Raw genomic sequence first — 57,671 nt, 5'->3', positions numbered from 1 at the left:
CCATGGAATGAAGATAGCTGCATTCAATACAAGCGGCATACCGAAGATAACTGGTTCGTTAACATTAAAGATACCAGGAGCCTATGCTAAACGACCAACATCTTTCATTTGGCGACTCTTCATCACAAATGCCATAAGGATAACAACAATCAACGTGCTACCAGATCCACCCATACCAACTGTATACATTTCCATAAATGGTTTTGTAACGATATTTGGCAATGCTTCTCCAGCTTCAAAGTGTTCTAAGTTATCCAACATTAATGTATTCCAGATTGGATCCATTACTGAGTTGACAATGATTTGTCCATGTAATCCAAAGAACCATAATAATTGAACAAAGAATACAGCAATCAACGTTGCTGGCAATCCACTACCTAAACCAGTTAACGGCTCTTGAATAACATTGTATACAAAATCATGTAAGTTTGTATTAAATGCGCCAGTTACGATGGCGTTTACAATTGTGAAAATACCTAATGTAATAATTGCAGGAATCATCGCTGCAAATGATTTAGAAACTGCTGTTGGAACGCCATCCGGCATTTTGATAACAATTCCTTTTTTGATTATTCTGCAGTAGATTTCAGCTGCAAGAAATGATGCTATCATCCCAACAAACATCCCTTTAGCGCCTAAGCGATCTAAAGTTAACACACCGCTTACTACCTCACCAGATTCAAGAGTAGTCACAAACGGAGTTAAAATCAAGTAGGATGCAAGAGATACGGCTCCACCAAACACTGGATCCACATCGTGTGTTTTAGATAAATAATACCCGATACCAAATGTTACAAAGATAGTCATGATAGACATGGTAGCATTTTGTCCATTACCAAATAATGTTCCTAATGTACCTTTCACATCATCACTGAAAAACGGTAAATTATTGATAACTACTACTAATGAACCAAACATGGTGATTGGGAAAGCCAACATAAAAGCATCTCGCAAGACTAGCAAGTATTTGTTTTGTCCTAACTTTCCTGCAATCGGTAACAATTTTTCACTTAATTTGTCAATAAAGCCATTCATAAGTAAAATACCTCTTTTCTTTTTTTAAAATGTAATAAATTATAGCAAACGTTTACAAACCAAAGTATACCATTTCTACATAAAATGTCTAGTCTTTTTAAAAATAAGTTCAGCTTTTACTCCGAATTCATATTCTGTTCACAATTGTGAATTCATTTTGATGAAAAAAGTACACTTGCATAGTAAAAATACAAGTGTACTTAAGTAACATTGAATTAGTCTTCAAAACCATTATTTTTAGAAACTTCATTAAACCAGCGACCACTTTTCTTGATCGTCCGTTTGTGCTCATTGTCTAAGTCAACTGCAATAAATCCATAACGGTTTTTATAAGCGTTTGTCCAAGACCAGTTGTCCATACATGTCCACATGTGGTATCCGCGCACATTGCTTCCTTCTTGGATGGCTTGGTGTACATATTTCAAGTGATCTTGCACGAATTCGATACGGTAGTCGTCTTCCACAATCCCTTTTTCATTGACGTAACGTTCTTCGCCTTCTACACCCATTCCATTTTCAGAAATAAAGCATTTGATGTTGTCGTAGTTTTCACGTAAATTCGTTAAAATATCGTACACGCCTTTTTCGTAGATTTCCCATCCACGATAAGGGTTCATTTTACGTCCTGGCATTTCATAGTTGTCAAAGTAGTCATCCGGCATTGGACCATCCGCTAACCTCGTAGTCGATTCTTTCGCTTTGATGCGACGAGGTTGGTAGTAGTTTACACCTAATAAGTCGACTGTATTTTCTTTAATCGTGTCTAAGTCGCCTTCTTCAATAATCGGCAAAATATCGATTTCCTTCAATATTTCTACTAAATCGCTTGGGAATTCACCTTTTACAGCAGAATCTAAGAAAGAACGATTGAAAAATGCGTCCGCTGCTTTTGCTGCTTTCACATCTTCGGGATTACTTTCATCACGTGGGTAACTTGGCGTCAAGTTTAGGATGATTCCGATTTCTCCCCCTAGATTCATTCCATGATAAGCTTTAATGGCTTTAGCACTGGCTAGTACTTCATGGTAAGCTACTTGTGCAGCTTTTTTCATATCTACTATAGCTGGGTAATGGAATTGATATAAGTAGCCTCCCTCAACAGGAACGATCGGCTCATTATGTGTAAACCATTTTTTAACACGGTCTCCAAATAATTCAAAACATGTTTTAGCAAACACTACATAAGCTTCTACTGTTTCACGATTTTCCCAGCCGCCTTTTTCTTGCATTTTCATCGGCATATCAAAGTGATATAAATTGATGAACGGTTCAATATCATTAGCGATCAATTCATCAATTACTCTATTGTAGAAATCGACTGCTTTCTCATTGACTTCCCCTACGCCATTTGGAATCAAACGACTCCATTGGATAGAAGTACGGAATGTATTGTGTCCAGTTTCTTTCATTAATTGAATATCTTCTTTATACTTTTCATAGAATACAGAAGTTTTTTCAGGTCCTACTTGGTTGAAAAATAATTCTGGGCTTTCTTTGTACCAGTAATCCCAAATACTGTCCCCTTTGTTATCGCCTTCAAAAACGCCTTCTGTTTGTGGTCCGCTAGCTGCTGATCCCCACCAAAAATTCTTTGGAAATTCATATTTCATAGCTTTCTTCTCCTTTTTAAATGACTATACTTTTATTTTATAACTTTATACTTTTAAGGATAACAAAAAAAAGAGCATTTGTCTGCAAAATAAGCAAACTTTTTTAAATCGTTTTCATTTATTGTTCTTTATTATTCTTAATAAAAACAATAAAAAAGTTCCATTCTTTTTGTTGCGCCAGTTTTCGTTATACGATATACTTGATTATGATGAAATCGAATAGTTTCCAATAAGGGAGTAACTGGCAGCTGAAGCTGTGGCAACGTCACCAGCAAGTAGATGTAACGGTCTACTGGTGTTGTCTTAAATAGTGAGACTTATGCAGTTGTTGAACCATAAACAATTCCGCATAAGTCTCTTTTTTTGTCGATTTTATTATGAATACTGTTTAAGGAGGAATTGAATTAAGAGATAGCACATTTTAATCCAGCTGATCAGCTGCCAAAATAAAATACAAGGCATTTTGACAGTTAAATACAAGTTCTGTTTCTTGTGAAAAAACAGCTAGAATAGTATGTTAGATGTAAGTTATTTATTACTACTATCTCTTTAGTAGTTAGGTTTTCCTCTGCAATTCAACAACGTACTAATTTGACAAAAAGAAAGGGTGTATAATTTGGAAAACTATCAAAAAGATATGGACCAGATCTATCAAGATTTTGAAGCTTCAAGAGAAGGCTTATCAGACGCAGAAGTTAAACGTAGACAAGAACGCGATGGTCTAAACGAATTAAAACAAAAGAAAAGAGATTCCGTTTTAAAGCTATTTTTAGAAACATTTAAAGATGCAATGGTTGTTGTGCTGTTGATTGTAGCTATTATTCAAATGTTGCTGGGTGAAGTAACTGAGTCTCTAATCATATTTGCGGTATTGATGATCAACTCTGTTTTAAGTGTTGTCCAAACCAGAAAAGCTGAAGGTTCATTAGATGCTCTGAAAAATATGTCGGCTCCTTCTGCGAAAGTATTGCGTAACGGTGGAAAAGCCACTGTTGAAGCAAGAGATTTGGTTGTTGGCGACATTGTGAGTTTAGACGCTGGGGATTATGTTCCTGCAGACGGACGATTGATCGAAGCCGGTTCATTGCAAATCGAAGAAGGTATGTTGACAGGTGAATCTGTTGCCTCTGAAAAGAACACTGATTCCCTAAGCGGAGACGTTCCTCTAGGTGACCGTTCTAATATGGTCTTCAGTGGAACCTTAACTACTTATGGACGTGGATTATTTGTAGTTACAGGAACTGGTAACAACACTGAAATGGGTAAAGTTGCTAGCTTGATCGATGACGCTTCCTCAAAACAGACTCCATTGCAAAAGAAATTAGATGTATTTAGTAAAAAATTGGGTATCGGAATCTTACTATTAAGTATTTTGATCTTTGCTATCCAAGCTGCTCGTATTTTCTTTGGTGATGTGACAGATGTTCAAACCGAACTGCTGAATGCGTTTATGTTTGCTGTAGCCGTTGCCGTTGCTGCTATCCCTGAGGCATTGCAATCTATTGTAACGATCGTATTGTCTGTCGGAACAAATAAAATGGCGAAGAAACACGCTATCATCCGTAAATTACCGGCTGTTGAAACTTTAGGCTCAACAAGTATCATTTGTACGGATAAAACAGGTACATTGACTCAAAATAAAATGACTATCGTAGATTATTTCTTGCCAAATGGACAATCTGGAGAATTCAGTACAACTCCTGATTCTTGGACAGCCGATGAAAAACGCTTGATGGAAATCGCTGTTCTAGCCAATGATTCTAATATTAATGAAGAAGGTCAAGAACTTGGAGATCCTACTGAAGTGGCTATGATCGCATACAGCAATAAATTAAACAAATCGTATGAAGATCTTCGTCGTCAATACCCACGTGAAGCTGAATTGCCATTTGATTCTGACCGTAAATTGATGTCAACCGTCAACACTATCGACGGAGAACGTTTAATGTTGACAAAAGGTGGTCCAGACGTAGTATTTGGCCGCAGTACTAAAATGATGTTGGATGGCGAAGTCGTTGAATTGACTGACGAACGTCTGAAAGCATTGCAAACTCAAAATGAAGCCTTCTCAGATCGTGCATTACGCGTGTTGGCATTTGCTTACAAACCCCTTCCAGAAGGGAATGAAATCAGTTTTGACGACGAGAATGATTTGATTTTAGCTGGTTTAATGGCTATGATCGACCCTCCTCGTGAAGCTGTTTATGGAGCTATTGAAGAAGCTAAGAGCGCCGGAATTAAAACGGTTATGATTACTGGTGACCACAAAACGACAGCTCGTGCCATTGCTCGTGATATTGGTATCTTTGCAGAAGGCGACTTGGCCTTAACAGGACAAGAGTTAGATGCTTTAAGCGAAGAAGAATTGCATGAAAAATTAGAACACATTTCTGTCTACGCTCGTGTTTCACCTGAAAACAAAATCCGTATCGTTCGTGCATGGCAAGACAGAGACAAAGTTTCCGCTATGACAGGTGATGGAGTTAACGACGCTCCTGCTTTAAAACAAGCGGACATTGGTATTGCAATGGGTAGTGGTACTGACGTTGCCAAAGACTCTGCTGCTATGGTATTGACAGATGATAACTTTGTTTCTATCGTGAGTGCTGTTGAAGTTGGTCGTAACGTTTATGACAACATCAAAAAATCGATTGCTTACCTATTCTCAGGTAACTTAGGAGCAATCATCGCGATCATCGCTGCTTTATTAATGAACTGGGTCAGCCCGTTTACAGCATTACAACTACTGTTTATCAACTTAGTCAATGACTCTATTCCTGCTATCGCTTTAGGTATGGAACCTGGTGAGCCAAATGTGATGAATCGTAAACCTCGCGATCCAAATGAGGGTATTTTTGCTGGCGGTACGTTTACTTCTGTAGTCTTCCGTGGAATTTTGATCGGTATTGCCGTTATCATTTCTCAATACATTGGATTAGGTTATTCAGATGAAATGAGTGTTGCAATGGCATTTACGACATTGATCCTAGCTCGTACGTTACAAGTGTTCCCTGCTCGTTCAAATACTCAAACATCCATCGGTGCTGGCTTCTTCTCTAATATGTATGCTATTTACGCATTTATCTTCTGTATGGCATTGTATGGTATCACTATGTTGCCTGGTGTTCGTTCAGTATTTGATGTTCCAGCTGACTTTGGTTTAGAACAATGGGGAATTGCTGCAGGTTTAGCTTTAGCTGCCGTTATCCTTATGGAACTAAAAAAAGTTTTCTTTCCAAGTAAAAATGACTAATTATTAATCTTGTTTAAAACAACAATAGAGGCTTACTCCTACTGGAGTAAGCCTCTATTGTTGTTTTAATGGTTAACTGTTTACTTCTTCTGCTACTGCTGGATGATTACTTTTCATCAATTCATCTACATAACCAACTGTTTCTGGCTGATTTCCTTCTATTTCCTTGATTTTATCCGCAAATTGCGGCAAGTGATCCTTATGGGCGTACAGTAATTCATCTAAAATTGTTTTAGCTAACTTACCGCCAGGAACAAGAGGATTGACTGTAAAGGCCTGTAGTGCAGCACCATAATCTCCGTCAACTGCTGCTCGAATAACGGTTTCTTCCATTCCTTTCATATTTTGGATGATTCCTCTAGCTGCTCCAGATGGGAATGCACCCCAATTGTAAGGTTCGACTCCATGCGCAGTGACCACACCTGACACTTCTACAATACTGTCATACGGCAAGTCAGTGATCGTGCCATTATTTTGAGTAGACACTACCATGGTAGTTTGTTTATCATTTTGAATAGAAGCAATAATCTCACAGGCTGCATCACTATAATGTGTGCCTCCTCGTTGAGACAACTCTTCTGGTTTATAGTCTAATGCAGGATCTTTGTATAGTTCAAACAGACGTTTCTCTGTTTCTTTGACTACTTGAGCTCTTGTTTCGCCTCTTTCAAATTCTTCAATAGAGTGTTGCAGCATTTCATCTTCAATATAGTAATAACGATGATACCCACAAGGCAGCATACCTAAATCTTTGATCTGCTCATAATGGAAAGAAGCACTATGAATATTTTTTAAGTGGTTGTCTTCTTCATTTTGTGAAGGTCCATATAAAATGTCGATCAATTCTGCTGTTCTTTCTTTTCCGGTTTTATCCCATACCCGGTGCCAATGGAAATGATTGATTCCAGCAAATTTAAAGAACAATTCATTTTCAGGAATGCCCAATTTTTCAGATGCAGATGAACAATGGCCAATTGGCACATTACATAGTCCAACTGTTCGTTCCCATCCTCCTACTTTGATTGCTGCTTCAGTGACCATTCCTGCAGGATTGGTAAAGTTTACAAGCCATGCATCTGGACATTGTTCTTTCATATCTTCGATAATCTCTAAAATAACCGGAATTGTACGGAAAGCTTTCAGCATTCCACCAGCACCATTTGTTTCCTGTCCTAAAACCCCATGTGATAAAGGAATACGTTCATCTTTGACACGAGCGTCTAACAATCCCACTCTAAACTGAGTCGTCACAAAATCTGCATCTTTCAAAGCTGTTTTACGGTCTAAAGTTAATTCAACGTTCCAGTCTAAACCTGCTGCTTTGACCATCCGTTTAGCCATTTCTCCAACAATCTCCAGCTTTTCTTTACCTTCTTCGATATCTACTAAAACAATATCTTTAATCGGCAGCTGGTCTTTGCGCTTAATGTATCCTTCAATCAATTCTGGTGTGTAACTTGAACCTCCACCAATCGTAACAATTTTTAAAGCTTCTTTAGTCATTGTTATCCTCCTTGGAAAGCGTTTTCTTTTTAAGTACAATTTCACTATAAGATGTGTAATCCATTACAGTCAAGCTTAATTTGAAAAAACCTTTATTACAGAACAAAAAGACTTAACTGTCAGTTGACAAGTGTTATTAACTGAATAAGTTTGCTCAATTGGATAAAATAAAGGTGTCTTACCTTTTTTGTCTTAATACTACTTGATAGCATTTTTGATCCTTAAGGAGGAAATCGACAATGGATTTAAATCTGTATTACGGAAAAGACTATAAGTCTATCCCTATGACTTCTATAAAAAGAAGTCATGGAAAAGAATTGACACCTGATGTCTACGTTTATACTGTCCAGTTTGTTAACCTTTATCTGATTGGAGATATTGTCAGCGACGATTTTGTTATCGTTGATGCCGGCACACCTAATAAAGCTGATGATATTATCTCAGCTGTAGAGGAACGTTTTGGGAGAAATAGTACTCCCAAGGCTATTATTTTGACGCATGGCCACTTCGATCATGTAGGTTCTGTGATCGAACTAGTTCATCACTGGAACATACCTGTTTACGCTCATAAAATGGAACTTCCTTTTTAACAGGGAAAAAAAGCTATGCTAAAGGAGATTCTACTGTCGAAGGTGGATTGATTGCTAAGATGTCTGGAGCTTTCCCTATAGAACCAATCAATTTAGGCTCTCATATCCATCCTTTACCAGAAGATGGAACAGTACCTTATTTATCTGATTTCAAATGGATCCATGTTCCAGGTCATACAGAAGGCCAAATAGCTTTGTTCAGAGATAAAGATCGGCTACTGATCGCGGCAGATGCATTTGTGACTACTAAACAAGACTCTCTCTATCATGTAGTGACACAGAAAAAAGAATTAAGCGGGCCCCCGAGGTACTTGACACCAGATTGGACAGCCGCTAAGGAATCAGTCCGTAAATTAGCAAGTCTGAACCCTTATATAGCCATAACAGGACACGGTCCATCAATGGAAGGAAGCGAGTTAAAAAAGGATTTAAATAAATTAGCAGACAACTTTGATGAAGCGGCTGTTCCCAACTATGGTAAATTTGTAGATGACTCTTCTGAAAGCCAAATCTAAATACCTAAAAAAACGATTCCTTCTATAACAACTGTAGAAGGAATCGTTTTTTCTTTTAGTGTATTCTTTAAACAGATGGTGTTCCAGTTGGAGCATCTGTATCAGTTGTTTGAGCTTCCAAGATTTCTTCTTCTGTTTTACCTTGTTCTAGCATATAAGCTTTTTGGTCTACTAGTTTGAAGAATGGATAGTAAACTAATCCGCCTAAGAAAATTTGGAAAACTTGCAGCAATGCACCTGTCCATCCACTAACTAAGAACCCTGAAAAGATTGGTGGAGTTGTCCAAGGGATGTTGACACCATTGGCTACGTTCACTAATCCTGTTGACATAGCTGCATAAGCAACGATTGCCATAATAATTGGATTAATAATAAATGGAATCAACATAATCGGGTTCAATACAATTGGAATACCAAAAATCAATGGTTCATTAATATTGAACATTCCAGGACCGATGGCTAATTTTCCTAAAGTCTTAAATTGTTTGGATTTTGCAAAGAATAGCGCACATAAGGCTAACCCTAAAGTACTGCCGGCTCCGCCTAGTTTGATAAAATTATCATAGAACTGAGAGTTGATAATGTTTGGCAAAGCTTGTCCTGCTGCAAAAGCTTCCGCATTACCAGCCGTTAAGGACAGCCAGATCGGTGACATAACTCCTGATACGATTTGAGATCCATGAATCCCAAAAGACCAGAGAATTGCTTCAAACAACAGCACAATGATCATTGCAGGCAAAGACCCGCCTAAAGCTAACAATGGTGTTTGCAACACTTCAAAAATGAAATTGTGAGCTGTTTCAAAAGAAGTCATTGCAAACAACATTCTGATAACATTAAAGGAAAGAATAACAAAAAGTCCAGGAATCAAAGATGAAAATGAACGTGCTACATTGCTGGGTACAGATTCAGGCATTTTAATGACCCATCCGCGTTGTACAACAGCTCTCATAATCTCAGTAGCTAAAATAGCTGTAATCATCCCTACAAATAAACCACTTGCGCTTAAGTTAGCAGATGGAATACCTGTAGCTCCTTCGGCTGTAATCAAACTTGGAGTCAAAATCAAGAAAGATACGATAGACAATACGATTGCTGCTACATCATCGACTTTATAATGACTAGATAATGATTTTGAAATACCGATAATAACAAAAGGCGTCATAATATTCATGGTCATATTATAAGGAACCATAAAGAATTCAGACCAGTTAGCCCCAAAAATGCCAGCCATAAAATCTGCATAGCCATTAATGGGAAGATTGGCTAACAGCAAAAAGATCGAACCAATGATCAAAATAGACATTGCTGCAAAAAAACCACTTTTTATAGCGGTTAAATACCGATTTGAATCTAATTTGTAAGCAAGTGGGGCCATTTATTCTTGTAAAAAGTCCAAAAATTTATCCATTTGTATTTCCTCCTCTGAACGGAATGTGTACTCACAACTAAATCCTAAAGAGTAAAAACTGATAAAAATAATAGGGCCTGCAGTATTTCAGGTGCGCTTTTGCTCCTCCTTTCTTTTTTGTAAGCGCTTACTTTAGTATCTGATTTTATTTTAATCTATGTTGCTCACCTAAGCAAGTCTTTTTTTTTAATCTGTTACTTTAATTTTTAATCTTTTATTACGTTTTGCTGAAATACTTGTGTGTTTTCATTAAATCTGTTTATAATGAAAGACAGTGAAAAATTGTACTACCTAAAGGAGAGAAAGGCAATTGAAAAATGAGGCAAACTCATCGAAAGATTGGTTTATCAGATTGTTAAAAGGAGCTGCAGTAGGAATCGGCGGTATATTACCCGGTTTATCAGGCGGTGTCTTAGCTGTTATCTTTGGACTTTATGATGAAATCATTTCATTTTTAGGCAATATCACTAAAAATTTCTTGCAAAATGTTCGTTACTTTTTACCGGTTGGTATCGGCGGCATTATTGGTGTAGTCATCTTTTCTGCATTTGTTGAAAAAGCTTTTGGCCAATATGAAGCTATGTTTACTTGCTTGTTCATTGGTTTTGTTGTAGGAACTTTCCCCTCTTTATGGAAAACTGCCGGTGAAAAAGGTCGCAATACTGTAGATATCAGCATTCTTGTGATCAGCGCTGTTGGATTGACTCTATTGATGGTGATTGGCGGACAGTCACTGACACAATTAGCTCCCGGCTTTTTAACTTGGGTGTTCTCTGGGGCCTTGATCGGTCTAGGAGTAATCGTTCCCGGAATGAGTCCAAGCAACTTCCTTATTTACTTTGGTTTGTATGAAAAAATGTCTGCAGGAATCAGTTCATTTGATTTTAGTGTGATTATTCCCTTAGTTATCGGCGGCCTGCTGTGCGTATTATTGTTGGCTAAATTAGCAGACTGGTTATTTACTCGCTTCTACTCAAAAATGTATCATTTCATTTTAGGAATGGTGATTGGTTCATCTCTAGCTATTTTCCCAACTGTTATCCTCCCAGCATTCTCATCTGAAGGATTAGCAGCATCTGGATTATCCTTTACGTTGACTTTGGTGTTCTCTCTCATTATGTTTGTGATAGGTGTGATTTTCTCTTACTGGTTCAGTGGAATCGAAGAAAAATATTCGAAATAAATAACTGGGCCGTCTCAATTATGATGGCCTTTTTTTGATTGAGTTTGTGCTTCTAGTAAAAAGGAATTTATGAGTGACAGAGGTTCTATCTCTCAATAATTGTTCTTAGCAAATTCTCTATCCACTAACAAAATAAACAGCTGCCCTAAAATCGAGTAATAGTCGATTTTGGGACAGCTTGTTCGTTAATGTCAGCCTAGCTCTTGACCATTTGAAGCAATTACATCTTTGTACCAATAGAAGCTGTCCTTGCGTAAACGAGAGAGATCTTTCAAATCAAAGTCTGAACGATTGACGTACACAAATCCATAACGTTTACGGAAACCTTCATGAGTACTGATCAAATCGATCGCGCTCCATGGACAGTAACCAAATAGCTCAACACCATCTGTAATAGCTAATTGAACTTGTTTGATATGGTCTCGCAAATAATTGATGCGATAAGTATCGTGGACCTTTCCATCTTCTGTCAAAGTGTCTCTTCCGCCTAATCCATTTTCAGTGATGACTAACGGTAACGCGTAACGAGAATAGATTTCATTTGCTGTTGTACGTAAACCTTCTGGATCAATCTCCCAGCCAAATTCAGTTTTGTCAAGTGCACCATGTTCTACTTGGCGGAAGAATCCAGGAATTCCTTGTCCTTTTTGTTGGTCAGCACTTGTAGAATCCGTACTCTCTTCTTGAAGCGGATAATATTCAACAGTTCCTGAACTATAGTAGTTAAAGGCAATAAAATCAGCTAAACCAGATTTTAAAGTTTCTTCATCACCTGGTTCGAATTCTGGAGTTGCATCATTAGCTTCTAAGAAAGACCACGCAACATTATTGTATCTCCCATACACTGCCATATCCAAATACAACCAGTTTCGTAATGCATTAAAGGTTTGAGCAGCTTGAATATCTTTTGGACTGTTTGTTTTAGGATAAATGTAGGAGATATTTGGTGCAGGGCCGATTTTAGCCTCTGGCAGCTTATCGTGGCATTGTTTCATCACACGCGCTTGTGCCAAGAGCATGTGGTGATTTTGTTGATACGTCTCTTTCAAGGTACTGGCGCCTCCACCAACAACCGCACCAGCAGACAGAATCATCATATTTTGTTCATTGATGGTTTGCCATAACTTAATTCGATCTCCAAAACGATCAAATAAAATATCACAGTAGCGTACAAATGCATCGACCGTAGCGCGATTGCTCCAGCCGCCCTTTTCTTCTAATGCAGCAGGCAAATCAAAATGGTATACCGTCACTAAAGGTTCAATATTGTATTTCAGTAATTCATCAATCAGAGTATTATAAAACTGGATACCTTCTTCATTGATTTCCCCATCTCCACTTGGAACGATACGTGTCCAGGCAATAGAAAAACGATACGTTGTAAATCCCATTTCGGCTAACAATGCCACATCTTCTTTATAATGATGATAATGGTCCGCTGCTACTTTGAAATCAGAAGTATCCTCTGGAATAACTTTTATATCTTGAACAGATGGCCCCTTTCCGCCTTCATTCCAGGCGCCTTCAATTTGGTAAGCACTTGTTGATCCACCCCATAAAAAGTCTTTTGGAAATGGTTTTGCTGTTTTCTGTTGCATAAAGTTTCCCTCCTTAAATTATACCGCTTTCATTTATTACTTTACCTTATGTAATGCTTTACATTCAAGCACCGATTTTTATTATTTTCAATAAACAATAGTGTTCGTAAACTGAAATTACCATAGAGTTTGTTTGTAAAAAGAGTTATACTACTAGCAACAAATCTTTAAACCACTATGGAGGCTGAAATGAATTTTACTGCTATTGACTTTGAAACAGCTAATTATCAAAAGCACAGCGCTTGTTCTGTAGCTTTAACGATCGTTCGAGACAGTCAAATCGTTGACAATTATTATACCTTATTGAAACCTGACACTTTTTTTGATCAAAGAAACATTCGTATCCATGGTATTTACGAAAGAGATGTGGCAAATGCTCCCACTTTTGCTCAGATCTGGCCAGAGATCAATCCTCTGTTTACACAAAACCAGTTGATCGTTGCCCATAATCTTCCTTTTGATCGAGGTGTACTGCAAGGTTGTCTGGATTACTATCAGCTTGAACAACCTCATTTCCAAACCTTATGCACTGTCCAATCAAGCCGAAAACTATTGTATGAACTGCCAAACCACAAATTAAATACGGTATGCGAATCTTTAGGCATTACACTGGACAATCACCACAATGCTTTGGCAGATAGTGTAGCTTGTGCAAATATCCTTCTTTACCTTGAAGACCATTTTGGGACAACGCCCCTAAAAAAATTAGTCAAATATGTGTAACGAAGTTTTTCAATTCTACTATGGCTAATAGTTAACAGACTCTATATTCTATGCAAAGCAACGGATCTAGCCGATTGCATGGAAATAGAGTCTTTTTAATTTGCCAGCACGATAAATGATGATTCTTCTTCTGGTATTCCTCGCTTCATTTCCTCATTTACTAGACACATATTATTCATATTTAGATTGTAACCGACTGATAAAACAACTTTTATGTCTCTTCATTTTCATTAGAAAATGAACTGAAATCTCATTTTTGAATGCTTATTAGTTGAAATAGGATTCGTATTCCCGTACGCTATAGGGGTACCAAAAATCAGGAGGAGATCACGGTGAATAAATATAAAAGGAAAGGCAAACTGTTTGCCTTTATCGCAACACTTGCTTTTATAATCAACATCCTATTACCAATGCAAGTTGGAGCAAGTGAAACAGATTCAACGAAAGGAACCACCGAAGACCCGTACATTATTACAACGGACGTTACTTATACACCATTTGAATTTCAAAATGCAGACGGCGAATATGTCGGTATTGACGTTGATATCTTACGTGCCATCGCAGAAGATCAAGGTTTTGAAATTGAACTTAATCCATTAAATTTTAGTGCAGGATTGCAAGCTCTAGAGACCAACCAAGTGGATGGTATGATCGCAGCCATGAGTATTACTCCCGAACGTGAAGAATCGTTTGATTTTTCTGACCCTTACTTTGAAGCTGGGACTGTTATGGCTGTTTCCGAAACGAATGATGAAATCACTTCTTACGATGATTTAGAAGGTAAAACAGTAGCCGTAAAAGTAGGAACTACTGGAGCTAATTTTGTTAATGAATTACAAGAAGAATACAATATCAACGTAAACCAATTTGACGATTCAGCAACTATGTATGAAGACGTTATGGCTGGCCATTCAGATGCTGTTTTTGATGACTACCCTGTAATGGCATATGCTGTTCAACAAGGTCTGAAATTGCAATTCCCGCTTGATCCAGAGTCTGGGGATGTTTACGGATTTGCCGTTAACAAAGATCAAAACCGGGAATTACTCGAAATGTTTAATGCAGGTTTAGCAAATATCCAAGAAAATGGGACTTATGATGAAATTGTCGATCGTTATTTAAGCGAAGATGCTGAACCAGCTGCAGGAAATGGAATCTTCGGTCTACTTGCAGCTAACTGGAAAGACTTAGCCAGTGGCCTAGGCTCTACGTTAGTGTTAACGCTTGTTTCCTTTGCTATTGCATTAGTACTCGGAACTGTTTTGGGATTATTTAGCGCCAGTCCAAATAGAGTGATGAATGTTATATCTTCTATTTATATTACGATTATGCGCGGGATTCCATTAATTGTTCTAGCTTTCTTTATCTATTTTTCAGTACCACAATTGCTTGATATTAAAATGTCTGCCTTTATAGCAGGGGTCACTACATTAACGCTTAATACAGCGGCTTACATTTCAGAACAAGTACGTGGAGGTATTTTAGCTGTTGCTAAAGGACAATTAGAAGCTGGGAGAAGTTTGGGGCTGTCTTACAATACATCCATGAGAAAAATCATTCTTCCACAGGCTATTAAAATAATGATTCCGTCTCTTATCAATCAATTTGTCATTACATTAAAAGACACCTCTATCCTTTCCGTAATCGGGATAGTAGAATTAACACAAACGGGACGTATCGTCATTGCTCGAACATATTCATCTGGCAGCATGTGGTTGATCGTCGGAGCCATTTACATCGTTATTATTACCATTTTAACTTGGCTTTCATCTGTATTGGAAAGGAAACTGACAAATGACTAAACTAAAAGTAGAACATTTAAAGAAAAACTTTGGCGACTTAGAAGTATTAAAAGATTTAAACTTAGAAGTTCAAGAAGGAGAAGTTATTTGCATTATCGGTCCTTCCGGATCAGGTAAGAGTACTTTCCTTCGCTGTATGAATAATTTAGAAGAAATTACCGGTGGTAAAGTCATTGTGGACAATCATGATTTAACGGATCCATCTCAAGACATCAATAAGGTACGCGAAAATATCGGGATGGTGTTTCAACATTTCAACTTGTTCCCTCACTTAACTGTACTGGACAACATTATGTTGGCTCCAAAAGAGCTGAAAGACGAATCGAATGACGACATCAAAGCTCGTGCTTTAAAACTATTAGAAACTGTCGGATTGGAAGAAAAAGCAGATGACTATCCGAAATCACTTTCAGGTGGACAAAAACAACGTGTAGCTATCGCTCGTGCGTTAGCCATGCAGCCAGATATTATGTTGTTTGATGAACCAACAAGTGCTCTTGACCCTGAGATGGTTGGAGATGTTCTGGAAGTTATGCAACGCTTAGCTAGTCAAGGGATGACCATGCTGGTCGTTACTCATGAAATGGGATTTGCCAAGGAAGTTGCTGACCGTGTCATCTTTATGGATGGTGGTTATATCGTTGAGGAAGGTCCTCCTCAAGAAGTCTTCAACAATCCGCAAAATGAACGGACAAAAGATTTCTTAGATAAAGTATTGATCTAAATAGAGAAGAAGGAAGCTGGGGTCATGAACTCCAGCTTCCTTCTTTTTATAGTTCATCTATTACTCCATTAAAAATGGCACAACCGCAAGCAGAATACAAAACACAATTAATCCACCTATAGCCATCCATGACTGCCATCTAGCCATATTGATCGTACTTCCAATTCCAAATCTCTTCTCCACAAAGACAGCTGGATCTTCGGGATTATAATAAAACACGCCCCACTTCCAGTATTTTTCTTCGTCTACTTCAGTGAATTCATCTGAGTTCTCCTTTATTTGGCTATAAACTAATTTTTCTCCACCTTGTCCGTATTTCCAAGTTAAAAATAAACTATACCCGATAATTCCGACGATAAATATGCCTATCACGATACTGACCCATTCAAAGCTGGAATCATCGGCAATGAAAAGAGCATAAAAATTTATTAGTGTAAACAGAAGTTGCAGTGCTACTGAGACAATCAAAAAATAAACAGACCATGCTTTTCGAAATTGTTTACTTTGTTTGCTAGTCAACTGTGGGTAATTAGATAACAACTTTTGTTTTGATTTGATGAACGAGTAATTACTGAACGCCATTACAGGTATCATCAGTAATTGGATCGCTGGCACCATCAATACAGACAAATAAGTTTTCTCCACAATTCGATCTGGAACATTTTGACTATTCCAATGAACTGGGAATTCATTTGGGATACTGCGATAGAAGAACAATGTTACAACGACCGTTATCAATACGATCAGCAGTTGTGCCATCACTATCGTTCGAGTCGAAATCGTTTTTAAATCACTATGGTAATTGGTATCCACAATGATTCGCTCTTTTTTGATATCTGTAAAAAGATTGTTCTCTTTTTTCCAGATTTGAATCTTTTTTCTATTGCTCAAATACAAAACAAAAGTCAAAATCATAAATAAAAATACTGCTCCTGTGAAATATAAACTACTCCACATTTCTTGTGCTTGTATATTCTCTATAGTGGAAAAGAAAAATAGTGGTATAGAAAATAGAAGGCTCAAAACAATGTTTTGAATCAAGAAGCGTTTCTTCAGCATTTGAATAAAAGAATCTTGTTGATGAGTGCTTGGGACTGTGATGCCAAAAGGGGTCCCTCTTCTACTATAGTAAGGTGTCACTCCATTAATGACCCCTACTAACAAAAATGTTCCTGTCATGATCATACTAAATAATAGCATGTTTATTTCACCTCTTCTTTCAACTTTTCTTTGATTGTATTCAGCCATTCTTCTATCGTTTGTTCAGAGACGCCGTAAATTTCTGCATCGATTTGAATTTGAGCTAATTTCTCCAGCATCGCTTGTTTTACGTTTTCATGCTGTTTCAAAGAAGACTGATCTTGAATAAAATAACCTCTTTTACTTTTAATCAATACTCCCTCGTCTACTAATAGATTATAAGCCTTATTAACGGTATGCATGTTGATGCCCAAGTCGCTAGCTAAACTTCTTACACTTGGCAAATCTTTATCGATCGAATTGCGATGGATAACAATATTCTTTTTGATTTGATACATTAATTGAGTATAAATAGGTGTTTCATCATGAGGATTGATTTCAATAAACATTTCATCACCGCCCTACTTGTTATATAACTAGTATAACACAAGAATAATAAAATGGACACTTTATTACTTCCTTATTAAAAAAATACCGCTCTCTCCTTTTAGCAAGGGGAAAGCGGTATTCTTCATTTTTATACAGCTTAGAAGCAATGTTGGGGTTCCAAGATTGCTTTTCATAAACTTTTGTATTGCTCAAAAGACACCCCATAATAAATATGATCATGTGTGTTCCCATTAAAGACAGCAATTCCAGGCATACGTCCCCATTGGTTAAATCCATATTTCAGCAGCAGATTCTCACTGCCTAAGTTTCCTTCAACAATCATGGCCATCAAGTGGTCATATCCTAATTCTTTTGCGTGATTGATCGTGTGGCTAACTAATGCAGATCCAATACCTTGTTTTCGAAATTTTTTGTTGACGTAATAACTGATTTCAGCAACTTTCTCAACAGCTCTTCTACCTGCTCGATAAGCGCTCAAATGACTATATCCCGCAACCTCTCCATCTACTTCATAAACAAACAATGGATACTCAGCTGTTTGATGGACATCAAACCAGGGAATTCTTTCTTCTATAGTAAATAAATCAATATCACAAGTAATTCCACCTAATGCGACAGCATCATTATAAATACCCACCATTTCGGGTAAATCAGATAGGGTAGCTTTGCGAATTCCTGTTTTAGGCATGACAAAGGTTACGTTTAACAATTTAATTCCTCCTCTTTTTGAGACTTTCATCAACGTTTTCTCTACTCGCAAAAATACATTGGATCTTTCATTCTATTCATTTTTTCCTTTTATGTAAAACGTTAGTTTGATCGATTCATTTTCGCGACAAGTCAAATTATATACGGTGAAAGAGGGAGAAACAATCTTTTTTTTTGTAAATTTTTTCTATTTTTTGAACAAAAAAATAACACTCTTCTCTTACGAGGAGAAAGGTGTCTTTAAGCCTATCCGGCCAGTATTATTTGGCATATTGCCCGATTGTTTTTCACTTCATTTTTCGTTCATCTGGTACAACATGTTCTTTTAAAAGCCATTTATGGAAGAACCATTCTCCTGCTCCAATAAGAACTGCACTAATCAGTGTCATCATCCAGATATTTTCAGTATAATCCATCGAGTTCAGGTAGAGATACAGAATGATCGCAGCTGCCCCTGAATCAGCGATAGTAGCTGCAACATTTCCTACTTTTCGTAAAATAACTAAATCACCTAGAATATAGATCAACACTACAATAATTACACCTACTATTGTAGAATCCATAAATGCCACATCGTAAATCAAAGATAAAACAATCCAAACAATTGCCCATATCATAATGGCCTTAATGATCAATGCTTTTACATGTTTCATATTCATTCCTCCTATAAAATATCCTTCTCCATTTTCCAGTTAACAACAAGAAGCAAGCGAATCTTTTTACAGCAATGATACTTATAATTTTCGAATAAAAATTCCTCCTCAACTGATCCAGTATTTTGAAAAAATGAGAGAACTGATAAAAATAACCTTATCTTTATTATAAGTCATCAGTTATAGAAAACAATCAATACGCATTAGTTCAATAGTTGTTCTGCAGTTGGCACTCCACTCTCACATTCAAAAAAGCTCGAATTTTCTAATAGATAGAAGAAAATTCGAGCTTTTTGGATAGTGATTAGAATGATGGTACTTCGTTTACTTTATGTCACCAATCATCATGCTCATTAAACACACGTCTAAATATTCTCCGTTGTCTTTTACCCCACGAGACATGACTGCTTCTAATGTAAACCCCAACTTTTCGTATAAATGACGCGCTTTTTGATTCCGGGCTTGCACAGTCAACTCCAAGCGTTTCAAGACAGATGATTCATTAGCCCACTCAATCATTTCTTTCATCATAGTGGTCCCTAACCCGTAGCCCCAATAGTCTTTTGCGATGACGATGCCTATCTCACCAATATGGCTTAATTTTGGGCTTTGAGAGCCATGCACAGAAGCGGTGCCGATAACTTCATCATTTACCAAGGCAACCAGCAGGACGTTATTATTTGACTCATACAGCTTAGCTAATTGCTCTTGTTCTTCTTCTACCGTGATTCCCGGTCCTTCTTCGCCCATTGTCATAAACCCGGTTTCAAGAGCTGTATGACTCAAATGATTTAAGATGCTTGCAGCATCATCCGGAATAGCTTCTCTGATTACTACATCCAATTGTTCTTCCATCAATTCACCTGCTCCTTAGTCAATATTCCATGCTTCTATTAATTTCTCAAAACGTTTCCCTTTTGGTATAAACGTTATTTTTCGTTCTGACAACTCTTCACCTACTGGTTTTAATTGGATCTCAAGATGCTCTTCTGGAACATCTTCAGGAATAAAAGTCGCCCATTCAATCACTGAAACGCCTTCTCCTTCAAAGTACTCTTCAAGCCCTAAGTCAGTTCCTCCAGTTTCTTCTAAACGATAGACATCCATGTGATACAAAGGCAATCTTCCTTCATCATATTCACGTATAAGCGTATACGTGGGACTTTTAATAATGCGTTGGATTCCTAATCCTTCAGCGATACCTTTTGTAAAAGTTGTTTTGCCAGCTCCTAAATTGCCTTCCAACAACAACACATCTCCTGCTGCTAATTGATCCGCTAAACTAGCCGCTATTTCTTTTGTTTCCATTTCGTTTTTTGCATAGAGTGTTTTCACGTCATTCACCTTTCTTCTCATAGGCAGTTATTGTACTATTTTAATTCATTTGACTAGAAAAAGCGAAAACTAATTTTGATGAAACTTCTCAAAATAAAAAAAGGCACTCAAAGAGCGCCTTTTCTGTCTTTTAATCATAGAATTTTAATTATAGAGCTTGATTAGCTGTGATGATAGCTGTCTTGTAGACATCTTCTTCCACACAACCACGAGAAAGGTCAGAAATAGGTTTGTTCAAACCTTGTAAGATTGGTCCAATTGCTTCAAAATTACCGAAACGTTGTGCGATCTTGTAACCAATATTTCCTGATTGTAATTCTGGGAAAACAAATACTGATGCTTGTCCAGCAACATTTGATTCTGGTGCTTTTTGATCTGCAACAGCTTTAACGAAAGCAGCATCAAACTGCATTTCACCGTCAATTTCATATTGAGGTGCTAATTCTTTAGCAATTTTAGTTGCTTCGGCTACTTTAGTTACTTCGTCAGCTTTTGCTGAACCCTTTGTTGAGAAGCTTAATAAAGCAACTTTAGGTTCAATATCAAACATTTCAGCTGTTTTAGCACTTTCTACTGCGATTTCTGCTAATTCTTGTGCAGAAGGGTTCACGTTGATGGCACAATCTGAGAACAAGTATTTTTCTTGTCCACGGCCACGCATCATGATGAACGCCCCACTTGTACGGCTAACGCCTGGCTTAGTTTTGATAATTTGAAGAGCTGGACGAACAGTATCTCCAGTTGAGTGAACAGCGCCACTTACAAGAGCATCTACTTTGCCCATGTGAGTCAACATAGTTCCGAAGTAGTTTTCGTCTTTTAAGATTTCATGAGCTTGTTCTGCTGTTGCTTTACCTTTACGGCGTTCAACGAAAGCTTCTACCATTGCGTCAAATTCGTCGTAGTTATTTGGGTCAATGATTTCAATGTTTTCTACATCAAAACCATGTTCTTTTGCGGAAGTTTTGATTTCTTCAACATTTCCTAAAAGTACTGGGTGCACCAAGTTTTCTGCTTGTAAACGGACTACCGCACCCAAAATACGTGGTTCAGTTCCTTCTGGAAATACTACACGGACATTTTTATTTAAAACTTTAGATTTTAAACTCTCGAATAGTTCCAATCTAATTCCCTCCAACTTCGTTTTATACTACAGTTCTAATGATACTACTATATCACCAAAAAATACAGTTATTTCAGCTTTTTTTATTCTTATACAGCTATTTTTTATTTTTTCACAGAACAAAACTATTACAGATATTCAGTCGTTGTTTCTTTTTAGAGTGTAGGCACTTCCCAATCGATCGGTGTCTGTCCACTTTTGATCAAAGCCTCATTGGTTTTTGAAAAAGGTCTTGATCCAAAAAAACCTTTTCTGGCAGAAAAGGGACTTGGATGAGGCGACGTTAGGACCACATGTTTAGACTCATCAATCAAATGTCTTTTTTCAATCGAAGGATTTCCCCACAGAATAAACACGATCATTTCACTTCGTTCATTCAGTTTTTGAATCACAAAATTTGTTAATTCCTCCCATCCTTTTCCTTTATGCGAATGAGAATGTCCTTCTCTCACAGTCAAGACGGTATTTAACAACAACACTCCTTCCTTCGCCCATGATTCTAAGTAACCATGATCAGCTGGAGGATATCCTAAATCGGCCTCTAATTCTTTGTAGATGTTTTTTAAAGAAGGCGGCAGTTTAATTCCTGGTTGTACAGAAAAACTCAGTCCATGTGCTTGATTTTCTCTAATATAAGGATCTTGACCTAATATAACTGCTTTTACTTCAGTATATGGTGTCCATTCAAAAGCCTGCCAAATATTTTCTTTTGGCGGGTAGATCGTTTCTGTTTCATATTCTTTTTTTAGAAATTCTCGCAGCTTTTGGTAACTCTCCGATTCACTGGCTTCTTTCAGAATAGGTGCCCAATCATTTTTTACTGGAATTGTCACAATTATGTTCCTCTCTTTAATTACTTTCCTTTTTCCTTATCCTACAAGAATTAAGACCCTTTCACAAGAGAAAACCTCTTTCATTTAAAGGTGCTATTTTCAAGCTATCATGGTAGACTGAAACTAGTAAAAAATCATGGAGGTTGAAGAATGGTAAAATTGATTGTTTCTGATATGGATGGGACATTGTTAAATGAAAAAATGATGATTTCCCAAGCAAATGCGGATGCTATTCGTGAAGCAGAGAAACAAGGTATCCCTTTTATGGTAGCAACAGGACGTGGCTTTACAGAAGCCAAACCATTATTAGAAGAAGCTGGATTGTCTTGCCCGATCATTACGCTTAACGGTGCTCAAGTTTATGATGAAAAAGGAACTATTTTAAAAACAGCCGGTATCACTAAAGACACGGCTCGTAAAATATTAGCCACTATTAGAGAGCATAATTTGTATTGTGAGATCACAACTGGCAATGGTATTTTTTCGGATAACAAAGCGAAACGTATCGAGTCTGTTGCTTCTTTGCTTTTCGAAACAAACCCTGACACGACTTATAAAATGGCTGTAGTGTTAGCTGCTGCTCGTTTAGAGATTATGAATATCCATTACATTGATAATTACGATGAATTGATCGAGGACGAAACAATAGATGTGCTGAAAATTATTGCTTTCAGTCAAGACGGACAAAAAACATTGTTGCCTATTTCAGCTGAGTTAAATCAAATCGGTGATTTAGCGATCACTTCTTCCTTCGAAAACAACATTGAAATCAATCATGTTGATGCTCAAAAAGGAATTGCCGTCAGCGAGATGGCTAAAAAAATGGATATTGACTTGGACGATGTCATGACATTCGGAGATAATCTCAATGATTTATCAATGCTTAAAATCACAGGATTTAGTTTTGCTATGGAAAATGGCGCACAAGAAACTAAAAATACCTCAAAATACCTCACTTCAGCCAATAATGAAAATGGGGTTGCTGAAGGTATTATGTTGGCTCTTAATGGCCGCTTAGAAGAAAAAGTCAGCATTAACTAATCCCCTATAAAATAATGGTAAAAAGCTCATAGAGTTGGTTGAATAACCGACTCTGTGAGCTTTTTTGAGGTATTGAATTTAAAGCCTGTGATGTTCTCTTATTTTGGATGTGTTGCGTAAAACTATCAGGGTAGCCCTCCAAAAAAATGTTAGCTTTTTTATATGCAGCTGATTGGCTGGTTTGCATACGGTATTCCCACGACTTAGACTAGCCAATTTTACTTTTGGTCGAACAGGATTACACCATTCAATGTGTTTTTCCAGTGAGATCCTCTGATTATCATGTCCAAAGAAAGCTTCGTTTGATGAGTTAATCAAGTTTATTAGTCAAGTGAGTAGTGAATTATTTCCCACTTGACTAATAAAGCGAGTTTATTGATCAAGTAGCAATTAAATAAGTGCTCACTTGATCAATAAAATGGTTTTATTACTCAAGTGAACATTAAATTAAGGCTCACTTGAAGAATAAACTAAAAAAATTAGAGCTACCTGCCGTCTCAGACACATTCATTCTTTATTCAGTCGGCATTTGAGTATAGTTTAATGAGAAATTCTTCTGTTTATTCGTTAAGAAATGATAAACAAAGGTCTATCCAGCTATTCTTGAGCCACTTTTAGCTTAAATTTTTCATGATACTTTGCCATAAAAATAGACCCCGTAAAATTAGATTTCACTCTAACTTTTCGGGGTCAGCCCTTGATTTGCGCTCTTAATTTAGACTCGTTACGCATGGGCTAAACGACTTGCTCAACGCTCTTACTTAATAACCATAGCTTTTTCTTGTGCTATCAGACACAGTTCTTGAGCTTTGAAGATATGGTCTTGGGTCATGGCATTTTCAGTGCGATTGATACAGTCTTTGATCATTTCTCCGAAAAATGGGAATCCAACTTCTCCAGTCAATGAGTAATGTTTTTCGCCTTCTGCTGTAACCAAATATAAATGGTCGCCTGTTTCTTCGCGAGCTACATCTACGTATTTACGTACTTCGATCGTTCCTTTAGTACCCGTAATGAACACACGACCATCACCCCAAGTACTTAAACCATCTGGTGTGAACCAGTCTACTTTAAAGATGAAACTTGCGCCATTTTCGCCAACTAAGGTAGCATCACCATAATCTTCTAATTCAGGCGTATCCGAGTTAGCAAAATTTCCAACTTTACTATGCAGCACTTCAGCATCTTCATTTCCTGTAAAGTATAAGAATTGTTCGATTTGATGGCTTCCGATATCACATAATATCCCACCATATTGTTCTTTATTAAAGAACCAATCAGGACGTTTTTCTTTGTCCAAACGATGCGGACCGAAACCGGTGACTTGAATCACGTCTCCGATGACACCCTCTTTTACCAGCTGTCCAGCATAAACAGCCCCTTCCACGTGCAGACGTTCACTGAAGTAGACCCAGAATTTTTGTCCTGTTTCTTTTACGACACGTTTCGTTTCTTCCAATTGTTCCATGGTTGTAAAAGCTGTTTTATCTGTGAAATAGTCTTTTCCAGCTTTCATCACTTGATTTCCCAGCTCACTGCGTTTGTTTGGAACTGCAGCTGCCGCCACCAAATGAATCTCTGGATCTTCCAAGATTTGTTCTAATGACTCAGCCACTTGTGCTTGCGGGAATTGTTCTTTGTATTCGGCTACTTTTTCTGGATTTGGATCGTAGACCCATTTCAAAGTTGCTCCAGCTTCCAGTAAACCATTGGTCATTCCATTGATGTGTCCATGATCTAAAGCTGCTGCTGCGAAATTAAATTCCCCTTCTTCAACTACTCGATTCATTTTTCCTTTTGGCGCATAATTCATCCCATCGTTACTGCCCATATAATACCCTTCCTTTCAGTAGAAAAAAGGGAACCAGTCGTCTCTGATCAACTGGTTTCCTCTTTTAGTGTGCATTAGAATAATTCTTTGTATCCTAATTCGTATAAGTAGTCGCGTGAGTCCGCTAAACTGTCGAATGGATCGCGTCCATATACGTCATCTTGTTCAACCAGCAAGTAACGAGCACCACTTTCAATACTTTGTTCAATAATGCCTTTCAAGTCAAGGGAACCTGTTCCCAATTCAGCAAATTGAATGTTATTTGTGAATGCATCCATGAAATGCTCTGCTTCCCCTCTTTGTAAAGCATCTACAGCTTCTTGAGGGACCGGAACGATACGGTAGTCTTTCAAGTGAACCAAATCTACTTTCCCAGCGTATTCTTTCAGTACTTCGATTGGATTTCTTCCACCACGTTGTACCCAGTGCATATCCAATTCAAAGCCCAATAATGGTGCTTCTTCACGAATGATGTCTAACAGGTAACGACCGTCGTATTTTACAAATTCAATATGGTGGTTGTGGTAATACAATTTAATCCCTTGCTCTTTCATTTTTTCCGCTACATCATTGGCTTCATGGCAAAATTCCACTACTTTATCCAGCGAAGCCATTGCTTCAAATGGCAGCATTCCGATACGAACGATGTCTGCATCTAATGTTTTACAATCATCGATAATCTTATCCAAATGAGTGGTCAAAGATTCTTGCCCTTCCATCATCGGCTTCAGTCCAGCTGATAAAGAAGCGATTTCCATCCCTAACTCTGTGGAAGCCCGTTTGATTTCTTGGACATTTTCCGGTGTCATATCTACTTGAGAAATCTCCACTGCGTTATAACCTAATTCACTTGCTCTTTTTAGTGTTTCGTAAGGTCCTAAGTCTTTAAACTGTTCCTTCAACGTGAACCCTTGTACCCCGATTTTCACTTTTGTCATGATTAAGCTCCTCTCTTGTTATCCGTTCTGCATTTCCTGCATTTTTTGATGAACGGTCCATCATTTCAATCATTTCCATAGAGGCGATTGCTTCTCTTACGTGGACATAGTCTTCGGTATTGTCTAAAATACTTTTATAGAATCGTTGAATCAGAATTCTATGCCCCATCCCGTAGTAGAATTTAGATCCTGGAATTCGATCGTCTTCTTCAATAACTTCTTTTCGTCCATTTTCATTAGTGAAATACAAGCGACTATCTTTGATCGTAAATTTTTCCTTTTCCGTGATCACTTGTAATTCCACTGAAGAATTCTCTGTATACGCATTGGTTGCATGGAAAAAAGCTTTTACCCCCGATTCGAAAGTAAATGTCGCGCTGGCTGTATCTTCTACTTCAATGTCGTAGTCCGTCAAATTAGTCAGTGACGCTTTACAGCTCTTTAAATCGCCACCGATCAACTGAATCAAATCCAGTGTATGGATCGATTGATTGATAATTGAGCCATAACCTGCTTCCAGTTTCTTCCCGCGCCACGGTTTAGTTGTATAATAGCTTTCTGGACGGAACCACGTTACTAATCCTTTAATAGAAGTAATTTGTCCCACATCTTCATTTTCGAGGATGTCTATCAGCTTCATAAAACTTCTATTGTAGCGATTTTGAAAACTGACACAGATTTTTCGATCTGTACTTTCAGCTAATTCAAGTTGTTCTAGAGATTCTTCATAATTGACAGAGACAGGTTTCTCCAAATAGACATGTGCACCGTATTTCACACACATAGCGGTAGCCGGTTGATGCAAATAATGCGGCAGACAAATGTGGACAACATCCAGCTCCATTTTTTGCAACATCGTTTCCATGTTCGTAAAAAATGGAAACTCCGTCCATTCACTTTTTTTATCTACATCCATGTCGCATACTGCTACCAATTCACCGTACTCACTTGCATTAATAGCATTAACATGTACGGGAGAAACGTCTCCTAAGCCAATTAAACCAACTCTTAACATAAGCTTTCTCTCCTTGTTCTTGACTCTACCCTAAGCGACAGACTATCTTTCGGAGAATTTGCCTTCTTCACGAATGCGTTTGTTTAATTCTTCCAGATATAATTCTTCGTCTAGATCTTGTAAATTGATTTCTTTACCTGTCCAGCTTGAAAGGTGAATCGAATTTGCTAAGCGAACTCCGTTGATTCCGTCAGAACCTGGTGCCAATAGAGGTGCGCCATCTAAAATATTCGCTGCAAAGTTTTCCAATACGCCTGAATGTTGCTCTCCCCATGGACTATCAAATTCAATCGTTTCTTGAGTATACAATTCATCTGCCTTCAATTGACCCATAAAGAGCTTTTTAACGTCTTCCATATCCATGTTCTCGCTAAGTTCTTGCTCTGGTTTAACTAAGCGACTAACTGTAGCTGTTTTACTTCCATCTACCACGATTTTCCCTTGATCGCCTAAGATTTCAAAACGGTCAGTTCCAATAATATCATGTGTAGCTGTAACAAAAACTCCTGTTACTCCATCACCATAATCTACAACAGCAGTCACTTCATCTTCTACTACGATATCACGTTTGAAACCATATGCTACTTTTGAGTAAACTGATTTTGGAACTCCACAGATCCATTGCCATAGGTCTAATTGGTGAGGTGCTTGGTTCACTAAGACGCCTCCACCTTCTCCGCCCCATGTTGCTCTCCATTCGCTTTGATCGTAGTAAGGTTGAGGTCTCCACCAGTTTGTGATGATCCAGTTTGAACGACGGATTTTTCCGATTTCACCATTGTCCACAATCTCTTTGATTTTTTTGTATAATGGATTGTTGCGTTGGTTGAACATGATTCCAAATGTCAATTCTGGTTTAGTAGCTGCAAATTCATTTAACTCTTTTACTTGTTTCGTGTAAACTCCAGCAGGTTTTTCAACTAGTGCATGGATGTCGCGTTTTAAAGCTGCGATTCCCATTTCAGGGTGAAGGTAGTGCGGTACAGTTGTGATGATAGCATCTACTTTTCCGCTTTCCATCATTTCAATGTAATCTTCATAAAAAGGTACTTCAGGATATTCGCTTTCAACAACAGCTTTTTTTTCTGTATCAATATCACAGATAGCTGCGATTTCCATGTTTGGAACCATTCCATCTTTAATAAATTTTGCATACATACTACCTTGAGTCCCAAGACCGATAATACCTAATTTAACTTTTTTCGTCATTTTAGCTTCACCTATCCTTAATTATTTTCCATTATTTTCATTTTTCATATCCGATTACGTTTTATTTATATAGAGTAAATTCTCTATTTTATTATTAAGTAATCGGTTTCTATGAGTACTACCTTATTATAGCGTTTCCATTCTTGTTTTTCATTGTCTCCACCTGTACACTTTCTCTCTTAAAATTGACCGAAACCGCTTTCTGTTATTTTTGTGTTAAAGAATTTTCTTTATGTAACACTTTTTTACTGTAACTCGTTATTTTAATTGGAGATGAGTTACAAGAAAGGAGTGAGTGCATGGAAACTGAAATACAGTGGTGGACATCTGTGATAGAACTCGTTAGTAATATTGGTTTTCCAATATTTATTTCGCTGTTTTTACTGCAACGCATGGAAACAAAGCTGGATGACGTGGTAAAAGCACTACATGACTTAAGTACAGTAATCAAATCGACACCTTAATAACAAATGAAAAAGCAGTAGTGAAGAGTGTCTTCATTCTTCTCAGCTGCTTTTTCATTTTGGATTTTAGTGGTATGACTCTAGTTAGCAATTCAGTTTGTTTGTCAAAATTTGCCTGAGATGATTCAAAACTTTTCGTGACCAAAAAATCCTTTCTAGAAAAATCAAGAGAAAGGTTTCTGCTCTCATAGACGCGCTACGCAAAGCAGAACACACTACCACAACACCCAGACGAATGTTAGATAAAAAGACCTAACTTTCGCTTGGGTGTTGTGTACAGTGTTCTAAACGTTTTGCTTCGCGCTCTTAATTCTTAAATGAATGCAACGGAGCAGGAATTCTTCCACCTCTTTGGATGAATTCTTCCGATCCAAAGGGATTTACTGCCATTACGGGTGCTGTTCCTAGTAGGCCGCCTAATTCGATGCGATCGCCTACTTTGGAACCTGGTGCTGGAATAATGCGTACTGCAGTCGTTTTGTGATTGGACATTCCTATGGCTGCTTCATCAGCAATAATCGCAGACAGTGTTGCTGCGGATGTTTCACCAGGAACAGCAACCATGTCCAACCCTACCGAACAAATAGCGGTCATGGCTTCTAATTTTTCTACATTAAGAGCTCCTGCTTCAACAGCTTCTATCATAGCTTCATCTTCTGATACGGGAATGAATGCGCCAGACAATCCGCCTACATGGCCACAAGCCATCACGCCACCCTTTTTAACAGCATCATTCAATAAAGCCAAAGCCGCCGTAGTTCCATGAGTTCCGACTCTCTCTAAGCCCATTTCTTCTAATATGCGCCCAACGGAATCTCCAATGGCAGGTGTTGGAGCTAAAGATAAATCGACAATCCCAAAAGGTACGTCTAATCTTTCTGCAGCAACTTGCCCTACCAATTGACCCATCCGGGTAATTTTAAAAGCTGTCTTTTTGACCGTTTCAGCGATAACATCAAACGGTTCTCCTTTAACTTTTTCTAAAGCTCTTTTGACAACACCCGGTCCACTGATTCCTACGTTAATAACACAATCCGCTTCTCCTACTCCGTGAAAAGCACCTGCCATGAACGGATTATCTTCTACCGCATTGGCAAATACGACTAATTTAGCACAACCTAGTCCTTGAGTATCCGCAGTCAACTCAGCTGTTTCTTTAATGATCTCTCCCATATCACGAACGGCATCCATATTGATACCGGCTTTTGTAGAGCCGATATTAACAGATGAGCACACACGTTCTGTCTCAGCTAGTGCTCTAGGAATGGAACGAAGTAAAATTTCATCGCCTTTATGGTATCCTTTTTCTACTAAAGCAGAAAAGCCGCCGATAAAGTTTACATCAACTTCTTTTGCTGCAGCGTCCAACGTTTTAGCATACGCTACATAATCTTTATCTGCAGAAGCTCCCGCTACTAAAGAAATAGGAGTTACAGAAATTCGTTTGTTGATAATAGGAATCCCATATTCCATTTCTATAGCTTTCCCTACCTTGACCAAATCCTTAGCTTTAGTCGTGATTTTATCATAGATTTTTTGGCGTGCTTTCTCTCCATCCGAATCAATACAATCCAACAACGATATTCCCATTGTAATGGTTCGAATATCTAAATTTTCTTCTTCAATCATACGAACGGTTTCAAATATATTTGTGATTTCCATCTTATCGAAGGCTCCTTTTATAGTTTATGCATCGTATCAAATGTTTCTTGGCGCTGAATGCGTACCTTTACTCCTAATTCTTCCCCTTCTTTAGTTAGTTCCTCTTTGATTTGACTAAACTCTAGCTCACTAGCAGAAAGATCACACAATACCATCATAGTGAAATAGCCTTCCATAATCGTTTGAGAAATATCGTTGATATTAATCTGTAGTTCGCTCAGCTTTTTACTGACCCCAGCCACGATACCTACTTTATCTTGTCCTATAACTGTCACAATCGCTTTCATCTTTTTCCTCCTCATAAGAACCTTTCATTATATTGTACTATTCTACCATGTTTGTTTCTAAAGTTCAGTTACTTTCTTTGTCTTAATGTAGAAAGTAGAATAAGGTCTTCGATTCTGTTCTGATTTTTGTTATAATGAAGTTGATATAGGAATGGGTGTTTCTTTTTGTCGAATAGAAGGAATAAAACAACGGATATTTTCTAGCATAATGGATCAAGTCTTATTCATTAGAGGTGTTGATAAAATGGTTCGACTTTATATGAAAGAAGAATTTATATCAAAGCAAGAGAAAATTATCGTCAAAAACCATGCCGGTGAAGATATCTTCCTAGCTGTGGGGACATGGGGACGTGTTGGGGATTCTATTTCCCTATACGCTATGAACGGCTCCTTATTGGTCAAGGTAAAACAAGTGACTCTTTCCTTGATGCCACGATTTGATTTGTATGTAAGAGATGAAAAGATAGGTACCATCACAAAACACGTAGCTTTTTCCAAGACCTATTTTAAAATCAGCAAGTTAAATTGGATCATATCCGGAGACTTTGAACATGCACGCTATCAAGTTAAACAACATTCAAAAACCATTATGGAAATGGAAAAGAATTGCTTTGCTCGGGGAGATTTCTATACTTTAACCATTCCTGAACCGCACCACGCTCCTATTTGTGTTGTGGTGGCACTGATTGTAGATCATTATGCGAGAAAAAGAAAAAAAGATTTTGTACTCGTTAAAAAAAATAAACAGGCGGCTATTCGCCTCATCTAATATAGGGAAAAAGGGAAACGGAATAAAGATCCGCTTCCCTTTTTCATTCATCGACTTTTTTTACCATATGATCGTAAACATGACCTACGATTGTAACCTCAGATTCTTTTTGAAAACCTTGTTCTTCATATACTTTCCGAGCCTTATCATTTACCAAATCACAATTTAATGCAATCATTGGTTCTTCTGCTTCTTTAGCGATCTTAGGCAGCGAGGCCAACAATTCTGTAGCCACACCTTGCTTACGGAAATTGGCTTGAGTGAACACCATATCTATATACCATTCACCAGCTTTAGTTTCTTGGTCAAAAGACAAATTAATTTTTTGGTCATAGTTTTTTTCTCTTAATAATTCTTTGAAAGACCGATCAAGATTTCGTTCGTTTTCTCCTTTATATCCATAGATAAATCCGGCAACCGCATTATTGCGTTCGCAGACGATTCCCTTAGAATAGTGATAGCGAAAATCCTCTTGCAGCATACTCTCTCTCAGAATTTCTTTCAGTTCCGGTAATGGAATTTCAGTAACGAAAGGAGACTCCATGTCTTCCCATATGGCTATGATGCCATCAATCAAATTTTCTGTATCCTTCTTCTCAGCTTTGCGAATCATTTAATACACCTCATCTATTCCCTATATTCTCTTTCTAATATTACCTGAAAATTATTTTTCCGACAAATTTTATCCTGTTGGTTAATGCTCTAAAAGATAGTATACTTAAAGCGAACCAGCAAAGGGGGGAATTCTAATGTTCTTAGATATCACAGAGGCTGCACAAGAACGAATTCAAAAGGCTCAATCTGTTTCTCAAGGCAACTTAGCTGTTTTTTATGAATCAAAAGTAGGTTGTGAATGTGGGAATACAGGAATATTCACGCTGCAAATAAGACAAAATACTGATAAAGATATGGATGGTCTTCTTGAATCCAATTTAGGCGATCTTCCCATTCAAAAATGGAGCTTATCTTATTTAGATCAGGAAATGAAACTGGATTACAAAAAAGACAAAAATTCCTTAATTCTAAAAGGCGAAACAGGCCTGATCAACAATAACGTTATCATCACTGATCAAGAAGGCAAACAGATTCTTTAACTAGCTGCTAGACTTTTGAGACAATTTGCGTTACACTAAAAACACTTATTAATAGTAAGTTACCAATTTTGATGAAAGAAGGCCGTTTGTATGTATTTAAACATTACAGATTCAGCAAGAGAACGATTAGAGCTCATCCAAGAAAAGCACGAAGGAAAATGGGCTCTTTCTTATAATGATGTACCGGGTGGTTATGCTTGTGGCATTAGAGGCGCTTATTCTTTAAAACTTGTGACCTCAGACAACGAGGCATTAGACACACCAATTGACTCAAGTATTGGTGCAGTTTACACTCAAAGTTCTCATCTAGATGATTTAAACGAGAACCTGAAATTAGATTATAAAAAAGATAAAAACACACTTGTTCTAACAAGCGATGCTGGTATTATCAACTCCAATATTTCTGTTGTAGATGATAATGACACGAAGTTATATTAAAACAAATACAAATGAAAAAGCCTTCCACCCTTTAAAATGGGTAGAAGGCTTTTTCATTTATTTGATGTCTTCTTTTATTTTTTTAGCTACTTCTAGCGGCACACCAATACTGGTAATCTCTTCAATAGAGGCTTCGCGAATATTTTTGACGGATTTAAAGTGCGTCATGATTTTCTTTCTTCGCTTAGGACCTATTCCTTCGATTCGATCTAATCTTGAAGAGACACTGTTTTTACTACGAACTTTTCGATGAAAGGTGATCGCAAAACGGTGAACTTCATCTTGAACCCGTTGGACTAAATAAAAAGCTTGGCTGGTCGGTTCTAACGGAACAATTTGATGAGATTCGCCAAAAATAAGCGATGCTGTTCTATGTTTATTGTCTTTGACCATACCTGCCACAGGAATACTCAGTCCCAGTTCATTTTCCAGAACATCGATTGCTCCATTTACTTGGATTTTCCCCCCATCCATCAAAATCAGATCCGGCAAGGGTTTTCCCTCTTTTAATAAGCGAGTATATCTTCTGCGCACTACTTCTTGAGTGGTCGCCAATTCATTACTGCCGTTTACCGTTTTGATATTATATTTCCTGTACTGACTCTTATCAGGAGCTCCGTCCTTAAAAGAGATCATCGCTGATACGGGACTTGTTCCTTGAATATTGGAGTGGTCAAAAGCTTCGATCCGTTCGATATAAGGGATGCCCAAAGCTTGAGAAAGTTCTTTGATAGCCCCTACCGTCTTCTTATCATCCATTTCAATCAATTTAAATTTCTCATTGAGGGCGATCTCACTATTTTTGGTAGCTAGATCCAACATATCTTTTTTACGACCTTTAAAAGGACTGCGAACTGAAACTTGCAATACTTCTTCCAAGACAGCTGTGTCCATACCTTGCGGGACCAATATCTCTTTAGGAAGGATATGGTTCTTTTCTTCATAAAACTGCACGATATAAGAAGCCAGTTCTTCATCTGGTGTATCATAACAGGGAAAAATAGTGGCTTCTCGCTTGATCAATGTGGCTTGGCGAATAAAGAACGTTTGAATGGAAATCCACCCTTTATTCATATAGTAACTAAAGACATCTCTAGGCGTTGGGTCATTTGTAATGATGTTTTGTTTTTCTACTGTAGTTTCAATGTATTGAATTTGATTTCGATATTCAGCAGCACGTTCAAATTCAAGCTTGTCTGCCGCATCTTTCATTCGGCTCCGCAATACCTTTTTAACCTCTTTGACATCACCATTCAAGAATCGCTTGATGCGATTGACTTGCGACACATATTCTTCCTCGGGTACTTCATGGTCGCATGGACCAATACATTGCCCTATATGGTAATACAAACAAGCTCTTTTTTGGCGTCCATTGCATTTTCGCAGTGGATAAATTTTCTGAATCAGCTGCTGCGTTTCAGAAGCTGCATAAACATTCGGGTAAGGTCCAAAATAATGACCGCCGTCTTTTTTGACATCTGATGTAATGATCAATTGCGGATCCTTTTCGTTGGTAATTTTAAGATAAGGATAATTGGTTCCTTGTTTTAGTTTAATGTTGTATTTAGGTTGGTGTTTTTTGATCAAGGTAATTTCTAAAAGAAGAGATTCTTTTTCTGTTTTGGTAATAATCGTTTCAAAATCACGAATCTCTTGTACCAATAGTTGTGTTTTTCCTTCATGGCTGCCCTTGAAATAAGAACGAACACGATTCTTTAGGTTTTTAGCTTTGCCAATATAAATGATTTCTTGGTCTTTATTTTTCATTACATAGCACCCTGGTAAATCAGGCAGCAGTGTAAGTTTGTTATTGATGTGATCACTTACCATTTACGGAATTCTCCTATCTTTTATATTAATAGTAGTTTAGGGTTCTTTTCTGATTCGGTCAACTTTTTGTGATTAGAAAGGTGATGGTGTATTGGATTTTGTGGACAAGTTTTGAAAATGAGCTGTAAATTGTACACAAGTTGATGGATAACTCCATGCAGGGTTAGCACAGCTGGTCCACTTTGCTTCTTTTTTCAGTATATCAGTTTCTTAAGTAAACGAACTCCTATTTTGTACTATTTATTGAATATGATCGTGCGATATGCGGCATTTAACTACTATTATACTCAGATTTACCTTGCTGATTGTGCATTAAAGCGGTTCTACAACATCCAACGTTGGTAAGAAAAAAATAAATCCTAATCCTTTAAAAAACTCATTCCTAGAAATTTTCGGAGGAATATGAGGTTGCTTATAGCCATGAAAAAGGATGCAAAAAAAGGAAACACTGTGGGCGTACGCCCAAGTGTACCATGCTTGTAAGCTGCTGAAGCAGCAACAATCATGGCAATTACTGAGCGTTAGGCTTTAGCCGTTACGCTTAGTTTGTTCTCCACTACGCTACGCATACCATATCCGTACGTCGCTCACGCTCCAACGGCTACGGCAAAGCTTGCAAGCGTTGAGACGCGGTTTTAGGCTCAAGGCGTTCCCATGGCTTTCATAAGCAACCCCGTAGGCCGGAGAAAATTTCTTTACCAACGCTAGAAGATGAGTTAAAGCCAAATCGAAAAACAACGACAGAGTTGATCTCTGTCGTTGTTTAGGATAATAAGCTTAAATTATCTTTTAGATTGGGAGAATAGATACAAATTATTAAAGGTATTGTAGTCTGAATAGCCCACAAATACTTCACGATACACATATTTCTTTCCCAGTTTATGTTGCTCAGTGTTGATTTGTTGGTGAATATCTTGTGCAATTTCTTGATAAAGCGTCTCGATTGCAGAATCTTCTAATTCCCCATACTTTGCTTCCCAAGCTTCTAAGAAAATATCTTCATCTTTATCTTGGTAAAAATCTATATCTAAACTATTCTCCATTTGATCACCTGTTTGTTGGATTTTAATCAAGAATTTTAACTGTAATCGTTCTTCTTCCCCAGCTTAATGCTTGTTGAACTGTTGAGAAGTGAATGTCAATTTTGTTTCCTTTGATTGCTCCACCTGTATCGCCAGCGATGAAAACACCAAATCCTGGTATTTCAACTTTTGAACCTAATGGAATAACACTTGGATCCACCGCAATAACATTTGGATTTACTGTCAAATCAATTCCCATTGCTGTATGAGTACTTAAACCAGCTTGTTGTGTTGAATAGCCTGTGGCTGAAACAACCACTGTTTTACTACTTGAAGTCGTTTTTTCCGGTGTTGCTTGTGCTTCCGTTTTTGTTTCTGCTTGTTGTTCTGTTTTTGTTTCAGTTACTTCAGTTTCTTCTTTAACTGTTACATTCGTTGCAACAGGTGCAGTTTCTTCTTTTGCTGTCGTTTGTGTAGCGGCGATTTCAGCTTGTTTAGCTTCTTCTTTAGCTTTTTCAGCTAATGCTGCTTTTTCAGCTTCTTCTTTTGCTAGACGTTCTTCTTCAGCGATACGATTTTCTTCATTGGCTCTTTCTTCATCTAATTTATCTAAAAGAGCTTTATTTTCATCCATTGTTTCTTGTAAATCAGCTAATTCTGTGGCTAGTTCTTCTTTTTGTTGTTTAGCCAGTGAAGATTGCTCTTTCAATTCTGCAATTTTAGCTGCATGTTGTTCTTCCAGTTTTTCTAATTCCTCTGCTTCTTCTTGAGCTGAGGCAACTTGGTCATTTCCAGCTGATTGTAATGTGATTAATACGTATGCACGATTTAAGAAGTCTGTAACACTTTCAGCTTCAATTAAACTTAATACCGTGTTTTGGTTCACTTCATTTGTCTGGATCGTTTTAAGTCTGTCTTTGGCTTGATCTAAACGTTCTGAAACAACTTCTTCTTGTTTTTCAACAGCTTGTGCTGTTTCTTCAACAGTCACTTCCAAAGTAGTAATCTCTTCTTCTACTTTTTCAAGCTCTGTATTCTTTTTGTTTACTTCTTCCAATTTACTATTGATTTGGTTATCCAATAGTATCATTTCGCTTTGTTTAGATTGTTGTTGTGTTTTGATTTCTTCTAACGTAGCTGCTTCTCCGACTATTGGGCTGAACATTGAAATCATCATTCCAACAACTAAACAGAAACTTACGGTTCTCTTCTTCATAAGACAACGCCTTTCTAAATATGATTTTATTTATCTTTCAACTTTCCGGTTCCTTAATCCTTTTACATTATAACCAATAATACCGGCTGGTACATTTCTTTCACTTTACTTTTTATTACAATATGAATTTATAGTATAATGATTCTGTAACATTCTATAAGGAGGAATTACAATGCCAAAAAAGATTTATTATGCTAGTCCGCTTTTTTCAGAAATGGAATACACCTATAACGAATTTCTAGTCAATAAAATACGGGAACAATACCCCGATATTGAGATCTATTCTCCTCAAGAACAAGGTGATATCAACGATAAAAATACTTATGCCGATTCTATTGCGATTGCCAAATATGATACAGATGCTTTACTGGCCAGCGATCTTGTGGTAGCGGTTTTAGATGGTGCTTCAATTGATGTAGGTGTTGCCTCTGAAATCGGAGTAGCTTATCAAGCTGGAATCCCGATTATTGGATTATATAGTGATTCTCGTCAACAAGGGGCCACCAATAAGCAAAAGCTTGATGCCTTGCAACAGCCGGCAGAATCACAGTTTGCTTACATTAACTTGTACACTGTAGGATTGATAAAAATGAATGGAGCTATTGTTACAAATTCAGCGGACTTAATCCGCAGTATTCAGTCATATTTGTAATATAACCGACATTTTTCTAATCTTCTTCTTTTTTTGAACTCACTATAATCGTTCCGTTGTTAATTTTAGACAAAGAAACCTCATTCAAGTAAGATAAACTTATACTAAGTTTTCTTATAGAAATGAGGTTTTTTTATGTCAAATGAAAGAATTGGATTAATCGATATTGGTTCCAACACGGTTCGCTTAGTTATTTTTGAAACAGATGCATATTACAATATTAAAGAATTACAAAATATCAAAACTCCTGCTCGCTTATATCTCTACCTTTCAGAAGATAAAGTATTGAGTCAAGAAGGCATTGATAAATTAACGGAGATTATGCAAAGTTTTAAGAAAGTAGCCATTCAATATGAAGTAGACACTTTAATGCCGGTTGCTACAGCTGCTATTCGTCAATCCAAAAACCAACAAGAGATCTTAGAGCATATTAAAGAAGAAACAGGAATTAAAATCACCTTGTTGGCAGAAGAACAAGAAGCTTATTATGGAAATTACGCCGTTCTCCATTCCATCAATTCTAAAAATGGAATTACTATAGATATTGGTGGCGGGAGTACAGAGATCACATACTTTGAAAATAAAAAAATACTGCATTCCATTAGTTTTCCTTTTGGAGTGGTCACTTTGAAGGAGCTTTTTTTTGATGGTAAAGCTCATAATGATAGTAAAGCCATCAAAAATGCTAAAAAATTTATCGCAGAACAATTCAATTCGCTGCCTTGGATCCAAAACAAAGAAGTGCCTATCATCGCTATCGGCGGAAGTGCACGGAACATTGCCAATATCCATCAGCGAATGATCGAATACCCTATTGCAGGGGTTCATGCGTATCAAATGACACGAGATAATCTGCAAGATACTCTAAATATTTTAGAAAAATCGGACACTGATGAATTGAATGATTTAGATGGATTGAGTCGCGACCGTACCGATATTATTTTGCCGGCGAATTTGGTTTTTAATGCCCTGTTTGATGCAGTAGCTGCGTCTACTTTTATTTTTAGCAACAAAGGACTTCGTGAAGGTGTCGTAATGGAGTATTTGAATATTCATCACAACAATCCCTTCAGTCTGACCGAAATACGACAACAAACTGTTGGTCGTACTGCCCAGTCATATAATATTCCTCCGATGGTTGCTAGACAGCGCGTCTCCATTGCAGACAAATTGCTCTCTGTTCTTGAAAAAGAAGGCATTATCGAAGTGAATGATTATTGGGAAAACTATCTGCGTTCTAGTGCTTACCTTTACTATATCGGTAGTTACATCGACAACGATGCCCAATCACAAAATACGTTTTACATTCTTTCGAATAGTAATCTTCCTGGCTTAAATCACAAAGAACGAGTCATCCTGGCTCTGTTAGCCAGCTTTAAAAATAAATCGTTGTTGAAGCAATACACGAAAGAAATGGCCAATTGGTTTGATAAAGATGAATTAAATCTGCTCCAATATTTAGGCGGTATCATTAAATTCAGCGAAGCATTAAATGATTCTCATGTAAATGTCGTCAAAGATATCTCTCTAGAAAAAAAGGATTCGAACAATTATACCCTTCACATTGTGAATCAAGGAGACGTTTTAACGGAAGAATACCGTACCAATAGACAGAAAAAGCATTTGGAACGCATATTAGACGCAAACCTTGCTATTAAATTTACAGAATCTACACAATAGATAAGTATCATCAAGTTAATGGAATTAAACAGAGCGGGGTGAATTTGAATGAAAGAACAGGACTATTCCAATCCTAATTTTTATCAAAACAGAGAATTGAGTTGGCTGGACTTTAATCAGCGAGTCATTTCTGAAGCAGAACTGGATATTAACCCGTTGCTGGAGAAATTAAACTTTTTAGGTATCGGCAGTTCCAATCTGGACGAGTTTTATATGGTTCGGGTCGCTGGTCTGCAAGATCAAGTAAAATTGAATTACAATCAGCCGGACAGCAAAACTCATTTATCTCCCGAAAAACAACTGGAAGCTATTTCAATCAAGAATCGTTCCAATGTAACTTACCAATACCGTCTTTACACGGAAGTTGTTAAAAAATTAGAAAGTCATTCTGTTTACTTTAAAGATATTACAGCATTGACTAAAAAAGAATTTAAAGCCGCAAAAAGTATCTTTTCTGAAATTATTTTCCCTACACTTACCCCACTGGGAATCGATGCCTATCGACCTTTTCCTAATTTGAACAACAAGTTAGTCAATATTTTTGTTCATTTGGAAAAAGAGGGAGATTCAAAAGTCGCTATTGTCCCATTACCGGCATTGGCGGACCGCTTTGTTCCGATCAAAATGAACGATCATACGACTATTATCTATACGGAAGATTTGATTGCTCATTTTATGAGTGATTTGTTCAAAGGGTATACGATCAAGAGCACCTTTAATTTTCGTGTGACGCGAAATGCCGATCTGGAAATCCATGAACAAGGTGCTGAAGATCTGTTAGTGGTGATCGAAGACTATTTGAAACAACGTAAAAACGGCATGGCTGTACGTTTAGAAGTAGATACTCGACATCCGCACTCCACCATCAATGAGGATATCTATCATTTAACCCTGGCCTTGGAAATTGAGGAGCAAGATGTCTATCGAATCGACGGCCCTCTGGATCTGACTGTCTTGGGTTCTATTTCGAAATATCTTTCAAAAGATCTGCCAGGCTTAGTCTTCAACTCGTTCTCTCCAGTATACCCCAGAGAATTGGTCGATAAAGATGTCTACGATGCAGCTGACAAACAAGATTTATTTTTTCATCATCCTTATGATTCTTTTGATCCGATTGTCCAATTTATCCAAGAAGCAGCTACCGATCCTCTTGTCTTAGCGATCAAACAAACGCTTTATCGTGTCAGCAGCGATTCACCGATCGTCAATGCATTAAAACGGGCATCGGAAAATGGCAAGCAAGTCACCGTGTTGGTTGAATTAAAAGCTCGCTTTGATGAAGAACGAAATGTGCAGTGGGCAAAAGAATTGGAAGAAGCTGGTTGTCACGTGATTTATGGGATGACTGAGCTGAAGACGCATAGCAAAATCACTATGGTCGTGAAAAAGAATAAAAATAAAGTAACCCGTTATGTTCATTTAGGAACCGGCAATTATAATGATTCGACCGCCAAACTGTATACGGACATGGGCATCATCACGACCAATAAAAAAATCGGAGAAGATGCGACTAATTTCTTCAACTATTTAAGCGGCTATTCAGAACAACCTGTTTATAATTACTTGTCTGTTTCTCCTTTTGATATTCGTGATTCTTACATTGAAGACATTGACGAAGAAATAGCTTTCCATCAACAACACGGGAATGGTCATATTATTGCTAAAATGAACTCTCTGACGGACAAAGTCGTTATCGATAAGCTTTACAGTGCCAGTCAAGCTGGTGTGAAAATTGATTTAATCATCAGAGGTATCTGCTGTTTGCGGGCTCAAATTCCTGAACTAAGTGAAAATATACGCGTCATCAGTATAGTTGGACGTTTTTTGGAGCATAGTCGCATCTACTATTTCCATCACAACGGAGAGAAGAAGTTGTATCTTTCTTCTGCTGATATGATGACCCGAAATATGGTAAAACGTGTGGAGATCGAATTTCCTATTCTAGACAATACTATCAAAGAATCGATTTTTTCGATTTTAGACATTTACTTAAAAGATAATGTTAAAGCTCGGCAACAATTGACAGATGGAACGTATCAAATGGTCCAAAATGATCAGCCTAAAGTCGACAGCCAACAAACCTTTATGGAAATGGCTATTGCTGAAAAGAAACTGATTAATCCTCGCGAAGAACATTAAGATCGAAAAAACGTGTACTTACCTAAATTGGTAAGTACACGTTTTTCGTGATCTCTAGCTCTTCATCTTCTAACGTTGGTAAAAAAATTCCTCTGCCATATGAGTTTGCTTATGGAAATCAATATCATTTATCCACAAAATATTTTTCAAAGTCATCTAACTATATGAGCCATTAACTTAAAGGCTTTTAAGTCTCAAGTGAGTGATAGTTAGTGTCTTACTTGAAGAATAAACTGATTTTATTGATCAAGTGAGCTTCAATTAGAGTTTTACTTAATCAATAAGATGCATTTATTTATTAAGTGAGCGTCTGCAACCTCTTCATTTGAGAAATAAATTTATTTATTAAATCGGTAATCGTTTCTTTTCGCTCTATTTGCATAGGTGTAACTCGGAGCTTCTATAAACAGCGTATACTGAAGAATCAGTATCTTTATTTAGTATAGTTAAAGATAGCCTGACGTAAAAATTCAGCAGCGCCATCTCCTGCTGGTTCATCATAATATTTGGTGAATCTTGGATCGTCCACATACATCTGCGCTAATCCTCGGTGAGCTTCTTTTGAATACGTTGGCCAAGTAAACGTCAACCACTCTCTGTGCAGTGCGGCGATTTGTAATGCTTCTTTGCTTTCAGGATCTTTTTTGTGCAGAATTGTTTTTAGTTTTTCTAAAATTTGAACAGCTAGCTGTTGCATATGTTCATATTCTTCCTTACTTAGCCCAACAAACTGTTTGTTTGCTTTTTCAATGGCTGCAACACCGTATTTCTCACGAATCTCTTTACCATACTGTGCTTCATTTTTTTCAATCTGTTCTTCTTTAAATCCTGCAAATTTTTCTTTGTCTGACATCTTAGTCTCTCCTCTCTTACTAGCTAATGTTTTGTCAATAGTGGTCAACAGCTGGTCTAATTGCACTTTTTTAGCTGCTAGTCGTTGTCGATGTTCCAACAACGCTGCTTCACTGTCAAAGTGAACATCATTTAAAATCTGTTTGATGTCTTCTAAAGGCATATCCAAGTTGCGGTAAAATAAAATTTGCTGCAATGTTTCGATTTCTTGTTCTCCATATATCCGGTATCCGTTAGAGCTTTTTCGTTTTGGGGACAGCAACCCGATTTCATCATAGTAGCGCAATGTACGCTTGCTGACCCCCGCTATATGGCTTAAGGTATTGACAGTATATTCCATTTTTATTCCTCCTCTCTTCGTTCCTCTTTGACTTAATTTGATTGTAAACCTTTACGCAACGTGAAGGTCAAGCATTTTGTAAAAGAAAGACACATAAAGATTCATTCAATGAGTAAATGGTCGGTTATTCTTCAAGTGAGTAGTGAATGATTTCCCGCTTGAGGAATAAAGCAAGTTTGCTGATCAAGTGGGCTTTAAACGAGTGCTCACTTGATGAATAAAACAGGTTTACTAGTCAAGTGGGCTTTAAACGAGTGCTCACTTGATGAATAAAACAGGTTTACTGGTCAAGTGAGCTTTAAACGAATGCTCACTTGATGAATAAAACAAGTTTACTAGTCAAGTGGGCTTTAAACGAGTGCTCACTCGATGAATAAACAGGTTTACTAGTCAAGTGGGCTTTAAACGAGTGCTCACTCGATGAATAAACAGGTTTACTAGTCAAGTGAGCTTTAAACGAGTGCTCACTTGATGAATAAAACAGGTTTACTGGTCAAGTGAGCTTTAAACGAGTGCTCACTTGATAAATAAAACAGGTTTACTGGTCAAGTGAGCTTTAAACGAGTGCTCACTCGATGAATAAAACAGGTTTACTGGTCAAGTGGGCTTTAAACGAGTGCTCACTCGATGAATAAAAAACCGACTCCCAAACGTTAGAATAAAATCTAACGTTTGGGAGTCGGTTTCGTGGAATCTTTTTTACTTATTTGTTGCGCTTTCGAAGCGGTCTAGTAAACAAGCTTAATCCCCAACCTACTAAAAACCCGATCAAAGATGGAATCAACCAACCAAGACCAACTTCAAACAGAGGCAAGTTTTCGTTTAAGAAAGTCAGCATATTTTGTACCCAATTCAGGTCACTGATAAAAGCTGGTGCTGCTTTTAAAAAATCTACCATACTGATCGGCAACGTGAATAGAGTGGCACAAACATATACGATTTGACGATGTTTAAATAATGGCGAAAAAATAGCCAATAGGATCAACGTGATCGCTAAGGGATACAAGAACATCAATACCGGTAAGGAGTACGCAATAATACTGGTTAGTCCCACATTTGCAATCACACCTGAAACAACACTCAATAGAACAACGTACCCTCTATAACTCAATAACTGAGGAAACAGTTCATAAAAAGTTTCTGAACCGGAAGTGATCAAGCCAATCGCTGTTTTCAAACAAGCTACTGTTACAATAATAGCTAGTAAAATACTGCCGAATGTTCCAAAATAATAGTTGGAGATTTGAGCTAGCGCAATTCCTCCGTTTTCTGAAACAGGAAATTGTCCGACACTCATTGTTCCTAAATAAGCTAAGCAAGCATAAATGACTCCCATCAATAGGACACTTAATAAACCTGACTTAACTGTATCCATAGCAATTTGAGATGGTTTCGTCACACCAAGACCTTTAATAGCTTGAATCACGATAACACCAAAAGCCAATGAAGCTAAGGCATCCATCGTATTGTAGCCTTCTAAAAATCCATTTACAAAAGGCGTTGTCGTATATGTTTCTAAAACCGGAACATCACTAATATTTCCTAAGGGCTTGAAAAAAGCCGTTACGATCAGAATTCCTAAGAAAATCAAAAAGAGCGGATTTAGTACTTTTCCAACATAATCTAAAATTTTTGCTGGTTTCAAGGACAACACCAAAGCTGTCCCGAAAAATAACAGAGTAAAAATGGCTAAAGCAACCGTTTGATACCCTTCAGCAATATATGGTGCAAATCCCACTTCAAATGAAGTCGTTGCCAGACGAGGTGTTGCAAAAAATGGTCCGATTGTTAAATAAAGAGCCACCGTCATAAAATAAGCGTATAATGGATGGACGCGGCTGGCTAAATCAAATAAACTATCGCTGTTTGTGATCCCCATTGCTACAATACCTAAAAAAGGCAGCCCAATTCCTGTAATCAAAAAACCAATAATAGCTGAATGCACGTTAGACCCGGCAAGTTGCCCCATATGAACGGGAAAAATTAGATTTCCTGCTCCAAAAAACAATCCAAACAACATCGAACCTATTGTCAAATAAGAAGCAGTTGTTAATTTAGTTTCATTTCTCATTCTGTTCTCCCTTCAATCTTGTTATTTCCACCTATAATAACTTTTTTTCTGTCTCGAAACAACAAATCTTTTTATGTAAGGGTAACAATTCTGAATTTTCTATCTATTTCATTTTACGTTTACTTTGTTATACTAAGGGTAATAGCTTTTGCAACATTCATTACGTGCTAAGCGAAAGGAATCGAACCGAATATGACAAACATTCAAGATATCGCTCAATTAGCGAAAGTATCCTCTGCAACGGTATCCAGAGTCATCAATAAAAATGGTTATGTCAGTAAAGAGACCAAAAGAATCGTTGACCAAGCGATCAAAGAATTGGATTACGTTCCAAACAGCCAAGCGGTCTCGTTAAAAAAAGGCTCAACAAAAACTATTGGCATCGTATCAACTGACTTTTTTGATACAGCTACCTTCTTGTTACGAAGCTTCACTCTGGAAGCCCAAAAAGAAGGTTACTCAGTCACTATTTTTATCACCAGTCACGACAAACAAAAAGAACTAGACGCCTTAGAAATGTTGAAAAGCAAACAATTAGACGGTATTTTTCTGCTTTACCGAACCAATGAATGGGACGTTATTGAACAATATGTAAAATATGGACCTATCGTAACCTTAAATCGTGTGGAATCAGCGGTTATTCCTTCCGTTTACATAGATCAATATCAAGGGTATTTATTAGGACTGGAGCATTTGTACCAAAGCGGATGCCGTAAAATCATTAACTTGTATAGTAGTGAATTGGGCTTAAATACCCAAACGAGAATAGCGGTTTTTAAAGAATTTACCGATAAATATGCTTTAGAATCCCATGATCCCACATTGTTTATCAACTTATCCGGTACAAAAGATGGCGCAACAGCAGCTCGCTGGTTTGATCTTCAAGCAGAAAAACCAGATGCTTTTATGTGTGCTTCTGATTCGGTAGCAGCTGGGTTTGTAGCTGAGGCCATGTATTTAGGCTATGTTGCTGGGAAAGACTATTCCATCATCGGATTTGACAATATTTTCTTATCTGAAATGTTGGACATCACCACTATCGATTATCCGGTTGATTTACAAGCTGTGAATGCCTTCCATTTGATTTACCAACGACTGACAAAAAAAGAGCAGCCTTTGCAATCTCTTGATTTTAAGTTGATTCAAAGAGGATCTACAAAACCGCTGATTCACTAAAATAGGGCATTTGCTTCAGCTTTAATGAAAGCTGAAGTAAATGCCCTGTTTGTTTAATAACTTTTTTCATAATCGACTAAGTTTTTCGGCAACTCTTTTTTGGCAATATATGCCTGTAGATTCTCTTCAAAAATATCAAATAAGCGTGTATTGTAGTGTTCAGCATTTCCTGAGATATGCGGTGTGATCAACACATCGTTTCTATCCCATAAAGGACTGTCGTTTTCCAGCGGCTCCGCTTCGAAAACGTCTAATCCCGCAAAAGCCACTTTTCCATTATCCAAAGCTTGGATCAAATCTTCTGTCTTCACTGTCGGGCCGCGTCCAACATTTACAAGGATAGTTCCCTCTTTCATTTGAGAAAAAATTTTCTCATCGAAGTAATGTTCTGTTTCAGAAGTTAACGGTAAAATATTGACTACAATGTCTGCTTTTTCCACATGATCTGTTAAGTCAGGTTGTTGATAGATCGCATCCATGTTCTCTACTTCTCTACCACTTCGATTGATACCGATCGTATTCATATTGAAGGCTTTTGCCAAGCGCCCTACTTCTTTACCAATGTGCCCAGTTCCTACGATCATGATCGTTTTACCAGACAACTCCATCAGTACCTGCTCTTTTCTCCAAACATGTTGCGTCTGATCTATAACGGCTTGCTGGATTTTTCTTCCATATGCCAACAACATCCCGAATACGGATTCCGCAATAGGTACGCTGTGAATACCGCTAGCGTTCGTTAACAAGATTTTTTGTTCTTCCAAATGAGTCAAGTCCATGTAATCCACTCCAGCTGAACTGGCTTGTATCCATTTTAATTGGCTATCTTCTGTATCGAATAAGCCTGCTTTTTGTACTTTGTCTTTATCCCATCCGTAAACAACTTCAATCTTTTCTACAGGGTAATCCAGTTCACTGTTTTCCTCCCACCCTTTAATCAAGTCATAATCAGGTGCTATTTCTTGCGCCTTTTTAAAGTGCTCGGGTTTCATTTCATTCAATAACCAAATACCTTTTTCGTTCATTCGTTATCCCCCTATTCAAACTCGACTTCAACTCTATTATGTCATTTTTCTTCCTATTAGAAAAGAAATCTTTCCTATTCATTGAATCAATAAAGGATTTTGCAAGACCTGAAAAAAAAGGCCAGGAATGTTTGTTTTCCTGACCTCTTTAACAAATGGTTATTCTACTGGGCTTTTTCCTAAGAACGCTTGGTACATCCAAATGTTTTTGTCCACATCGGTCTTATACCCGATCAATAAGTCTTGTGTCACGTCGTCTCCAGCTTCGCCCGTTAATTCGATTCCATTTGTTAAACTATCTGCTAATAATCTTAAATCAGCCACAACTGCTTCCACCATTTCAGTAGCCGCTTTTTCTGTTGTATAAGGACTTTCTTGAATAGCTGAGTGATCTATAAATTCTTTCAATGTAGAGTAAGGCTTACCGCCGATCGTGATCAACCGTTCAGCTACTTCATCGAAAACTTCATTAACTGAATCATACAATTCTTCAAATTTTTCATGCAGTGTATAGAAGTGAGATCCTTTTACGTACCAATGATGTTGATGCAATTTCGTATAAAATACACCCAATGTTGCTACTGTGTTGTTCAAATACTCTTGTACTTCTTGATTTGCCATGAAAAAATCCTCCTTATTTTTGTTTAGTTTTTTTATTACCTTATAATTATTATAAACAAACCCATATAATTAGTCAATTAAAACCATTCTTTTTTACAAAAATTTTGATCTTTTTATCAACCATAATCAATCATCAATATAAAGGACTATTTCACCGGTTGATTTCGTCTTGGCTACATCAATGATCCGTTGGTTACGGCTTCCACGGAAGGCTTTCGTTAAATCTTTCTCAGCTAAGATAAAAGGACCATCTACTAAGACATCCACATAATGGAGTAAAGCTAACTTATCCGCAGACTCCTGTTGCAGATTCTCCCATGTGTAACCTGTCCACGACCAGATATCTTTTGTTCGGCCGAATTCTTGTCGTACACGCTCACATAATTGCAGCAATACTGGCGTATTCAAGAACGGCTCCCCGCCTAACAAAGTTAACCCTTGGACATAAGCCTGTCCTAGATCAGCAATAATTTGATCTTCTAATTGTTGTGTGTATTCTACTCCGTATGAAAAATCTTGAGCGATTTTATTGTAACAGCCCGGGCAGTTGAACAAGCATCCGCTGACGTAAACACTGCATCGAATACCTTCTCCATCCACAAAATTAAAGGGTTTGTAGTCCGCTATTTTTTTCTGGGTCCACTTTTCAGACAGCCAAGCTTTAGGTTTTGGCTGCTGTGGAATTCTAGGCGCCATTTTATCGTCCTCCTCCACTCATTATGCTTTTAAACAAGATAAGTGCGTTCATCTGTAATGTGTTTCTTACGTGCCGCGATTTCTTCATGACGTCCATGGACCATTGGGCGTTGTTGCGGATTCCCTAAATACCCGCAAGTCCGTTTTACCACATCACAAGTCATTGGGTCTGTATTGAAGCACGCTGGGCACTGGAAACCTTTAGCGGTTGGTTCAAATTCGCCATTGTACCCACATTTGTAACAATGATCGATAGGAGTATTCGTACCTAGATAACCTATTCGGTCGTACGCAAAATCCCATACGGCTTCCAGAGCTTTTGGATTCTGACGCAGTACTGGATACTCGCAATAATGGATAAAGCCGCCGGAACAATACTGCGGATAGACTTTTTCAAACTCGATTTTTTCAAATGGAGTCGGTTGTTTGCGCACATCGTAATGAAAACTATTGGTGTAATATTCTTTATCAGTAATACAAGCGATTTCTCCAAATTTCTGTTTGTCCAATCGGCAAAAACGATCTGTTAAACTTTCAGAAGGCGTAGAATAAACACTAAAGTGATAATCGTATTCAGCAGCCCAAACGTCAGCATTTTGCTTCATTTGACGCACTATCTCTACAGTAAATTCTTTAGCTTCTTTGTTGGTTTCCCAATTTGGACCATAGAAAACCGTCGCGACTTCATATAACCCGATGTATCCGATCGAAACCGTGCAGCGTCTGTGTTTAAAGACTTCATCCACTGCGTCTTCATCACTTAAGCGCGTGCCAAATGCACCATATTTGTACAAAATAGGCGCATTTTCTGGTGTCGCTTCTTTTACTCGACCAATGCGATAAACTAAAGCATCTTTCACGACCTGCATACGCTCGCTGAACACATTCCAGAATTTCGCTTTGTCTCCATTCGATTCAAGAGCAATGCGCGGCAGATTTAACGTTACCACGCCTAAATTCATACGCCCGGAATTTACTTCATTTCCATTTTCATCTTGCCAGCCTTGTAAAAAAGAACGGCACCCCATTGGAGCTTTAAAACTGCCTGTCAATTCAACGATTTTATCGTAGCTAAGAACATCCGGATACATCCGCTTAGTGCTGCATTCAACTGCTAATGCCTTCACATCATAATTAGGGTCTTGCGCCTCTAAATTCACTCCACGACGTAATGTAAAGACCAGTTTTGGAAAAATAGCGGTTCTTTTTTCTTTTCCCAACCCTTCAATACGCACTTGTAGAATCGCCTTTTGAATCTCTCGTTCAAATTCATTCGTTCCTAGTCCAAATCCCAGTGTTGTAAAAGGAGTTTGTCCGTTAGACGAATAAAGGGTATTGATTTCATACTCTAAGCTTTGCATAGCATCATAAATATCTTTTTTGGTTTTAGCAAATGCATATTTGTGTTTTCTTTCTTTTCCATCGATCCAATATTCTGCATCTGCTATATGCTTTTGGTAATTCTTTTCCGCATAAGGCGCCAACAATTCATCTACCCGATCGGCGCTGCATCCGCCATACTGACTAGAAGCAACATTGGCAATGATTTGTGCCATTTGGGCTGTAGCCGTATTGATCGATTTTGGTGATTCCACCTCTGCATTCCCAACTTTAAAACCGTTTTCAAACATGTTTTTAAAATCGATCAAACAACAGTTTGTCATTGGTGAGTAAGGTTGATAATCCAAATCGTGAAAATGGATATTTCCTTTTAAGTGGGCATTTGCTACATGCTTAGGCAGCATTTGCAATCCGATTGCTTTGGCTACACTTCCTGCTGTCAAATCACGTTGAGTATTGAACACTTTACTGTCTTTATTCGCATTTTCATTGATAACGGTCTCGTCTCGTGAAAGCAGCTTCTTGATCGACTGATTGACATCTGTGGACTGTTGTCGCTCAATATCCCGCATACTCCGGTAATGGATGTAAGCTTCGGCCATCTTAGTTTCCCCAGCTTCCACTAAACAGTGTTCCACAATGCTTTGTATTTCATAAATTTTGATGTCTTCTTTGAAGCGATGAGCTATTTCGTGGTCGATTTGCAAAGCTAAAGTGTAAATTTTAGTCATGCGGAACTCATCTACCAGATTTTCTACTTGTAATGAACACTTCATCAAAGCATTCATTATTTTATCGAGGTCATACGGTATCATCCGATCATCTCGTTTGATCACATTCAGCATCTCATTTTTCGTCGTAACAACTAATGGACTCATCATTTTTTACCCCACTCACTATTAATTAGTTCATTTATTAACATATTTCCAAACCCACTAAACACTATATGTAGTATTCACACTCAATAAAATAATCTATATATGGATAACCATATTATAAACATCACAAATAAAAATAGCAATAACATTTCACCGATTTTAAGTTAAATTCCCTCTGTCTTGTATCTATCTTGTCTTCATTCATTTTGAACAAATTGTTACTATTGAATATGAGAAAAAGCACAATACTATCGCTTTCTAAATATTAGTATGCTAAAATTATGCAGATAAAGTGAGACTTCATTTAGTGGTGCAATTTACTCCGCTGAATGTTAGTTGAACTAATCGGGCTTTTACTGGTTGTGGAGTTCTACTTTAAATTTCTGTTGCGCGATCAACAAAAAATTGGAAGCCGGAGACATACAACTAGTTGACCTGCGACAATATAAAGAATAGAGGGAATAAATTAATGATCACTGTATCGGACGTAAGTTTGCAATTTCCTGATCGTAAATTATTTGATGAAGTGAATTTAAAATTCACTCCTGGGAATTGTTATGGCTTGATTGGAGCAAATGGTGCTGGAAAATCAACCTTTTTAAAAATTTTATCTGGTGAAATCCAACCATCTACCGGGAATATTTCTATGGCTGCAGATGAACGTATGGCAACCTTAAAACAAAACCATTATGATTATGAAGACCAAACGGTTTTAGACACTGTTATTATGGGCCACAAACGCTTGTATGACATTATGCAAGAAAAAAATGCTATTTATATGAAACCTGATTTTTCTGACGAAGACGGCATCAAAGTTGCCGAACTTGAAGGAGAATTTGCAGATTTAAATGGTTGGGAAGCTGAACCTGAAGCAGCTACATTACTACAAGGGTTAGGCATTCAAGAAGACTTGCATTACCTAAAAATGAGTGAATTATCTGGTGGACAAAAAGTGAAAGTCTTATTAGCTCAAGCTTTATTTGGCAAACCAGATGTTCTATTATTGGATGAGCCTACCAATGGATTGGATAAAAAGTCTATCGAATGGTTGGAAGAGTTCTTAATCAATTTTCAAAATACGGTCATCGTTGTTTCTCATGACCGCCACTTCTTGAATAAAGTCTGTACACATATGTGTGACGTAGACTTTGGTAAAATTAAATTGTACGTTGGAAACTATGACTTCTGGTTGGAGTCTAGTCAACTAGCTGCTAAATTGCAAGCTGACCAAAACGCGAAAAAAGAAGAAAAAGTAAAAGAACTACAAGACTTTATTGCTCGATTCAGTGCAAATGCTTCTAAATCGAAACAAGCAACTTCTCGTAAGAAAACACTGGAAAAAATTACTTTGGATGATATCCAACCTTCTACTCGCCGTTACCCATTTGTCGGCTTCGAACCTGAACGCGAAATTGGAAATGACTTATTGCGTGTGGAAAACATTTCTAAATCTATCGATGGCAAACAAATTTTGAGCAACATCAGCTTTAGTTTGAACAAAGATGACAAAGTAGCCTTCACAGGAGAAAGCGATATTGCTATCACAACTCTCTTCAAAATCATTATGGGTGAAATGGAACCTGATTCAGGTACGATCAAATGGGGAGTTACCACTTCTCAATCTTATTTACCAAAAGACAATTCAGCTGAATTTGCAAATGGCAAGTTAACGATCGTTGACTGGTTGCGTCAGTATGCTTCTAAAGAAGAAAGTGACAATACATTCTTACGCAGCTTCTTAGGACGTATGTTGTTCTCTGGTGAAGAAGTACTGAAAGAAGTCTCTGTCCTTTCAGGGGGAGAAAAAGTTCGTTGTATGTTGTCTAAAATGATGTTAAGTAAAGCCAACGTATTGGTAATGGATGACCCTACTAATCACTTGGACTTAGAATCTATTACAGCATTGAACAATGGCTTGATCGCTTTCAAAGGTTCATTACTATTTAGTTCACATGACCACCAATTTATCCAAACAATCGCGAACCGCATTATTGAAGTGACACCAAACGGAGTTGTTGACCGTGCGGAAACCACTTATGATGAATTCTTGGACAATGAAACAGTTCAAAAACAAATCGCAGAACTTTACGCAAAATAATCTAGACTAATTATTGAGAATTAGGACAAAAAACCTCTCACTAAAATGCACTCCCGTTACTGAAAAATTATTCAGTAGCGGGAGTGCTTTTTCTGTTTATCTATCTATAAAAGTAGATTACTGATCAAGTGAGCTTCACATAAATTCCCACTTGACTAATAAAACTGTCAAACAGAAAGTTACGGTACTAGTAAGGTGCTCAACTACCATACCGTGCTTTCAAACAGAAAGATACGGTACTAGTAAGATGTTCAACTACCATATAGTGCTTTAAAACAGTGAGATAGGGTACTAAACAGGTGTTCAACTACCATATAGTGCTTTCAAACAGTGAAATATGGTACTAATAAGGTGCTCAACTACCCTATCGTGCTTTCAAACAGTGAGATAGGGTACTAAACAGGTGTTCAACTACCATATAGTGCTTTCAAACAGTGAAATATGGTACTAAGAGGGAGTTCAATTATCATAGAGTACTGGTTTGCTGATCAAGCGAGCTTCACATAAATTCCCACTTGACTAATAAGGGGCTTTTTCTTCTGAGATAGACCTTATTCGTCTTCTCAATCAAGCCTATTTGTTCAAGATAAAGATGCCGAAGAGCCCGTCCAGAATTTTTCTGGACGGGCTCTTCGGCAAATACAGCGATTAAAGTCCTCATGACTCTATTCCTATGCAAATTGCGCATGGCAGCTCACAAGCCATACTCCATGATTTTATTTTTTTGCTTTAAAAACTTTTAATTGTTTTCCTTTGATCGTTCTGGTCTTCATTGCTTCAATCACAAGTTGTCCTTTACCATTCAAGATCTCCACATAAGTCGAGCCTTCTTGGATCGTAATGATCCCGATATCTTCTGCATTGATTCCAGGGATTTTGGCGATCGTTCCAACAAAATCGACAGCACGCAGTTTTTTCTTTTTACCGCCATTGAAATAAACTTTAGTAATGTTTTTGTTCAGTTCTTTTTCACGCGGACGTTTCAAAGGTGGACGTGTAGCGATTTTTTCATCGAATGCGCGTTGATGACGTTGTACTAATCGAGCATTTGGCATTGGAATTTCTTCAAATGTTTGATGGGTATATTCCTTAACTTCTCTCCACCAGCTCATTTGTTTTGGAGTTACCATTGTTAACGCCAATCCACTTTTTCCAGCGCGGCCAGTACGACCAGTACGGTGGACAAAACTTTCTTTCTCCACAGGAACGTCGTAGTTGATGACATGAGTCACGTTATCCACATCGATCCCTCTAGCAGCTACATCGGTCGCTACTAAATAACGGAAACGACCTTCTTTAAAATCTTTCATCACATCAAATCGGTCATCTTGATACATTCCACCGTGAAGCTTATCAATCGGCAATCCTGCCTTGCTCAGGAAACTGTGTACCTCGTTTACAGCTGCTTGCGTATTACAGAAAATCATGCAGTTATCCGGATTTTCAACCGTCAACAAGTTCAGAAGCTGACGTTCTTTCTCTTCTTCTTGCACTTTCACAAATGACTGGTGAATGTTCGGTTTGCTGCCTTCTGCTGTTTCAATTTGAATAGATGCTTTTTCTTCACGCATGTAGAAACCGGCTAGTCGCGCCACTTCTTCTGGCATAGTGGCCGAGAATAGTAATGTTTGGCGTTCTTTCGGTACAAATTCAATAATCGATTCTACTTGTTCAATGAACCCCATATTCAACATTTCATCTGCTTCATCCAACACTAGGTAACGAACTTTTTCCAAGCTCAAGGTTCCCTTTTGCAAATGATCCAGTAATCTCCCTGGAGTACCGACTACAATATGATTTTTTTGTTTCAATTCTAATTGTTGTTTTTTAAAAGAGGATTTTCCAAATACTGCCGCGACTTTAACACGTTTAAATCGTCCAATATTGGTTAAATCTTCTTTTACTTGTGTCGCAAGTTCTCTTGTAGGAGTTAAAACTAAAGCTTGAGGTTTATTTTCTGCCCATTCTACCTTTTCTACTAATGGTACTCCATAACTGACGGTTTTCCCACTGCCCGTTTGAGCTTCAACAATAATGTCTTCTCCTTGTAATGCAACAGGGATGACTCTTTCTTGGACTGCTGTTGGGTGGTAATAACGAAGATCTGTTACGGCCTCTACTATTTCAGAGCTGATTGCAAAATCTTTAAAACTAGTTTCTTTATTCATGTTAGCCTCTTTCGTTCTTTTTTTTACAGTATAACAGGATTTCGCTTAGATGTATAAGGATTCTGAGAGTTATCTTCTACTCCGTGACTTTTCGGACACAATTCAATCATTTGGGTTCGCTTCCAAATTTTGTTACTATTGTAAATGAACATAAGCTAAATAAAGGAGGAATTCGTACAATGGTCAAAAAAGTAATAGGTGGATATATCTCTGTAGAAGAAACTGCTGCTGAAATAGAACATTTATTAACCGATGGGTACACCTCATCAGACATTATTGTCGTAACCAACAGCGCAAATAAAGGCGCTTTAGAATCTCTTACTATAGCAAATGTAGATCCGGTAGCAGACAAAAAAGGAGTAGAAAAAGGGCACCCGAAATTATTCAATTACGGTGATGAAAACAACCCGCTTGGTGCATATGATTTAGATGCTGATACAACCGAACGGTACAATAAAACTATCAAAAATGGCGGTTACGTTATTTTATCTGAACAAAGAGCAGGTACGAATGGAAAAGGTACAGACTTAAACCGTTCGCCGATCAAATCAAAAGACGATCCTACGCTTTCAAACATTGGTGAAGTATCTGAAGCGTATAGAGGAAAGCCTGCTGATACGAATGAAGATCCTTCACTAGATAATATTCCAGCAAAAACTTCTAACAAGGAACAAACCACTAATGAGCAAAGTATTCCATTTTCACCAGGAACTCCTAGAGATCCGAGTGAATCTTAATAAATGCCAAAAAAGCCAGAGAACATTTGTCCTCTGGCTTTTTTGCCGTTCTTGTTTAATCAAAGCTGATAGGCTAAACGCCTTTTTTTACTTTCTGCGCTACTTCAATAACGATATGGATGCCGTTTGGATCATCTAAGGCAATCGTATTGGCTGCTTCATCTAATGTGTAAGCATAAGCTTTTTCATCCAAGGCTTCTTTTACTTTAGCAAAATCTTCGACAGAGTCCAATTCGATAGTGTAGTAGTCCATTCCTCTTGTTCCTTCAGGTGCTGCAGGGATATTTGTACCTGCCCAGACATTAGAACCGATTTGGTGGTGGTACAATCCGGCGGCGAAGAATTTCGCTTGCGAACCGAAGTTGTATTTCAAATCAAATCCTAATAGATCTTGGTAAAAGTCTTCTGTTTTTTGCAAATCTGAAACAAATAAGTGAACGTGTCCCATATAAGTTCCAGCCGGCATACCTTTGAAAGCTTCTTTAGCTTCAGCAATTACGCCTTCTGCATCCATTGGTTCTGTAACTCCAGCGATCTCACCCGTTTCACGAATATCCCATTCGCTTACTGGTTTGTCACAGTAGATTTCTACGCCATTTCCTTCTGGATCATCTAAATAAAGAGCTTCACTATAACCATGATCACTAGCTCCTGTTAGTGGATATTTTGCAGTCAATAAATGATACAAGATTTCTCCTAGATCTTTTCTAGACGGCAATAGAAGAGCTAAGTGGTATAACCCAGCAAAACGACCTCTTTCTCCTGAAGCAGGTACTTCCTGCAATGTCAAAAGCACTTTATCTTCACCATGCGGTCCAAAAGAAACTTCTTTAGCCGATTCTGATTTGATATCTAATCCAATAGATAGATTGTAGAAATTTTTCATATTCTCTAAATTTTCAACATTCAATACTACTTTTCCAATTTTTGTATTCTCATTTAATTTAAACATCTCTCTATCCTTTCATATACCCTGTTTATTTACTTACTTTTTACAAGTGTAAAGGACAGACACATTAATTACAAGGATAATTTGCTTTTTTCAGTCTTTATTATTTCCAAATTATGCTAAGTTCACAATTCACCGTCTCGCCGGTAGTGATTTTGTGCGCCGTAGATACTCTTCCATCTTCTAATTCAATCACACTGACGGAACTTGTAATCATATTTCCATAATGAACTTCTTTTTCAAATTTAATATTAACGTAGTCTAAGTCATGAGATGTTAAAAATTCGTAGTCTAATGTATCTAGCGCCCAATCAAAATATTTGGAATTGTTGACGTGCTGATTGCGATCGATATCTAAGAAACGTACCCGATACTCAGTTGATGTTGCTTCAGCTCCTACTTTTTCCGGTTTAGTTGTACGCACCAATTTTTTATTGAATTCAACCTCATATGGTGCCACGATTTCTTCTGGAATACGTGCCATTTTCCTTTTTTCTCTATCAATCAAGGCAAAAGTTGTTTTAGCAGTAACGCACTCTTCTCCATTTGCACCATAGACTTTGAATTCACGGTAACAAAACAGTTTATTGTAGGACAACGCTTGTGTTGTGATTGTCACTTCTTCAGCAAATTCAGGTACGCGATTAAAGTTCATTTCATATTGTAAAATAACCCACGACAATCCCATTTCATTTACAACATCGTCCCCAACACCTAATAAATGACTTTGTTCACCTGAAGCATGGATCATGATGTTGACCAACATAGGCAATGTCATTCTCTTGTTGGTATCACACTCATAATATTTCACTAGATGTTTTGCTTCATAAATTTTTCCACTCATTTGATGTCCTCATTTCTTATATTCATACCAATAAGAATACCATAAAAAAATAGAACGTGGAGTAAGACGTTTTGCTTCTATGCCATGCGTCTAGAGTTTAGAAAGTCCTCTAGCTCACAATCTGGCCCAGAAATCGCAGGGGTTTGTTCGCTAGAGTCGATCTACTGAATAATCTAATCCACTAATCACAGTAAACTATTCAGTAGAGACACGTTACTTCACTGTCAAACCCAATAAGAATCTAAAAAAGTGTATCCTAATCCTCTTTTTCTGTAAGCGCAAAATGAAACGGTATCTTCAAATATCTTCTTTTCCGCTCTATACTTGATTTCATAGTAAACAAGTTGGAGGAATGATGATGAAAAGACAAGATATAGTACCAGTTTCATTGCAACAAAT

Annotated in this window: 49 protein-coding genes and 1 pseudogene (1 of these 50 running past the window's edge); 18 read left to right on the top strand and 32 right to left on the bottom strand. The window is 37.6% G+C overall.

From position 1 onward, the window contains the following. Both celB (ACEN36_RS04495) and ACEN36_RS04490 read right to left on the bottom strand, forming a co-directional pair. Positions 1–1,035: pseudogene (gene celB, locus ACEN36_RS04495) on the bottom strand (PTS cellobiose transporter subunit IIC); it reaches 252 nt to the left of the window's first position. Positions 1,036–1,250: 215 nt separating this feature from the next. Beyond that, positions 1,251–2,645, bottom strand: a complete 1,395-nt coding sequence (locus ACEN36_RS04490; protein ID WP_407126035.1) for a glycoside hydrolase family 1 protein — start codon at positions 2,643–2,645, stop codon at positions 1,251–1,253. A 637-nt stretch (positions 2,646–3,282) separates the two neighbouring features. Between ACEN36_RS04490 and ACEN36_RS04485 the strand changes: the two genes are divergently transcribed. Beyond that, a complete protein-coding gene (locus ACEN36_RS04485) occupies positions 3,283–5,898 on the top strand; it encodes a cation-translocating P-type ATPase (RefSeq protein WP_407097180.1) in 2,616 nt (871 codons plus the stop codon). Positions 5,899–5,970: 72 nt separating this feature from the next. Here ACEN36_RS04485 and ACEN36_RS04480 read toward each other — a convergent pair whose 3' ends face one another. After that, the gene (locus ACEN36_RS04480) at positions 5,971–7,401 is read right to left on the bottom strand and encodes a 6-phospho-beta-glucosidase (protein WP_407097150.1); all 1,431 of its coding nucleotides are present in this window, start codon (positions 7,399–7,401) and stop codon (positions 5,971–5,973) included. A 239-nt stretch (positions 7,402–7,640) separates the two neighbouring features. Here ACEN36_RS04480 and ACEN36_RS04475 point away from each other — a divergent pair, with 239 nt between their 5' ends. Beyond that, positions 7,641–7,991, top strand: coding sequence for an MBL fold metallo-hydrolase (locus tag ACEN36_RS04475; protein WP_407126034.1), 351 nt, complete (start codon positions 7,641–7,643; stop codon positions 7,989–7,991). Positions 7,992–8,038: 47 nt separating this feature from the next. After that, positions 8,039–8,506 (top strand): MBL fold metallo-hydrolase, encoded by a 468-nt coding sequence (locus ACEN36_RS04470; protein WP_407126033.1) that lies wholly within the window; start codon positions 8,039–8,041, stop codon positions 8,504–8,506. 67 nt (positions 8,507–8,573) lie between these two features. Here ACEN36_RS04470 and celB (ACEN36_RS04465) read toward each other — a convergent pair whose 3' ends face one another. Further along, a complete protein-coding gene (gene celB / locus ACEN36_RS04465) occupies positions 8,574–9,884 on the bottom strand; it encodes a PTS cellobiose transporter subunit IIC (protein WP_407126032.1) in 1,311 nt (436 codons plus the stop codon). Between the two features lie 343 nt (positions 9,885–10,227). Between celB (ACEN36_RS04465) and ACEN36_RS04460 the strand changes: the two genes are divergently transcribed. Continuing rightward, positions 10,228–11,100, top strand: a complete 873-nt coding sequence (locus ACEN36_RS04460) for a DUF368 domain-containing protein (protein ID WP_407126031.1) — start codon at positions 10,228–10,230, stop codon at positions 11,098–11,100. Between the two features lie 191 nt (positions 11,101–11,291). Here ACEN36_RS04460 and ACEN36_RS04455 read toward each other — a convergent pair whose 3' ends face one another. Continuing rightward, positions 11,292–12,698, bottom strand: a complete 1,407-nt coding sequence (locus ACEN36_RS04455; protein WP_407097146.1) for a glycoside hydrolase family 1 protein — start codon at positions 12,696–12,698, stop codon at positions 11,292–11,294. Positions 12,699–12,887: 189 nt separating this feature from the next. Between ACEN36_RS04455 and ACEN36_RS04450 the strand changes: the two genes are divergently transcribed. The 3 genes from ACEN36_RS04450 (at position 12,888) to ACEN36_RS04440 (ending at position 15,947) form a co-directional block, all read left to right on the top strand. After that, entirely contained in the window at positions 12,888–13,421 is a 534-nt protein-coding gene (locus ACEN36_RS04450) for a 3'-5' exonuclease (protein WP_079650476.1), read from the top strand. Between the two features lie 332 nt (positions 13,422–13,753). Further along, positions 13,754–15,223, top strand: a complete 1,470-nt coding sequence (locus tag ACEN36_RS04445) for an amino acid ABC transporter substrate-binding protein/permease (protein WP_236746820.1) — start codon at positions 13,754–13,756, stop codon at positions 15,221–15,223. After that, positions 15,216–15,947 carry an amino acid ABC transporter ATP-binding protein gene (locus tag ACEN36_RS04440; RefSeq protein WP_407097144.1) on the top strand — a complete coding sequence of 244 codons (732 nt, stop codon included), beginning with the start codon at positions 15,216–15,218 and terminating at the stop codon, positions 15,945–15,947. Before ACEN36_RS04445 ends, ACEN36_RS04440 begins: the two co-directional genes overlap by 8 nt. A 60-nt stretch (positions 15,948–16,007) precedes the next feature. On the opposite strand, the gene ACEN36_RS04435 is transcribed toward ACEN36_RS04440, so the two are convergent. From ACEN36_RS04435 to ACEN36_RS04400, 8 genes are all read right to left on the bottom strand, one after another. Beyond that, positions 16,008–17,147 carry a DUF1648 domain-containing protein gene (locus ACEN36_RS04435; RefSeq protein ID WP_407102902.1) on the bottom strand — a complete coding sequence of 380 codons (1,140 nt, stop codon included), beginning with the start codon at positions 17,145–17,147 and terminating at the stop codon, positions 16,008–16,010. 2 nt (positions 17,148–17,149) lie between these two features. Then, positions 17,150–17,536: a GntR family transcriptional regulator gene (locus ACEN36_RS04430; protein WP_407097142.1), complete on the bottom strand. Its 387-nt coding sequence runs from the start codon at positions 17,534–17,536 to the stop codon at positions 17,150–17,152. Positions 17,537–17,706: 170 nt separating this feature from the next. Next, positions 17,707–18,246, bottom strand: a complete 540-nt coding sequence (locus tag ACEN36_RS04425) for a GNAT family N-acetyltransferase (RefSeq protein ID WP_407126030.1) — start codon at positions 18,244–18,246, stop codon at positions 17,707–17,709. Positions 18,247–18,532: 286 nt separating this feature from the next. After that, positions 18,533–18,898, bottom strand: coding sequence for a DUF2512 family protein (locus ACEN36_RS04420; RefSeq protein ID WP_407097140.1), 366 nt, complete (start codon positions 18,896–18,898; stop codon positions 18,533–18,535). A gap of 324 nt (positions 18,899–19,222) precedes the next feature. Beyond that, positions 19,223–19,753, bottom strand: a complete 531-nt coding sequence (locus ACEN36_RS04415) for a GNAT family N-acetyltransferase (protein ID WP_407103282.1) — start codon at positions 19,751–19,753, stop codon at positions 19,223–19,225. A gap of 15 nt (positions 19,754–19,768) precedes the next feature. Further along, entirely contained in the window at positions 19,769–20,206 is a 438-nt protein-coding gene (tsaE, locus tag ACEN36_RS04410) for a tRNA (adenosine(37)-N6)-threonylcarbamoyltransferase complex ATPase subunit type 1 TsaE (RefSeq protein WP_407097179.1), read from the bottom strand. Between the two features lie 175 nt (positions 20,207–20,381). Continuing rightward, positions 20,382–21,356 carry a phosphate acetyltransferase gene (gene pta, locus ACEN36_RS04405; RefSeq protein WP_407126029.1) on the bottom strand — a complete coding sequence of 325 codons (975 nt, stop codon included), beginning with the start codon at positions 21,354–21,356 and terminating at the stop codon, positions 20,382–20,384. A 155-nt stretch (positions 21,357–21,511) separates the two neighbouring features. Beyond that, entirely contained in the window at positions 21,512–22,183 is a 672-nt protein-coding gene (locus ACEN36_RS04400; RefSeq protein WP_407126101.1) for a uracil-DNA glycosylase, read from the bottom strand. Between the two features lie 156 nt (positions 22,184–22,339). On the opposite strand from ACEN36_RS04400, the gene ACEN36_RS04395 reads away from it, so the two are divergent. Then, positions 22,340–23,230 carry a Cof-type HAD-IIB family hydrolase gene (locus ACEN36_RS04395; protein ID WP_407126028.1) on the top strand — a complete coding sequence of 297 codons (891 nt, stop codon included), beginning with the start codon at positions 22,340–22,342 and terminating at the stop codon, positions 23,228–23,230. 757 nt (positions 23,231–23,987) lie between these two features. Here the strand turns inward: ACEN36_RS04395 and ACEN36_RS04390 are convergent. The 4 genes from ACEN36_RS04390 to ACEN36_RS04375 all read right to left on the bottom strand — a co-directional run bounded on the left by ACEN36_RS04390 (position 23,988) and on the right by ACEN36_RS04375 (position 28,223). Then, positions 23,988–25,061: a Gfo/Idh/MocA family protein gene (locus ACEN36_RS04390; protein WP_407096093.1), complete on the bottom strand. Its 1,074-nt coding sequence runs from the start codon at positions 25,059–25,061 to the stop codon at positions 23,988–23,990. A 74-nt stretch (positions 25,062–25,135) separates the two neighbouring features. After that, positions 25,136–25,999: a sugar phosphate isomerase/epimerase family protein gene (locus ACEN36_RS04385; RefSeq protein ID WP_407096094.1), complete on the bottom strand. Its 864-nt coding sequence runs from the start codon at positions 25,997–25,999 to the stop codon at positions 25,136–25,138. Then, positions 25,947–27,014: a Gfo/Idh/MocA family protein gene (locus ACEN36_RS04380; protein WP_407103279.1), complete on the bottom strand. Its 1,068-nt coding sequence runs from the start codon at positions 27,012–27,014 to the stop codon at positions 25,947–25,949. Before ACEN36_RS04380 ends, ACEN36_RS04385 begins: the two co-directional genes overlap by 53 nt. Before the next feature lie 42 nt (positions 27,015–27,056). Next, positions 27,057–28,223 carry a Gfo/Idh/MocA family protein gene (locus tag ACEN36_RS04375; RefSeq protein WP_407126027.1) on the bottom strand — a complete coding sequence of 389 codons (1,167 nt, stop codon included), beginning with the start codon at positions 28,221–28,223 and terminating at the stop codon, positions 27,057–27,059. Between the two features lie 299 nt (positions 28,224–28,522). Here ACEN36_RS04375 and ACEN36_RS04370 point away from each other — a divergent pair, with 299 nt between their 5' ends. Continuing rightward, the gene (locus tag ACEN36_RS04370) at positions 28,523–28,687 is read left to right on the top strand and encodes a YvrJ family protein (protein WP_079650744.1); all 165 of its coding nucleotides are present in this window, start codon (positions 28,523–28,525) and stop codon (positions 28,685–28,687) included. A gap of 306 nt (positions 28,688–28,993) precedes the next feature. Here ACEN36_RS04370 and ACEN36_RS04365 read toward each other — a convergent pair whose 3' ends face one another. Then, positions 28,994–30,349: a PFL family protein gene (locus ACEN36_RS04365; protein WP_407096097.1), complete on the bottom strand. Its 1,356-nt coding sequence runs from the start codon at positions 30,347–30,349 to the stop codon at positions 28,994–28,996. Between the two features lie 17 nt (positions 30,350–30,366). Further along, a complete protein-coding gene (locus ACEN36_RS04360) occupies positions 30,367–30,636 on the bottom strand; it encodes an ACT domain-containing protein (RefSeq protein WP_079650966.1) in 270 nt (89 codons plus the stop codon). Positions 30,637–30,880: 244 nt separating this feature from the next. Between ACEN36_RS04360 and ACEN36_RS04355 the strand changes: the two genes are divergently transcribed. Next, positions 30,881–31,405, top strand: coding sequence for an LURP-one-related/scramblase family protein (locus ACEN36_RS04355; protein ID WP_407101932.1), 525 nt, complete (start codon positions 30,881–30,883; stop codon positions 31,403–31,405). A 43-nt stretch (positions 31,406–31,448) separates the two neighbouring features. On the opposite strand, the gene ACEN36_RS04350 is transcribed toward ACEN36_RS04355, so the two are convergent. Further along, a complete protein-coding gene (locus ACEN36_RS04350) occupies positions 31,449–32,018 on the bottom strand; it encodes a GNAT family N-acetyltransferase (protein WP_407126026.1) in 570 nt (189 codons plus the stop codon). Between the two features lie 136 nt (positions 32,019–32,154). Here ACEN36_RS04350 and ACEN36_RS04345 point away from each other — a divergent pair, with 136 nt between their 5' ends. Both ACEN36_RS04345 and ACEN36_RS04340 read left to right on the top strand, forming a co-directional pair. Continuing rightward, on the top strand, positions 32,155–32,499 hold the full coding sequence (locus tag ACEN36_RS04345; RefSeq protein ID WP_407096101.1) for an iron-sulfur cluster biosynthesis family protein: 345 nt from the start codon (positions 32,155–32,157) through the stop codon (positions 32,497–32,499). Positions 32,500–32,589: 90 nt separating this feature from the next. Next, positions 32,590–32,937, top strand: coding sequence for an iron-sulfur cluster biosynthesis family protein (locus tag ACEN36_RS04340; protein WP_079650779.1), 348 nt, complete (start codon positions 32,590–32,592; stop codon positions 32,935–32,937). A gap of 57 nt (positions 32,938–32,994) precedes the next feature. Here the strand turns inward: ACEN36_RS04340 and uvrC are convergent, their stop codons facing one another. From uvrC to ACEN36_RS04325, 3 genes are all read right to left on the bottom strand, one after another. Then, positions 32,995–34,767, bottom strand: coding sequence for an excinuclease ABC subunit UvrC (uvrC, locus tag ACEN36_RS04335; protein WP_407101936.1), 1,773 nt, complete (start codon positions 34,765–34,767; stop codon positions 32,995–32,997). 782 nt (positions 34,768–35,549) lie between these two features. Further along, positions 35,550–35,810 carry a hypothetical protein gene (locus ACEN36_RS04330; RefSeq protein WP_079650619.1) on the bottom strand — a complete coding sequence of 87 codons (261 nt, stop codon included), beginning with the start codon at positions 35,808–35,810 and terminating at the stop codon, positions 35,550–35,552. A 22-nt stretch (positions 35,811–35,832) separates the two neighbouring features. Then, positions 35,833–37,005 carry a 3D domain-containing protein gene (locus ACEN36_RS04325; RefSeq protein ID WP_407096104.1) on the bottom strand — a complete coding sequence of 391 codons (1,173 nt, stop codon included), beginning with the start codon at positions 37,003–37,005 and terminating at the stop codon, positions 35,833–35,835. A gap of 172 nt (positions 37,006–37,177) precedes the next feature. On the opposite strand from ACEN36_RS04325, the gene ACEN36_RS04320 reads away from it, so the two are divergent. The 3 genes from ACEN36_RS04320 (at position 37,178) to ACEN36_RS04310 (ending at position 41,476) form a co-directional block, all read left to right on the top strand. Further along, a complete protein-coding gene (locus tag ACEN36_RS04320; protein WP_407096105.1) occupies positions 37,178–37,657 on the top strand; it encodes a nucleoside 2-deoxyribosyltransferase in 480 nt (159 codons plus the stop codon). A 135-nt stretch (positions 37,658–37,792) separates the two neighbouring features. Then, a complete protein-coding gene (locus ACEN36_RS04315) occupies positions 37,793–39,337 on the top strand; it encodes a Ppx/GppA family phosphatase (RefSeq protein WP_407126025.1) in 1,545 nt (514 codons plus the stop codon). Between the two features lie 48 nt (positions 39,338–39,385). Beyond that, positions 39,386–41,476, top strand: coding sequence for an RNA degradosome polyphosphate kinase (locus tag ACEN36_RS04310; protein ID WP_407096107.1), 2,091 nt, complete (start codon positions 39,386–39,388; stop codon positions 41,474–41,476). Positions 41,477–41,909: 433 nt separating this feature from the next. Here the strand turns inward: ACEN36_RS04310 and ACEN36_RS04305 are convergent, their stop codons facing one another. Together ACEN36_RS04305 and brnQ are read right to left on the bottom strand one after the other, a co-directional pair. Next, the gene (locus ACEN36_RS04305; protein WP_407096108.1) at positions 41,910–42,668 is read right to left on the bottom strand and encodes a MerR family transcriptional regulator; all 759 of its coding nucleotides are present in this window, start codon (positions 42,666–42,668) and stop codon (positions 41,910–41,912) included. 703 nt (positions 42,669–43,371) lie between these two features. After that, on the bottom strand, positions 43,372–44,739 hold the full coding sequence (gene brnQ / locus ACEN36_RS04300) for a branched-chain amino acid transport system II carrier protein (RefSeq protein WP_407126024.1): 1,368 nt from the start codon (positions 44,737–44,739) through the stop codon (positions 43,372–43,374). Positions 44,740–44,931: 192 nt separating this feature from the next. On the opposite strand from brnQ, the gene ACEN36_RS04295 reads away from it, so the two are divergent. After that, positions 44,932–45,915: a LacI family DNA-binding transcriptional regulator gene (locus tag ACEN36_RS04295; protein ID WP_407126023.1), complete on the top strand. Its 984-nt coding sequence runs from the start codon at positions 44,932–44,934 to the stop codon at positions 45,913–45,915. A gap of 53 nt (positions 45,916–45,968) precedes the next feature. On the opposite strand, the gene ACEN36_RS04290 is transcribed toward ACEN36_RS04295, so the two are convergent. From ACEN36_RS04290 to nrdD, 4 genes are all read right to left on the bottom strand, one after another. After that, positions 45,969–46,940 (bottom strand): phosphoglycerate dehydrogenase, encoded by a 972-nt coding sequence (locus tag ACEN36_RS04290; protein WP_407096111.1) that lies wholly within the window; start codon positions 46,938–46,940, stop codon positions 45,969–45,971. 159 nt (positions 46,941–47,099) lie between these two features. Beyond that, on the bottom strand, positions 47,100–47,561 hold the full coding sequence (locus ACEN36_RS04285) for a Dps family protein (protein WP_407126022.1): 462 nt from the start codon (positions 47,559–47,561) through the stop codon (positions 47,100–47,102). Between the two features lie 126 nt (positions 47,562–47,687). Beyond that, complete coding sequence (nrdG, locus tag ACEN36_RS04280; RefSeq protein WP_407126021.1) at positions 47,688–48,257, bottom strand: anaerobic ribonucleoside-triphosphate reductase activating protein; 570 nt, start codon at positions 48,255–48,257, stop codon at positions 47,688–47,690. A 29-nt stretch (positions 48,258–48,286) separates the two neighbouring features. Further along, on the bottom strand, positions 48,287–50,479 hold the full coding sequence (nrdD, locus tag ACEN36_RS04275; RefSeq protein ID WP_407126020.1) for an anaerobic ribonucleoside-triphosphate reductase: 2,193 nt from the start codon (positions 50,477–50,479) through the stop codon (positions 48,287–48,289). A 466-nt stretch (positions 50,480–50,945) separates the two neighbouring features. Here nrdD and ACEN36_RS04270 point away from each other — a divergent pair, with 466 nt between their 5' ends. Beyond that, a complete protein-coding gene (locus tag ACEN36_RS04270) occupies positions 50,946–52,574 on the top strand; it encodes an ABC-F family ATP-binding cassette domain-containing protein (RefSeq protein ID WP_407096115.1) in 1,629 nt (542 codons plus the stop codon). Positions 52,575–53,290: 716 nt separating this feature from the next. Here ACEN36_RS04270 and ACEN36_RS04265 read toward each other — a convergent pair. Further along, complete coding sequence (locus ACEN36_RS04265) at positions 53,291–54,742, bottom strand: DEAD/DEAH box helicase (protein ID WP_407096116.1); 1,452 nt, start codon at positions 54,740–54,742, stop codon at positions 53,291–53,293. A gap of 179 nt (positions 54,743–54,921) precedes the next feature. Between ACEN36_RS04265 and ACEN36_RS04260 the strand changes: the two genes are divergently transcribed. Beyond that, complete coding sequence (locus ACEN36_RS04260; RefSeq protein WP_407096117.1) at positions 54,922–55,479, top strand: hypothetical protein; 558 nt, start codon at positions 54,922–54,924, stop codon at positions 55,477–55,479. A gap of 73 nt (positions 55,480–55,552) precedes the next feature. Here ACEN36_RS04260 and ACEN36_RS04255 read toward each other — a convergent pair whose 3' ends face one another. Both ACEN36_RS04255 and ACEN36_RS04250 read right to left on the bottom strand, forming a co-directional pair. After that, positions 55,553–56,431 (bottom strand): VOC family protein, encoded by an 879-nt coding sequence (locus ACEN36_RS04255; RefSeq protein WP_407096118.1) that lies wholly within the window; start codon positions 56,429–56,431, stop codon positions 55,553–55,555. A 100-nt stretch (positions 56,432–56,531) separates the two neighbouring features. After that, positions 56,532–57,272, bottom strand: coding sequence for an acyl-[acyl-carrier-protein] thioesterase (locus ACEN36_RS04250; RefSeq protein ID WP_407126019.1), 741 nt, complete (start codon positions 57,270–57,272; stop codon positions 56,532–56,534). Between the last annotated feature and the right edge of the window lie 399 nt (positions 57,273–57,671).

It is taken from the genome of Desemzia sp. FAM 23989, assembly GCF_045528345.1.
Lineage (GTDB): Bacteria > Bacillota > Bacilli > Lactobacillales > Carnobacteriaceae > Desemzia.
Note: the sequence above shows the minus strand (reverse complement) of the source record. Positions and strands in the feature narration are given on the sequence as shown.

What these genes read in the sequence shown, in the direction of transcription:
- ACEN36_RS04490 (WP_407126035.1), bottom strand. Translation starts at nt 2,645, where the DNA reads ATGAAATATGAATTTCCAAAGAATTTTTGGTGGGGATCAGCAGCTAGC.
- ACEN36_RS04485 (WP_407097180.1), top strand. Translation starts at nt 3,283, where the DNA reads ATGGACCAGATCTATCAAGATTTTGAAGCTTCAAGAGAAGGCTTATCA.
- ACEN36_RS04480 (WP_407097150.1), bottom strand. Translation starts at nt 7,401, where the DNA reads ATGACTAAAGAAGCTTTAAAAATTGTTACGATTGGTGGAGGTTCAAGT.
- ACEN36_RS04475 (WP_407126034.1), top strand. Translation starts at nt 7,641, where the DNA reads ATGGATTTAAATCTGTATTACGGAAAAGACTATAAGTCTATCCCTATG.
- celB (WP_407126032.1), bottom strand. Translation starts at nt 9,884, where the DNA reads ATGGCCCCACTTGCTTACAAATTAGATTCAAATCGGTATTTAACCGCT.
- ACEN36_RS04455 (WP_407097146.1), bottom strand. Translation starts at nt 12,698, where the DNA reads ATGCAACAGAAAACAGCAAAACCATTTCCAAAAGACTTTTTATGGGGT.
- ACEN36_RS04450 (WP_079650476.1), top strand. Translation starts at nt 12,888, where the DNA reads ATGAATTTTACTGCTATTGACTTTGAAACAGCTAATTATCAAAAGCAC.
- ACEN36_RS04440 (WP_407097144.1), top strand. Translation starts at nt 15,216, where the DNA reads ATGACTAAACTAAAAGTAGAACATTTAAAGAAAAACTTTGGCGACTTA.
- ACEN36_RS04435 (WP_407102902.1), bottom strand. Translation starts at nt 17,147, where the DNA reads ATGCTATTATTTAGTATGATCATGACAGGAACATTTTTGTTAGTAGGG.
- ACEN36_RS04430 (WP_407097142.1), bottom strand. Translation starts at nt 17,536, where the DNA reads ATGTTTATTGAAATCAATCCTCATGATGAAACACCTATTTATACTCAA.
- ACEN36_RS04420 (WP_407097140.1), bottom strand. Translation starts at nt 18,898, where the DNA reads ATGAAACATGTAAAAGCATTGATCATTAAGGCCATTATGATATGGGCA.
- ACEN36_RS04415 (WP_407103282.1), bottom strand. Translation starts at nt 19,753, where the DNA reads ATGGAAGAACAATTGGATGTAGTAATCAGAGAAGCTATTCCGGATGAT.
- tsaE (WP_407097179.1), bottom strand. Translation starts at nt 20,206, where the DNA reads ATGGAAACAAAAGAAATAGCGGCTAGTTTAGCGGATCAATTAGCAGCA.
- ACEN36_RS04395 (WP_407126028.1), top strand. Translation starts at nt 22,340, where the DNA reads ATGGTAAAATTGATTGTTTCTGATATGGATGGGACATTGTTAAATGAA.
- ACEN36_RS04390 (WP_407096093.1), bottom strand. Translation starts at nt 25,061, where the DNA reads ATGGGCAGTAACGATGGGATGAATTATGCGCCAAAAGGAAAAATGAAT.
- ACEN36_RS04385 (WP_407096094.1), bottom strand. Translation starts at nt 25,999, where the DNA reads ATGACAAAAGTGAAAATCGGGGTACAAGGGTTCACGTTGAAGGAACAG.
- ACEN36_RS04380 (WP_407103279.1), bottom strand. Translation starts at nt 27,014, where the DNA reads ATGTTAAGAGTTGGTTTAATTGGCTTAGGAGACGTTTCTCCCGTACAT.
- ACEN36_RS04375 (WP_407126027.1), bottom strand. Translation starts at nt 28,223, where the DNA reads ATGACGAAAAAAGTTAAATTAGGTATTATCGGTCTTGGGACTCAAGGT.
- ACEN36_RS04370 (WP_079650744.1), top strand. Translation starts at nt 28,523, where the DNA reads ATGGAAACTGAAATACAGTGGTGGACATCTGTGATAGAACTCGTTAGT.
- ACEN36_RS04365 (WP_407096097.1), bottom strand. Translation starts at nt 30,349, where the DNA reads ATGGAAATCACAAATATATTTGAAACCGTTCGTATGATTGAAGAAGAA.
- ACEN36_RS04360 (WP_079650966.1), bottom strand. Translation starts at nt 30,636, where the DNA reads ATGAAAGCGATTGTGACAGTTATAGGACAAGATAAAGTAGGTATCGTG.
- ACEN36_RS04355 (WP_407101932.1), top strand. Translation starts at nt 30,881, where the DNA reads ATGGTTCGACTTTATATGAAAGAAGAATTTATATCAAAGCAAGAGAAA.
- ACEN36_RS04350 (WP_407126026.1), bottom strand. Translation starts at nt 32,018, where the DNA reads ATGATTCGCAAAGCTGAGAAGAAGGATACAGAAAATTTGATTGATGGC.
- ACEN36_RS04345 (WP_407096101.1), top strand. Translation starts at nt 32,155, where the DNA reads ATGTTCTTAGATATCACAGAGGCTGCACAAGAACGAATTCAAAAGGCT.
- ACEN36_RS04340 (WP_079650779.1), top strand. Translation starts at nt 32,590, where the DNA reads ATGTATTTAAACATTACAGATTCAGCAAGAGAACGATTAGAGCTCATC.
- uvrC (WP_407101936.1), bottom strand. Translation starts at nt 34,767, where the DNA reads ATGGTAAGTGATCACATCAATAACAAACTTACACTGCTGCCTGATTTA.
- ACEN36_RS04330 (WP_079650619.1), bottom strand. Translation starts at nt 35,810, where the DNA reads ATGGAGAATAGTTTAGATATAGATTTTTACCAAGATAAAGATGAAGAT.
- ACEN36_RS04325 (WP_407096104.1), bottom strand. Translation starts at nt 37,005, where the DNA reads ATGAAGAAGAGAACCGTAAGTTTCTGTTTAGTTGTTGGAATGATGATT.
- ACEN36_RS04320 (WP_407096105.1), top strand. Translation starts at nt 37,178, where the DNA reads ATGCCAAAAAAGATTTATTATGCTAGTCCGCTTTTTTCAGAAATGGAA.
- ACEN36_RS04315 (WP_407126025.1), top strand. Translation starts at nt 37,793, where the DNA reads ATGTCAAATGAAAGAATTGGATTAATCGATATTGGTTCCAACACGGTT.
- ACEN36_RS04310 (WP_407096107.1), top strand. Translation starts at nt 39,386, where the DNA reads ATGAAAGAACAGGACTATTCCAATCCTAATTTTTATCAAAACAGAGAA.
- ACEN36_RS04305 (WP_407096108.1), bottom strand. Translation starts at nt 42,668, where the DNA reads ATGGAATATACTGTCAATACCTTAAGCCATATAGCGGGGGTCAGCAAG.
- brnQ (WP_407126024.1), bottom strand. Translation starts at nt 44,739, where the DNA reads ATGAGAAATGAAACTAAATTAACAACTGCTTCTTATTTGACAATAGGT.
- ACEN36_RS04295 (WP_407126023.1), top strand. Translation starts at nt 44,932, where the DNA reads ATGACAAACATTCAAGATATCGCTCAATTAGCGAAAGTATCCTCTGCA.
- ACEN36_RS04290 (WP_407096111.1), bottom strand. Translation starts at nt 46,940, where the DNA reads ATGAACGAAAAAGGTATTTGGTTATTGAATGAAATGAAACCCGAGCAC.
- ACEN36_RS04285 (WP_407126022.1), bottom strand. Translation starts at nt 47,561, where the DNA reads ATGGCAAATCAAGAAGTACAAGAGTATTTGAACAACACAGTAGCAACA.
- nrdG (WP_407126021.1), bottom strand. Translation starts at nt 48,257, where the DNA reads ATGGCGCCTAGAATTCCACAGCAGCCAAAACCTAAAGCTTGGCTGTCT.
- nrdD (WP_407126020.1), bottom strand. Translation starts at nt 50,479, where the DNA reads ATGATGAGTCCATTAGTTGTTACGACGAAAAATGAGATGCTGAATGTG.
- ACEN36_RS04270 (WP_407096115.1), top strand. Translation starts at nt 50,946, where the DNA reads ATGATCACTGTATCGGACGTAAGTTTGCAATTTCCTGATCGTAAATTA.
- ACEN36_RS04265 (WP_407096116.1), bottom strand. Translation starts at nt 54,742, where the DNA reads ATGAATAAAGAAACTAGTTTTAAAGATTTTGCAATCAGCTCTGAAATA.
- ACEN36_RS04260 (WP_407096117.1), top strand. Translation starts at nt 54,922, where the DNA reads ATGGTCAAAAAAGTAATAGGTGGATATATCTCTGTAGAAGAAACTGCT.
- ACEN36_RS04255 (WP_407096118.1), bottom strand. Translation starts at nt 56,431, where the DNA reads ATGTTTAAATTAAATGAGAATACAAAAATTGGAAAAGTAGTATTGAAT.
- ACEN36_RS04250 (WP_407126019.1), bottom strand. Translation starts at nt 57,272, where the DNA reads ATGAGTGGAAAAATTTATGAAGCAAAACATCTAGTGAAATATTATGAG.